This is a genomic window from Aestuariivita boseongensis (assembly GCF_001262635.1).
Classification (GTDB): Bacteria; Pseudomonadota; Alphaproteobacteria; order Rhodobacterales; family Rhodobacteraceae; genus Aestuariivita; species Aestuariivita boseongensis.
This window is the reverse complement of record NZ_JXYH01000028.1, coordinates 1-44,134: the sequence shown is the minus strand read 5'-3', so window position 1 is coordinate 44,134 and position 44,134 is coordinate 1. Positions and strand designations below refer to the sequence as shown.

General features: G+C 63.6%; 48 protein-coding genes and 1 riboswitch. Of the genes, 31 read left to right on the top strand and 17 right to left on the bottom strand.

Annotated features, from left to right (window positions below; genetic code table 11):
• Positions 1-29: 29 nt before the first annotated feature.
• Positions 30-290 (bottom strand): DUF2312 domain-containing protein, encoded by a 261-nt coding sequence (locus TR61_RS12105; RefSeq protein ID WP_050930340.1) that lies wholly within the window; start codon positions 288-290, stop codon positions 30-32.
• Positions 291-417: 127 nt separating this feature from the next.
• Positions 418-631: riboswitch (cobalamin riboswitch) on the top strand.
• A gap of 128 nt (positions 632-759) precedes the next feature.
• On the opposite strand from TR61_RS12105, the gene TR61_RS12100 reads away from it, so the two are divergent.
• The 11 genes from TR61_RS12100 to TR61_RS12050 all read left to right on the top strand — a co-directional run bounded on the left by TR61_RS12100 (position 760) and on the right by TR61_RS12050 (position 9,327).
• Complete coding sequence (locus TR61_RS12100) at positions 760-2,709, top strand: TonB-dependent receptor plug domain-containing protein (RefSeq protein ID WP_050930336.1); 1,950 nt, start codon at positions 760-762, stop codon at positions 2,707-2,709.
• A gap of 46 nt (positions 2,710-2,755) precedes the next feature.
• Positions 2,756-3,538: an ABC transporter substrate-binding protein gene (locus TR61_RS12095; protein WP_157440901.1), complete on the top strand. Its 783-nt coding sequence runs from the start codon at positions 2,756-2,758 to the stop codon at positions 3,536-3,538.
• Entirely contained in the window at positions 3,535-4,515 is a 981-nt protein-coding gene (locus TR61_RS12090) for a FecCD family ABC transporter permease (RefSeq protein WP_050930335.1), read from the top strand. The genes TR61_RS12095 and TR61_RS12090 overlap by 4 nt, the downstream gene beginning before the upstream one ends.
• On the top strand, positions 4,512-5,270 hold the full coding sequence (locus TR61_RS12085) for an ABC transporter ATP-binding protein (protein WP_050930334.1): 759 nt from the start codon (positions 4,512-4,514) through the stop codon (positions 5,268-5,270). Before TR61_RS12090 ends, TR61_RS12085 begins: the two co-directional genes overlap by 4 nt.
• Positions 5,267-5,920 carry an adenosylcobinamide amidohydrolase gene (locus TR61_RS12080; RefSeq protein WP_050930333.1) on the top strand — a complete coding sequence of 218 codons (654 nt, stop codon included), beginning with the start codon at positions 5,267-5,269 and terminating at the stop codon, positions 5,918-5,920. Before TR61_RS12085 ends, TR61_RS12080 begins: the two co-directional genes overlap by 4 nt.
• Positions 5,920-6,708 (top strand): cobalamin-binding protein, encoded by a 789-nt coding sequence (locus TR61_RS12075; RefSeq protein WP_050930332.1) that lies wholly within the window; start codon positions 5,920-5,922, stop codon positions 6,706-6,708. Before TR61_RS12080 ends, TR61_RS12075 begins: the two co-directional genes overlap by 1 nt.
• Positions 6,705-7,331 (top strand): MotA/TolQ/ExbB proton channel family protein, encoded by a 627-nt coding sequence (locus TR61_RS12070; protein ID WP_050930331.1) that lies wholly within the window; start codon positions 6,705-6,707, stop codon positions 7,329-7,331. The genes TR61_RS12075 and TR61_RS12070 overlap by 4 nt, the downstream gene beginning before the upstream one ends.
• Positions 7,331-7,717, top strand: coding sequence for an ExbD/TolR family protein (locus TR61_RS12065; protein WP_050930338.1), 387 nt, complete (start codon positions 7,331-7,333; stop codon positions 7,715-7,717). Before TR61_RS12070 ends, TR61_RS12065 begins: the two co-directional genes overlap by 1 nt.
• Entirely contained in the window at positions 7,714-8,100 is a 387-nt protein-coding gene (locus TR61_RS12060; protein ID WP_050930330.1) for an ExbD/TolR family protein, read from the top strand. The genes TR61_RS12065 and TR61_RS12060 overlap by 4 nt, the downstream gene beginning before the upstream one ends.
• Positions 8,100-8,996: an energy transducer TonB gene (locus TR61_RS12055; RefSeq protein WP_050930329.1), complete on the top strand. Its 897-nt coding sequence runs from the start codon at positions 8,100-8,102 to the stop codon at positions 8,994-8,996. The genes TR61_RS12060 and TR61_RS12055 overlap by 1 nt, the downstream gene beginning before the upstream one ends.
• 112 nt (positions 8,997-9,108) lie before the next feature.
• Complete coding sequence (locus TR61_RS12050; RefSeq protein ID WP_050930337.1) at positions 9,109-9,327, top strand: hypothetical protein; 219 nt, start codon at positions 9,109-9,111, stop codon at positions 9,325-9,327.
• Between the two features lie 14 nt (positions 9,328-9,341).
• Here TR61_RS12050 and TR61_RS12045 read toward each other — a convergent pair whose 3' ends face one another.
• Complete coding sequence (locus TR61_RS12045; protein WP_050930328.1) at positions 9,342-9,557, bottom strand: hypothetical protein; 216 nt, start codon at positions 9,555-9,557, stop codon at positions 9,342-9,344.
• 259 nt (positions 9,558-9,816) lie between these two features.
• Between TR61_RS12045 and TR61_RS12040 the strand changes: the two genes are divergently transcribed.
• From TR61_RS12040 to TR61_RS12025, 4 genes are read left to right on the top strand one after another with little or no spacing between them, the layout of a single operon-like run.
• Entirely contained in the window at positions 9,817-10,680 is an 864-nt protein-coding gene (locus TR61_RS12040) for an MBL fold metallo-hydrolase (protein ID WP_050930327.1), read from the top strand.
• Positions 10,681-10,699: 19 nt separating this feature from the next.
• Positions 10,700-11,128, top strand: a complete 429-nt coding sequence (locus TR61_RS12035) for a YeeE/YedE family protein (RefSeq protein ID WP_050930326.1) — start codon at positions 10,700-10,702, stop codon at positions 11,126-11,128.
• The gene (locus tag TR61_RS12030) at positions 11,128-11,559 is read left to right on the top strand and encodes a DUF6691 family protein (protein ID WP_050930325.1); all 432 of its coding nucleotides are present in this window, start codon (positions 11,128-11,130) and stop codon (positions 11,557-11,559) included. The genes TR61_RS12035 and TR61_RS12030 overlap by 1 nt, the downstream gene beginning before the upstream one ends.
• A gap of 9 nt (positions 11,560-11,568) precedes the next feature.
• On the top strand, positions 11,569-11,997 hold the full coding sequence (locus TR61_RS12025) for a protein tyrosine phosphatase family protein (protein WP_050930324.1): 429 nt from the start codon (positions 11,569-11,571) through the stop codon (positions 11,995-11,997).
• A 9-nt stretch (positions 11,998-12,006) separates the two neighbouring features.
• On the opposite strand, the gene TR61_RS12020 is transcribed toward TR61_RS12025, so the two are convergent.
• The 5 genes from TR61_RS12020 to TR61_RS12000 form a co-directional block, all read right to left on the bottom strand.
• A complete protein-coding gene (locus tag TR61_RS12020; protein WP_050930323.1) occupies positions 12,007-13,191 on the bottom strand; it encodes a FliM/FliN family flagellar motor C-terminal domain-containing protein in 1,185 nt (394 codons plus the stop codon).
• Positions 13,192-13,299: 108 nt separating this feature from the next.
• A complete protein-coding gene (locus TR61_RS12015; RefSeq protein ID WP_050930322.1) occupies positions 13,300-15,978 on the bottom strand; it encodes a sensor histidine kinase in 2,679 nt (892 codons plus the stop codon).
• Position 15,979: 1 nt separating this feature from the next.
• Positions 15,980-16,276 carry a hypothetical protein gene (locus tag TR61_RS12010; protein WP_050930321.1) on the bottom strand — a complete coding sequence of 99 codons (297 nt, stop codon included), beginning with the start codon at positions 16,274-16,276 and terminating at the stop codon, positions 15,980-15,982.
• A complete protein-coding gene (locus TR61_RS12005; RefSeq protein WP_050930320.1) occupies positions 16,273-16,653 on the bottom strand; it encodes a response regulator transcription factor in 381 nt (126 codons plus the stop codon). Before TR61_RS12005 ends, TR61_RS12010 begins: the two co-directional genes overlap by 4 nt.
• A gap of 109 nt (positions 16,654-16,762) precedes the next feature.
• Entirely contained in the window at positions 16,763-18,064 is a 1,302-nt protein-coding gene (locus TR61_RS12000) for a helix-turn-helix transcriptional regulator (RefSeq protein ID WP_050930319.1), read from the bottom strand.
• A gap of 229 nt (positions 18,065-18,293) precedes the next feature.
• On the opposite strand from TR61_RS12000, the gene TR61_RS11995 reads away from it, so the two are divergent.
• The 5 genes from TR61_RS11995 to TR61_RS11975 all read left to right on the top strand — a co-directional run bounded on the left by TR61_RS11995 (position 18,294) and on the right by TR61_RS11975 (position 23,541).
• Complete coding sequence (locus tag TR61_RS11995; protein WP_050930318.1) at positions 18,294-19,640, top strand: substrate-binding protein; 1,347 nt, start codon at positions 18,294-18,296, stop codon at positions 19,638-19,640.
• Positions 19,641-19,766: 126 nt separating this feature from the next.
• Positions 19,767-20,798 carry a branched-chain amino acid ABC transporter permease gene (locus tag TR61_RS11990; protein ID WP_050930317.1) on the top strand — a complete coding sequence of 344 codons (1,032 nt, stop codon included), beginning with the start codon at positions 19,767-19,769 and terminating at the stop codon, positions 20,796-20,798.
• A gap of 4 nt (positions 20,799-20,802) precedes the next feature.
• On the top strand, positions 20,803-22,005 hold the full coding sequence (locus tag TR61_RS11985; RefSeq protein ID WP_050930316.1) for a branched-chain amino acid ABC transporter permease: 1,203 nt from the start codon (positions 20,803-20,805) through the stop codon (positions 22,003-22,005).
• Between the two features lie 12 nt (positions 22,006-22,017).
• Positions 22,018-22,773 carry an ABC transporter ATP-binding protein gene (locus TR61_RS11980; protein WP_050930315.1) on the top strand — a complete coding sequence of 252 codons (756 nt, stop codon included), beginning with the start codon at positions 22,018-22,020 and terminating at the stop codon, positions 22,771-22,773.
• Positions 22,774-22,785: 12 nt separating this feature from the next.
• A complete protein-coding gene (locus tag TR61_RS11975) occupies positions 22,786-23,541 on the top strand; it encodes an ABC transporter ATP-binding protein (protein ID WP_050930314.1) in 756 nt (251 codons plus the stop codon).
• A 197-nt stretch (positions 23,542-23,738) separates the two neighbouring features.
• Here the strand turns inward: TR61_RS11975 and TR61_RS11970 are convergent, their stop codons facing one another.
• Together TR61_RS11970 and TR61_RS11965 are read right to left on the bottom strand one after the other, a co-directional pair.
• Positions 23,739-24,542, bottom strand: coding sequence for a 3-hydroxybutyrate dehydrogenase (locus TR61_RS11970; protein WP_050930313.1), 804 nt, complete (start codon positions 24,540-24,542; stop codon positions 23,739-23,741).
• Positions 24,543-26,054 (bottom strand): class I adenylate-forming enzyme family protein, encoded by a 1,512-nt coding sequence (locus tag TR61_RS11965; protein ID WP_050930312.1) that lies wholly within the window; start codon positions 26,052-26,054, stop codon positions 24,543-24,545.
• Between the two features lie 235 nt (positions 26,055-26,289).
• On the opposite strand from TR61_RS11965, the gene accB reads away from it, so the two are divergent.
• From accB to aat, 3 genes are read left to right on the top strand one after another with little or no spacing between them, the layout of a single operon-like run.
• Positions 26,290-26,784, top strand: a complete 495-nt coding sequence (gene accB, locus TR61_RS11960; RefSeq protein ID WP_050930311.1) for an acetyl-CoA carboxylase biotin carboxyl carrier protein — start codon at positions 26,290-26,292, stop codon at positions 26,782-26,784.
• 13 nt (positions 26,785-26,797) lie between these two features.
• Positions 26,798-28,156, top strand: coding sequence for an acetyl-CoA carboxylase biotin carboxylase subunit (gene accC / locus TR61_RS11955; RefSeq protein ID WP_050930310.1), 1,359 nt, complete (start codon positions 26,798-26,800; stop codon positions 28,154-28,156).
• 51 nt (positions 28,157-28,207) lie between these two features.
• A complete protein-coding gene (gene aat / locus TR61_RS11950; protein ID WP_050930309.1) occupies positions 28,208-28,840 on the top strand; it encodes a leucyl/phenylalanyl-tRNA--protein transferase in 633 nt (210 codons plus the stop codon).
• Here the strand turns inward: aat and TR61_RS20545 are convergent.
• Genes TR61_RS20545 through TR61_RS11935 form a run of 3 tightly spaced genes read right to left on the bottom strand, consistent with a single transcriptional unit; the run spans position 28,804 to position 30,145 of the window.
• On the bottom strand, positions 28,804-29,289 hold the full coding sequence (locus TR61_RS20545; RefSeq protein ID WP_050930308.1) for a DUF2155 domain-containing protein: 486 nt from the start codon (positions 29,287-29,289) through the stop codon (positions 28,804-28,806). The two genes, aat and TR61_RS20545, sit on opposite strands and share 37 nt — an antisense overlap.
• The gene (mlaD, locus tag TR61_RS11940) at positions 29,286-29,741 is read right to left on the bottom strand and encodes an outer membrane lipid asymmetry maintenance protein MlaD (protein WP_050930307.1); all 456 of its coding nucleotides are present in this window, start codon (positions 29,739-29,741) and stop codon (positions 29,286-29,288) included. Before mlaD ends, TR61_RS20545 begins: the two co-directional genes overlap by 4 nt.
• Positions 29,742-29,761: 20 nt before the next feature.
• Complete coding sequence (locus TR61_RS11935; protein WP_050930306.1) at positions 29,762-30,145, bottom strand: NADH:ubiquinone oxidoreductase subunit NDUFA12; 384 nt, start codon at positions 30,143-30,145, stop codon at positions 29,762-29,764.
• A gap of 162 nt (positions 30,146-30,307) precedes the next feature.
• Here TR61_RS11935 and TR61_RS11930 point away from each other — a divergent pair, with 162 nt between their 5' ends.
• Both TR61_RS11930 and TR61_RS11925 read left to right on the top strand, forming a co-directional pair.
• The gene (locus tag TR61_RS11930) at positions 30,308-30,589 is read left to right on the top strand and encodes a hypothetical protein (RefSeq protein WP_050930305.1); all 282 of its coding nucleotides are present in this window, start codon (positions 30,308-30,310) and stop codon (positions 30,587-30,589) included.
• Between the two features lie 206 nt (positions 30,590-30,795).
• Positions 30,796-31,194, top strand: coding sequence for a hypothetical protein (locus TR61_RS11925; protein WP_157440899.1), 399 nt, complete (start codon positions 30,796-30,798; stop codon positions 31,192-31,194).
• 9 nt (positions 31,195-31,203) lie between these two features.
• Here TR61_RS11925 and TR61_RS11920 read toward each other — a convergent pair whose 3' ends face one another.
• The 3 genes from TR61_RS11920 to TR61_RS11910 all read right to left on the bottom strand — a co-directional run bounded on the left by TR61_RS11920 (position 31,204) and on the right by TR61_RS11910 (position 33,743).
• Positions 31,204-31,566, bottom strand: coding sequence for a Rid family hydrolase (locus tag TR61_RS11920; RefSeq protein WP_050930301.1), 363 nt, complete (start codon positions 31,564-31,566; stop codon positions 31,204-31,206).
• A gap of 114 nt (positions 31,567-31,680) precedes the next feature.
• Positions 31,681-32,946, bottom strand: coding sequence for an ATP-dependent Clp protease ATP-binding subunit ClpX (clpX, locus tag TR61_RS11915; RefSeq protein ID WP_050930299.1), 1,266 nt, complete (start codon positions 32,944-32,946; stop codon positions 31,681-31,683).
• Between the two features lie 167 nt (positions 32,947-33,113).
• Positions 33,114-33,743: an ATP-dependent Clp protease proteolytic subunit gene (locus TR61_RS11910; RefSeq protein WP_050930298.1), complete on the bottom strand. Its 630-nt coding sequence runs from the start codon at positions 33,741-33,743 to the stop codon at positions 33,114-33,116.
• Between the two features lie 166 nt (positions 33,744-33,909).
• On the opposite strand from TR61_RS11910, the gene TR61_RS11905 reads away from it, so the two are divergent.
• Complete coding sequence (locus TR61_RS11905; RefSeq protein ID WP_050930296.1) at positions 33,910-35,109, top strand: FAD-binding domain-containing protein; 1,200 nt, start codon at positions 33,910-33,912, stop codon at positions 35,107-35,109.
• A gap of 139 nt (positions 35,110-35,248) precedes the next feature.
• Positions 35,249-37,276, top strand: coding sequence for a PhoX family protein (locus tag TR61_RS11900; protein WP_050930294.1), 2,028 nt, complete (start codon positions 35,249-35,251; stop codon positions 37,274-37,276).
• A 57-nt stretch (positions 37,277-37,333) separates the two neighbouring features.
• On the opposite strand, the gene TR61_RS11895 is transcribed toward TR61_RS11900, so the two are convergent.
• Both TR61_RS11895 and TR61_RS11890 read right to left on the bottom strand, forming a co-directional pair.
• Positions 37,334-38,545, bottom strand: a complete 1,212-nt coding sequence (locus TR61_RS11895; RefSeq protein ID WP_050930292.1) for a Coenzyme F420 hydrogenase/dehydrogenase, beta subunit C-terminal domain — start codon at positions 38,543-38,545, stop codon at positions 37,334-37,336.
• Between the two features lie 13 nt (positions 38,546-38,558).
• A complete protein-coding gene (locus tag TR61_RS11890; protein WP_050930290.1) occupies positions 38,559-39,416 on the bottom strand; it encodes a cobalamin B12-binding domain-containing protein in 858 nt (285 codons plus the stop codon).
• A gap of 291 nt (positions 39,417-39,707) precedes the next feature.
• On the opposite strand from TR61_RS11890, the gene TR61_RS11885 reads away from it, so the two are divergent.
• The 4 genes from TR61_RS11885 to TR61_RS11870 all read left to right on the top strand — a co-directional run.
• The gene (locus TR61_RS11885; RefSeq protein WP_050930288.1) at positions 39,708-40,748 is read left to right on the top strand and encodes a PstS family phosphate ABC transporter substrate-binding protein; all 1,041 of its coding nucleotides are present in this window, start codon (positions 39,708-39,710) and stop codon (positions 40,746-40,748) included.
• 75 nt (positions 40,749-40,823) lie between these two features.
• Positions 40,824-42,296 (top strand): phosphate ABC transporter permease subunit PstC, encoded by a 1,473-nt coding sequence (gene pstC, locus TR61_RS11880; RefSeq protein WP_050930286.1) that lies wholly within the window; start codon positions 40,824-40,826, stop codon positions 42,294-42,296.
• On the top strand, positions 42,293-43,621 hold the full coding sequence (gene pstA, locus TR61_RS11875; protein WP_050930284.1) for a phosphate ABC transporter permease PstA: 1,329 nt from the start codon (positions 42,293-42,295) through the stop codon (positions 43,619-43,621). The genes pstC and pstA overlap by 4 nt, the downstream gene beginning before the upstream one ends.
• A gap of 21 nt (positions 43,622-43,642) precedes the next feature.
• Positions 43,643-44,134: phosphate ABC transporter ATP-binding protein (locus TR61_RS11870; protein ID WP_157440898.1), on the top strand; the 492-nt coding region annotated here is incomplete at its 3' end.

Below are 44,134 nucleotides of genomic sequence, written 5' to 3'. Positions count from 1 at the left end.
CGCGGGGGCAGAGCCCCCAAAACGCGCGTTCAACGCATGCCCAGCGCTTCTTTGTACATCTCCAGCACCGCCTCTTCCTCGGCGATGTCATCGGGCTCGCGCTTGCGCAGCGCGACCACCTTGCGCATGACCTTGGTGTCATATCCACGCGCCTTGGCCTCGGCCATGACCTCTTTCTGCTGGTCGGCGATGTCCTTTTTCTCCTGCTCCAGCCGCTCGAACCGTTCAATGAACTGGCGCAGCTCGTCTGCGGTCACGCGATAGCTGGCATCGGTCGAGGTGTCGGACATCATGGGGCTCCTTACAGGGCGGTAAACGGGGTCAGGCCCCGTTCGTACCCAAGCCCGCGCAGCCCCGCAAGACGCAGAATTGGCCGCTTGCGTCGTTTACGCGCCTTGATCGAAATCCAAACGCCCTATAGGCAGAACAGGCTTTGGTTCGGCGAGGCGACTCGCCGTTAAAGGGAACATGGTGCGGCCTGCACAACAGGCCAAGTCCATGACTGCCCCCGCAACTGTAAGCGGAGAGTGCGATCGGCATATGCCACTGGATGTCCAAGGGGGATGTTCGGGAAGGTCCGGTCAAGCGATGACCCGCAAGTCAGGAGACCTGCCAGGGCGATCACCTTCATCCGGCGCGGGGCGCGCCGGGATGGACGAGCCAAAGGCCCGGAATGGTGACGCAAAACGCACCGTTTGGGCAAGGCGCACTGTCCTTTCCAAACTCAAGACAAAAGATATCGGGAAGGGACAGCCCATCATGACACGTTACCTGGCTTCGGCCTCTGCACTTGCTCTTATCCTCGCGGCCCCGGCGGCGCGCGCGCAGCAACTCACGCTTGATCTGGGCGAGATTTCCGTCACCGCCACCGCCGAGCCGCTTGAGGAAGGCCGCACCGGCACCTCGGTCCGGATCCTCACCGCCGAAGACGAATTGTCCGTGCCTGGCGATCTGCAACTGACCGACGCGCTGCGCCGTGAAACCGGGCTGAGTGTTTTGCAGAACGGCCCCGCCGGCACCTCGGCCGAATTGCGCATCCGCGGCGCGCAGGAACGTTATACGGCGGTATATGTCGACGGGATCAAGGTGAATGACCCGGCTTCCACCTCCGGGCAGTACGGCAATTTCGGCACTTTCGGCATCGGCGCGCTGGCCGGGGCCGAGGTGCTCAAAGGGTCGCAATCGGCGCTTTACGGCGGCTCGGCCGTGGCGGGGGTTGTGAACGTCTTCACCCTGCCCGATCTGGATGGCCCGCAAGGCATCACCCAGCGCGCCAACGTGATGTTCGGCAGCTTCGGCACCATCGCGGCCTCTTACGCATATGCCCACAATGCCGGGGCATGGAGCACAGCTTTTGCCCTCTCCTATGCCGAAGCCGACGGGTTTTCCGCAGGCGATGAAAACCGGGGCAATACCGAAGATGACGGATTCCGCGAAACCCGCGTCAGTTTCGGCGCGGCCTATCAGGCCAGCGACACGCTGCGGCTGGGGTTCAACGGGTTCTACGTGACCGCCGACACCGAATTCGACGAAGGCACCGGCGCGGGCCCTGTCGACGGCACACCGGGTGACGAGACCGGCACCCGCGAGGAAATCGGTCTGCGTCTTTTTGCCGAAATCGATACCGGCCTATGGCAGCATGATTTCGCGCTGTCCTATTTCAACGTGGACCGCACCCTTGTGTCGGCCACAGTCGCACCGGGCAGCTTTTCGGCATTCACCAGCACGTTCGAGGGCGAACGCCAGCGCTTTGACTGGCAATCCAGCGGTCAGATCAATGACCAGTTGCGCCTGACATTCGGGGCCGATTGGGAAAAGCTGACCGCGAAAAGCACATCGCTGCCCGGCGGCAGCGCCGAGACCACAAATACCGGCCTGTTTGCCGAGGCGCTTTACACGCCGAACAATCAGCTCGACATCAACGCCTCTGTCCGCTTTGACGACAACTCCCAGTTCGGGAACGAGACCACGGGCCGCCTTGCCGTCAGCTATCGGCCCACACAGGAACTGACCCTGCGCGGTGTACTGGCCACGGGTTTTCGCGCGCCGGTCGCATCCGAGCTGTTCTCGGCCTTCCCCGACCCTCTTTATCCCTTCTTCGGCAACCCCGCGCTTGCGCCCGAGACCAGCGAAAGCATCGAGATCGGGTTTGATTACCGGTTTGCACCAGATGCCGTGTTCTCGGCAACGGTGTTCCGCAACGAGATCGACAACCTGATCCAGTTCGCGCCCTGCCCCGTGACGGTCGATTTCGTGTTCTTCTCCTGCGATGCGGGCACCTTTTCCAGCCTCGCCAATGTGCCCGGCACCACCACTTTCGAGGGGGTCGAGCTGGAATATGAACACACCTTCTCCGACATGGTCGCGATGCGTCTGGCCTATACCTATATCGACGCGGCCACCGCTTCGGGCGCGCTTCTGCCCCGCGTGGCCGAACATGAGCTGTTTTTGGGCGTGGACGTGAACTGGACCGACCGATTTGCCACGCAGCTGTCGGTGACCCATCAGGCCGACCGCGCGCCCGATACCAGCCCCGCGCAGGTGCTGGGCGACTTCACCGTGGTCGATCTGAGCTTCACCTATGACGTGACCGATCAGGCTCAGGCTTACCTGGCGATCAAGAACGTCTTTGACGAGCAATACCAACAGATTGCCGGATACGGCACGTCCGACCGCGCGTTCTACGTTGGGGTCCGTGCGACATTCTAGGCTCATACGCCCCCTTGCGGCGGCGCTTTTCTGCGCCGCCCTTGGGATGCCTGCCCTGGCTCAGCCGGAACGTGTGGTGTCGGTGAACCTCTGCACCGATCAACTGGCCCTGATGCTGGCCGATGAGGGGCAGCTGGTCTCGGTCAGCCGTCTTGCCCATGACCCCGACAGCTCGGCCATGGTCGAGGCTGCATTGCCCCTGCCCACCAACGGATCTGGAGCAGAGGAGGTCTATCTTCTGAACCCCGATCTGGTGGTAGCGGGCACCTTCACCGATGCCGCCACCGTCCAGCTTCTGCGCGACCTGGGCATCCGGGTCGAGCTTTTCGCCCCGGCGCGGTCTTTGGACGATGTGCCCGCGCGCTTGCGCCAGATGGGTGACGCCCTGGGCCGGCAAGCCGAGGCCGAGGCGCTTGTTGCCGATTTCAACGCCAGGCTTGAGGCGCTGACCGTCACGCTAGAGCCACGCCCACGCGCCGCGCTCTATTACGTCAATTCCTATACCGCCGGGGACAAATCGCTGGCCCATGACATCCTGACCGTGGCGGGGTTCGACAATATCTCGTCCGGGCTGGGCATGGGCTGGGGCGGCGTTCTGGCGCTGGAACAGCTGGTCATGCTGGCCCCCGACGTGATCATCCAGGGCCGCGATTACCCCGGTCAGGCGCGGGCCGAAGACAACCTGACCCATCCCGCACTGACCGCCCTGCCCGGCACGCTGATGGCGGGCGAACTGACCGACCGCGACTGGATCTGCGGCACGCCACAGGTGTTGAATGCCGTCGAGGACATGCGCGCCCTGCGCCTGTCGATGGAGCCCGGGCAATGAGGCTTTTCCTGACCCTTCTGGCGCTGTGTGCGGTGCTGTTCGTGGCCTCGCTGACGTCGGGCCAGATCACGGCCGGGGTCTCCGAAAGCCTTGCCGCGCTCTTTGCCCGCGACGGCCTGCCCCTGTCGGTTGTCATGCAGGAGATCCGCCTGCCCCGCGCGATCCTCGCGGTGATGATCGGCGCGTCCCTCGGCATGGCGGGGGCAGCGATGCAGGGTTTTTTGCGCAACCCGCTGGCCGAACCGGGGCTGATCGGCGTGTCGGGATCGGCTGCCTTGGGCGCGGTGCTCGCTATCCAGACCGGGCTGACGCTTGTGTGCCCGCTGGCCCTGCCGCTGGCCGCTTTGACGGGTGCGGTGCTGGCCGTGCTGCTGATCCTGATGCTGGCCGGCCCGCGCGGGGCATCAATCACGTTGATCCTTGCGGGCATCGCAATTTCCGCACTGGCGGCAGCACTCACATCGCTGGTATTGAACCTCTCGCCCAACCCCTTTGCCGCCGCCGACATCGTCTTCTGGATGATGGGGTCGCTGGCGGACCGGTCCTTTGTGCATGTCTGGCTGGCGCTGCCCTTCATGGCCGTGGGCTGGGTTTTGTTGATCCTGTCAGGACGCGGCCTGGATGCGCTGACCTTGGGCGAGGATGCGGCGCACGCCATGGGCATCAACCTGACGCGTCTGCGGCTGATGGTCGTGATCGGCACTGCCTCTGCCGTGGGGGCCGCGACCGCTGTGGCGGGTGCCATCGGCTTCGTTGGCCTCGTCGTACCGCACCTGCTCCGCCGCTTCGTGGGCGCGCGCCCGTCCGCGCTCCTCTGGGCCTCGGCCCTTGGCGGGGCCGCCATGGTGCTGGCCGCCGATATCGCCGTGCGGGAGATCCTGCCGCAGCGTGATCTGAAGCTCGGCGTGCTGATGGCGCTGGTGGGTGCGCCCTTGTTCCTGCATCTGATCTTCAAAACGCGGAAGGAGATGGCATGACCCTCCTGTCGCTGCAAAACCTCACCGTCAGGCGCGGCGATTGCCCGGTGGTCGATGACGTCACCGTTTCCATCGCGGCGGGAGAATGCGTGGGCCTGATCGGCCCAAACGGCGCGGGCAAGACGACCCTTTTGCGCGGCGCGTTGGGGTTGTTGCCGCATGAGGGTCAATCGTCCCTCACCGACATGAGTGCCGCCGACCGCGCCCGCCACGCCGCCTGGATGCCCCAATCACGCGAGATCGCCTGGCCGGTGGAGGTCGATACCCTGATCGCCCTTGGCCGCATCCCCCACCTGCCGCGTGGCGCGAAACTGACGCCCACGGATCAAACCGCCATCGACGCCGCCATCGCCCGCATGGGGCTGGAAAGCTTCCGCCGCCGCACCGCCACGCAGCTGTCTGGCGGCGAACAGGCGCGGGTTCTGATCGCGCGGGCTTTGGCGCAGGATACGCCCCTTTTGCTGGCCGATGAGCCCATCGCGGGGCTGGACCCGGCCAGCCAGATTGCCACGATGCAGGTCTTCCGCGATCTGGCGAGGGATGGGCATGGGGTTGTGATCTCGCTGCATGATCTGGGGCTGGCGGCGCGGCATTGCTCGCGGCTCTTGATGATGCATGCCGGGCGTCTGATCGCCGATGGCCCGCCGCGCGACGTGCTGACGCCCGAGAATATCGCGCAGGTCTTCAACATCACCGGCTTCTGGGCCGACACGGATCACGGCCCCGTCTTCCAACCGATGGAGGTGACGAGATGAGCGTGACGCTGGACCGCCCCTGGCTGCGTTTCGATCTGGGCCGCCCCCACCGCGTGCTCAGCTGGTCCCTGACCCGCCCGGGGTTCGTGGAGGCCGACACGATCCTCTGGCGCGAGGTGCGCAATGCCGATCTGCCGGAAGATTTCGACGTGCATCGGTGGTTGACGGCAGAGCTTGGCAAGCGCGGCGATGAGGGGGCCGTCACCCTGCTGACCTCCCGCGATCTGGATGCGTTCGAGGTGGCAGACGCGACGGCTGAAGGCATCACCGCCCGCTGCGTCGCCACGGTGGGCCTGTCGAACGCAGAACATATCGGCACGCGGCTGGATCGGTCCGCCAAGGACTGGGGCACGATCAATGTGGCCGTGCAGGTGGATGCGCCTCTGGCCGATGCCGCGCTGGTGGAACTGGTGTCGATCGTGGCCCAAGCGCGGACCGCAGCAGTCATCGAAATGGCCCATGACCTGCCCACAGGGCGCACAACAGGCACCGGCACCGACTGCATCGCGATTGCCGCCTTGCGAGGAGAAGCGCCTTTCGCAGGCATGCATACGCCCGTGGGCGAAGCCGTGGGCCGCGCGGCCTATGACGCCGTTCACGCAGGGGCACAGGTCTGGATGGACCGCGTCCGGCGGGAGGGAGAATTCTGATGGCCTTCCCCCCCGAACGCATCGTGTGTCTGACGGAAGAAACCGTCGAAACGCTGTACCTGCTGGGTCAGGAGCATCGGATTGTCGGTGTCACCGGATACGCCGTGCGCCCCGCTCGTGTGCGTAAGGAGAAACCGCGCGTGGGGGCGTTTACCTCGGCTGATGTGCCCAAGATCCTCGATCTGAAGCCGGATCTGGTGCTGACCTTCTCGGACCTGCAGGCCGATATCGCGGCTGAGCTGATCCGCGCAGGCATCGCCGTTCATGCGTTCAACCAACGCTCCATTGCGGAGATCCTCGATATGATCCGAACGCTGGGCGCGTTGACCGGCACCAAAGGCCGTGCCGAGGCGATCATCCGCCGGTTCGAGGCCCGCGCGCATGTCTTGCGCACCACCCCGCGCCCCACCCGTCCGCGTGTCTATTTCGAGGAATGGGACGACCCGCCCATTTCCGGAATCGCCTGGGTGTCGGAACTGATCGAATTGGCAGGTGGTGAAGACGTGTTCGCCCATCTGCGCCGCGAACAAGGGGCGAAGAACCGCATTCTGGATCCCGCCCAAATCATCGACGCCAGACCGGATGTGATCCTGGCGTCGTGGTGCGGCAAGAAGGTTCGCCCCGAAAAGATCGCCGCGCGGCCCGGGTGGGGCGACATCCCTGCCGTTGCGCAGAACCGGATCGTTGAAATAAAGTCCCCCCTGATCCTCCAACCCGGGCCTGCCGCCCTGACCGACGGGCTGGAGGCCATCGTGAGTGCCCTTTGGGGCGAAGGAGCGCGCGCATGATCCCCCCCGATATGATCGCTTTTCTGGATCGCGGCGGCCCGGCTTTGTGGCTGATCGCAGCGCTGTCGGTGCTGACGCTGGCGCTGATCCTGTGGAAGATCTGGCACTTTTCGCTGATGGGCGCCTGGGCCGGGCGGGCCACGGAAGCCGCGATTGCCCACTGGGCGCGCGGAGAGACGGATCAGGCCCTTGCCACGGTCGCCGGGCGCGCGTCGCTCCGGGCGCGGCTGGCGCATTCGGCGATGACCGCGCGGCTGGACCCCAAACTGGACGAGGCCGCCGCGCGCGAGGAAACCACCCGCGTCGCGCGTGCCGATCTGGCCGAGGCGCGGCGGGGGCTGAGGGCGCTGGAGCTGATCGCGACCATCGCGCCATTGGTTGGCCTTCTGGGGACCGTTCTGGGCATGATCGAAGCGTTTCAGGCGCTGCAATCCTCGGGCAACCGCGCCGATCCCACGGTACTGGCGGGCGGCATCTGGGAGGCGCTTCTGACCACGGCAGCAGGCATGGCGGTGGCGATCCCCGCGGCCATGGCGCTCAGCTGGTTCGATTCCATTGTCGAACGGCTGCAAGGCGACATGGAAGACGCCGCCACCCGGATCTTCCTGCGCGGGGGCAAGTGATGTTTGCCTTCGCCGCCCCCCGCCCCCGGCGCAAGCCCAGCCTGACGCCCATGATCGACGTGGTCTTTCTGCTTTTGGTGTTCTTCATGCTGGCCTCGCGCTTTGGGCAGGACATGGCCCTGCCGCTGGTTGCAGGCACCGGGGCTGAGGCGTGGGAGGGCGCGCCGCGTCTGGTCACCCTGTCGGACACGGGGCTGGCGCTGAATGGCGCGTTGGTGGTGCTGGAGGATCTTGCCGCCGCCCTTGAGCCGTTGATGCCGGACAGGGCCGCGCCCATCGTCATTCAACCCATGGGCGGGGCCGATCTGGCCGCGCTGACGGCGCTGTTCGACACCCTGCGCGCGGCAGGCCTGAGCACCCTTGTTCTGGTGGAGGGTGAGAGATGAATTTCGCCCCCACCCGCCCCGCGCGCCGGCCCGCCGAAAACATCGTGCCGATGATCAACGTAGTCTTCCTGCTGCTGATCTTTTTCCTGATGACGGCGCAGATCACGGCTCCGCTGCCCTTTGACGTCACGCCTCCGGCCTCGGACAGCGAGGCACTGGCCGAAGGGCCGCAGGCGCTGCATATCTCGGCCGACGGGCAGCTTTTCTTCGATGGCGCCGAGGACGATGCGGTCTGGCCGGGGCTTGCCGCCTTGCCGCCTGATACACCCCTTATGATCCGCGCCGATGCCGGGTTTTCGGCGGCTGAACTGGCTGCGATCCTGACCCGGCTGACCGGGCTGGGGATTACCCGGATCGCGCTTGTCACCGAAGGGGGCGCGTGATGCGGCTGGTTGAAGGGGCGATCTTCCTCAGCCTTGCGACGGGCCTTCACATGGGCCTCTGGGCCGCTGCGCCCGCGCCCGACGGGGCAACGCCGTCGGGCGATAACGGGCGGGAAGAGATAACGATTACCCCCGCCAGCGCAGGCATGACGCAGATGGTGCGCGCCTGGCAGAGCCCGCCTCAGGTGGCGACGGATCTGAACGCCACGACCGCGCCCGAGACCGCCACGCCTGTCGCTCTGCCCGCCCCGGTGGCTCCTGCCCCGAAAATGGCCCTGCCGGGCCGCCCCGCCCTGCCGGACCATGGCAGCGCCCCGCAGGCGGAAGAGACCCCACCCACCGCACCGCGCACACCGCCGGTGACCGCGCTAGCCCAACCCGCCGCGCCCGAAGCCAGCCAGCCGCCCGCACCCGACGCGCGCCCGCAGGCGCGGCCCCGGCCTGCGCCCGCGCCACGTCTGCAGGCCCCGGACACCGCCGCCCTGCCCCGCGCCGACACGCAACCGGCCACACCGCAACCCAAGGCACGCGCGCAAGGCGCCCCGCAGAAAAAGCCCAGCGCCGGAGCCGCCTCTGGCACACAGCAGGCCGCCGCTACACAAAGCGCGCAAAGCGCCACGCTTCAGGCGCAATGGGGTGCACGGATCCAGCGAAAGGTGCATCGCAGCCTGTTTTATCCGCGCGGCGCATCCGGGTCGGGGACCGCGCGCGTGGCGCTGACGGTGGATCGCAACGGGCGGCTGCAGGGGCTGACGCTGATCCGGTCCTCGGGCGTGGCGGCCTTTGACGATGCGGCCCTGAGCGCCGTGCGCCGTGCGGGCCGTTTCCCAAAAGCCCCCGACGGGCTGGGCGAGGCCAGCTATCGCTTTACCATGGGATTAAATTTCAAACCGTGAGGCCTTGTGCGAAGCGGCGGGGTCCCGGCGCGGGGCCGGGACGCGTCGCGCTCTGGACGCGGCCCCGCCAATCGGCTAGGCGAAGCCCGCATCGACGAAGGAGCGCGACATGGTGTTTGAACTGATCGTATGGGCCGGCGTGGCCGTATCGGTCCTGGGCCTGATCGGTCTGATCTGGTCAATCATCCGCGTGGCCCGCGCGCGCCGCACCATCACCGATGACGAGGCCCTGCGCGCTGAAATTCAAAAAGCGCTCCCGATCAACCTGGGAGCGCTCTTTCTGTCGGTCATCGGTCTGATGATGGTGATGCTGGGGATCTTCCTGGGCTAACCCGCCCCAGGCGATCAGACCGGCATATTGTCAAAGCGCGCCTCGATCGCTTCTTCGATCAGCTCGGAATTCAGCTTCTTCAGACGGCTGGGCACCCGCACGCCATCCGCTTCCAGATGGGTCAGGAATTTTTGCAGGCGCGGCTGAAGCGACAGCCGTGTCGATGCATTGGCGCGCGCAATCTCGGCTTCGAGCGATTCCGCGTGTCGGGTCCATTCGATTACTGACATGTTCCTCTCTCCCTTGGCTACCCGGTGAAGATGCCTGTTTCCGGTAACGGAGATAAGACATCTTTGGCCGATTTTGGCGCGAGCCGCCCAAATGGGCAGAAATCTGCTTAATAAAGCGGCAAGATCGGCGTATTGCTTAGGGGGCGGAAACTGCCACAGGGCCGCGCCGCGCGCCTTGATGTGCGTCAATACGCGGTGTCTGGACGGGATTGATACATATTCGCAAATGGCTATATGTTGCGAAAAAAGGGAGGGCACCATGTCACCAGAGGTCAAAGCATTCTTCGACACAGCAACCAACACCGTGTCCTATGTGGTGCGCGACCCCAATGGGCGCGCGGCGGCGGTCGTGGATTCGGTTCTGGATTTCGACCACGCCTCGGGGCGGACCGACACGGCCTCGGCCGATGCGATCATCGCCTATGTGAAGGAAAACGACCTGCGGGTGGAATGGATCCTGGAAACCCATGTCCACGCAGATCACCTGAGCGCCGCGCCCTATCTGCAAGAGGCCCTGGGCGGCAAGATCGGCATCGGCAAACAGATCACCGTGGTGCAGGACACCTTCGGCAAGATCTTCAACGAAGGCACGGAATTTCAACGCGACGGGTCGCAATTCGATGCGCTTTTCGCCGATGGCGATGTGTTCCATGTGGGCCAGATGCGCGGGGCGGTGATGCACACGCCCGGCCACACGCCCGCATGCCTGACCTATGTGATCGGCGACGCGGCCTTTGTGGGCGATACGCTGTTCATGCCCGATTTCGGCACGGCGCGCTGCGATTTTCCGGGCGGGTCATCGTCGGACCTTTACCAGTCGATCCAGCGCATTCTGGCCCTGCCGGATGAGACGCGGGTTTTCGTGGGCCATGATTACAAGGCTCCGGGCCGCGATGAATACGCCTGGGAGACCACCGTGGGCGAACAGAAGGCGCTGAACGTGCATATCGGCCAGGGTCGCAGCATCGAGGAATTCGTCGAAATGCGCGACGCCCGCGACGCGACGCTGGGCATGCCCCGGCTGATCCTGCCGTCGCTGCAAGTGAACATGCGCGCGGGCCACATGCCGCCTGCGGATGAAAACGGCGATGTGATGCTGAAATTGCCGGTCAATAAACTCTAAGACAACCTCAAGGGGACATATGGAACAGGATTGGATCATGGGCCTGATCGGCGGCGTGCTGATCGGGCTGGGTGCGGCGGTGTATCTGCTGGGCAATGGGCGCGTCATGGGCGCAAGCGGGATCATCGGCGGGTTGATCGACGGATCGGGCCGCAACACGGGCAAGGAACGGCTGGTGTTCCTGGCCGGATTGGTGGGCATGCCGGCGCTGCTTTACGTGATGACGGGCGCTCAGGCGACAACGCATCTGACGGGCAACTGGGCGGTGATCATCGCCGCGGGGCTGCTGGTGGGCATCGGCACGCGGGTGGCCAATGGCTGCACCTCGGGTCATGGGGTCTGCGGCATCTCGCGGTTTTCGCTGCGCGGGATCGTGGCGACGCTGATCTATCTGGCGGCGGGCGGTCTGTCCCTGCTGCTGATGCGCCACGTGGCGGGGGTGATCTGATGCGGTATCTGATTGCGCTGATTGCCGGCAGCCTTTTTGGCGCGGGCCTGTTCGTGTCGGGGATGACCGACACCACCAAGGTGCAGGGCTGGCTGGACGTGTTCGGGGCCTGGGATCCGACGCTGGCCTTCGTGATGGGCGGTGCGATCCTGCCGATGATGGTGGCCTGGCGGCTGACCGCGAACCGTGCGCCTTTGGCGGGCGGTCAGTTCCCCGAGGCGCCCGGCACGCAGATCGACCGCAAGCTGGTGATGGGGTCGGTCGCCTTTGGCGCGGGCTGGGGCCTGGCGGGGCTGTGCCCCGGACCGGCGATTGCCTCGCTCAGCTATGGCGGCGCGGGGGGGCTTGTGTTCCTGGCGGCGATGCTTCTGGGCATGGGGGCCGCGCCGCGCATGGGGCGGTATCTGGACAGCCCGGCCCACGCGGCGTAATCCAGAGCCATGGATATTCGACAGCTCACCCCCCGCTATTCCGTCTCGCCCCAGATCAGCGCCGAGGATCTGGCCGGGATCGCCGCCGCCGGTTTCACCACGGTGATCTGCAACCGCCCCGATGAAGAGGTGCCGCCCAGCCATCAGGCCGCCTCCATCGGCGCGGCGGCCGAGGCGGCGGGGCTGAGCTTCAAGGTGCTGCCGATCACCCATCAAAGCATGACGCCGGAAACCGTCGCCACTCAGCGCGACCTGGTCGACGGGTCTGACGGGCCGGTTCTGGCCTATTGCGCGTCGGGCACGCGCTGTTCGGTGATCTGGGCGCTGGATGCCGCGCGCGAGATGCCGGTCGATGACGTGCTGGAGACGGCGCGGCGCGCGGGCTATGCGCTGGACAATCTGCGCCCCACGCTTGAGGCGATTTCACAGAACGGCTGAGGCCGGCGCTTACAGATCGTTCAGATCGATATCGCCAAGGTCCAGATCCAGATCCGCCGCCGGGAAGGTGGCGGGCAGCTGGATGTTGTCGTCCGTCCCTTCCGCACCCCCGTCGAACGCGGCCAGATCATCGGGCGTCAGCCCCGCCAGCGCCGTGATCTGATCCGCCGCCTCCTCCGGCGAGAGGGTGCTGAGGTCGTCCATCGACAGATCGGGGGACAAGTCCGGCATATCGGGCATATCCGGGGCGGCAAACGCCTCGGCACTCTCGGACGCCGGGGCCAGCGCGGTCAGTTGCGGATCGAACCGGTCGGATGAGGCCAGCCTTGGCACCGGCAGTTGCGCCATCAGCCGCACCGCGCGGTGGCCGTTCATCTGGCCCAGCTGACCGCGCGCCACGACGCGGTCGGTCAGGGTGACAAGCGCCGTGTCATCCAGCCGTTCGCGCGGCAGGGGCAGCGTGTCGCCGACCTTGAGCGCGTTCAGCTCGCTCACCGGCAGGCGGAAACGGGCCAGCACGGCGCGCAGTTCGGTCTCAACCTCCAGAAGCGGGCTTTGGGCTGCGCGTTCCGCCGCGCTGGCGCTGTCGGGGCTGTCCTGATTGCGCGCGTCCCCGTGGTCGGGCAGAACCAGCACCACCTGTGCCTGATGGGTGCCCAGCGCGATATCCACGGTCAGGGTGAAAATGCGGTACCGTCTGGCCCTGAGCGCCAGAAGCACCGTGCGCGCATCGTCGATGCGCGCGCCAAAGCGGATCGACCGGAAGCAGGCCTGATCGCCTTCATCCTCCGCCAGATCGCAGGCGCGCGACAGCACGCCCTCCAGCAGCGGTGCGGCAAGTGCGGCATCGGTATCGGTATCGGTATAAGGGCGCGGATCGGCGGGGCGGTCCAGCACGCGGCCCATGGTCTGCTGCTGGATCAGCGCCCCCACCAGCGGCAGAGAGACCGAGGCCGCCCCAGTCATCCCGCCGGGGCAATCCAGCACCATCAGCATGTCGTCATCCGACAGAACACCGTCCAGATCGTCAGGCAAAAGCCGCGCCTGTTTGCCGCCCACCATGCCCAGCGCCAGTTCGAACAGATCTTCGCCCGCACGCGCCACGGACAGACGCAGCGCCCGCAAGGCGGTCATCTGCCGGGCCGAGCTTTCCCGATGCTCCCCGGCCAGCTTGCGCTTGAGCGTTGCAGTCACGAAGGCGGTCCTGACTTGGTTCCTGATCACGGACGGGCGCAAGAACGCCCGCGGCCCCTTCCCTAGCGCAACAGTGGTTAAGAATGGCTATACAATCGCAGAATTTGGTTACTGCGCCGCCATGGCATGGGCTTTGGGCAGGATCACGCGGAACGCACCGCCGCTGTGGTCGTTCAGATAATGGATATCCCCGCCCAGCCGTTCGAGGATCTCGCGGCAGATCGCAAGACCCAGCCCCGCGCCGCCCGCCTTGTCGCCGCTGACGCGGGCGAATTTCTCGAATACCAAAGCGCGGGCATGGACGGGTACGCCGCTGCCGTTGTCCAGAAAATCCACCGCCAGACGATCGCCCAGATTGCGCACGCGGATGGTCAGTTCGGGCCGCGCCGCGTCGCAATATTTGCTGGCATTGGCGATCAGGTTGATGAAGACCTGCGCCAGACGGTCCAGATCGGTGTAAAGCGCCACCGCCTCGTCCACGCCGCGGCGATGCACGGCCATACCTTCGGTTGTGCCCGCAAGGGCGGCCGCGACGGCCTGATCCAGCACGTCGGTCAGCTGGCCCGAGCGCATGTCCAGGCTGACCTGCCCGCTTTCCAGCACGCTGAGATCCAGCAGATCGTCCAGCAGCCGCGTCAGGCGCAGCGCCTCGTCATGGATAACGCCCGCGTAACGGGCCTTTTCCTCGGCGCTCAGCCCGTCTTCGTCGCGCATGATCTCGGAAAAGGCGCGGATCGAGGTCATGGGCGTGCGCAATTCATGGCTGACCTGGCTGAGGAAGGCGTCTTTCTGCACCGACAGCTGCGTCAGCTTTTCATTGGCCTCGCGCAGCTGTGCGGCGGTGCGGGTCAGTTCGGCGGATTTCTCTTCAAGGCGGCTGGAATATTCCAGCATCTGCGCGGATTCGTCCGCGACCGCCAGCAGGTCTTCGACAGACACGGCCGAGCCGCCGACGATCTGGCCCACCATCGCATGGGCCGTAGCGGTGCCCACCGACCCGCTGAGTTCGCGTTCCAGCGTCTCGAGGAACGCGGGCGTGGGTTCGGGCAGATGCCCGCGCGCGCCCTGCCGTTCGGCCTCGCGCTGGAACAGATCCTGCGCCTCAGCCGGGCCAAGGATCCGCTGGGACATGATCATCAGGTCTTCGGATTGGGCGACGGACCCGCTCCAGCCGCGCGGCCCGAAGGAATGGTCGAACACGTTGACGAATTGCGCCCCCTGCAGCCGCTCCACGGGGCCGGGAAAGGTCATCATCGACACGGCAAAGAAGACGGCGGTGTTCAGCGAGAGGCTCCACAATACGGAATGCACGATCGTGTCCATCCCGGTGATCCCGAACAGCGCGTATGGCCGCAACCAGTCGATGCCCCAAGGCCCCTGTTCCATCACCGAGGCGGGCAGCAGCCCGTTCGCGCCGAACCCCGGCAGCAGCAGCGTATAAACCCAGATCGCAAAGCCCAGCGACAGGCCCGCCAGCGCGCCGGCCCGTGTGGCCCCGCGCCAGAACAGCCCGCCCACCAGCGCGGGGAGGATCTGCGCGATGCCCGCAAAGGCGATCAGGCCAATCGCGGCCAGCGCCGCGCCGCCGCCTGACAGCCGGTAATAGAGATAGCCCAAAACCAGGATCGCCGCGATGGCGATGCGGCGCGACAAGAGCACCACATGGCGCACATCGCCCGAGATCGACGCCCCCTGCCCCGACCGCGTGGAGAGGTAGATCGGCATGACCACATGGTTCGAAATCATGATCGACAGCGCCATGGCCGCCACGATCACCATGGACGTGGCCGAGGAAAACCCGCCGATGAAAGCCAGCATCGCCAGCCCCTCGTTCCCCTGGCTGAGCGGCAGGGACAGCACGAACAGATCCGGGTTCGATCCCTGTGGCATCAGATCCAGCCCCACCACCGCGATGGGGATGACGAAAAGGCTCATCAACAGCAGATACAGCGGGAAGGCCCAGGCCGCGACGCGCAGGTGGCGTTCATCTTCGTTTTCGACCACCATCACCTGGAACATGCGCGGCAGGCAGATCACGGCCGCGGCGGCCAGCAGGGTGATCGCGGTCCAGCGGCCTCCATGCACCTCCCACTGCCCGATTTCCGAGACATCGATCCGTGCCAGCGTCTCGCCCATGCCGCCGGCAAGGCCCCAGACGACAAACACGCCCACCGCGATCAGCGCAAACAGCTTGACCACCGCCTCCAGCGCGACGGCGATCACCACGCCGTGGTGGCGTTCATTGGCATCCAGATTGCGCGTGCCGAACAGGATTGCAAAAATGCCCAGCCCGATGGCGGCCCAGAAAGCGCCGGTTTCCATGGTGCGTGTGGCGTCTTCTTCGGTGAAGACCGACAGCGACAGGGCAATGGATTGCAGCTGCAGCGCGATATAGGGCGTGACCGAGATCACGCAGAGGATCGTCACCCCGATCGCCAGCCCGTTCGACTTGCCATAGCGCGAGGACAGCAGGTCGGCGATAGAGGTCACGCGCTGACTGCGCCCGATGCGCACCAGTTTGCGCAGGCCCCACCACCAGCCGATCATCACCAGCGTGGGGCCGATATAGATCGTCACGAATTCCAGACCCGACCGCGCGGCGTATCCCACCGCGCCGTAAAAGGTCCAGCCGGTGCAATAGACCGACAGCGACAGCGTATAGACAAGAGGGGAGCGCAGCCATTGCGCCCGGCCCATGGCCGCCGCCCGTTCCGCCAGCGCCGCCACCAGAAACAGAAGCGCCACATAGCCGAGACAGACCGAGACAAGCAGGTTGAGCGAGGCCATCTTACCGCGCGTCCTCGTCGCCCAGCCCTTCCGAGCCCATCGGTCCCCAGCCGCGCGACTTCAGACCAAAGAGAAAGGCCAGACCAATCAGAAAGGCCCAGACGCCGAAGATATAAAGAACAGCCGTCGACATCGGCACCGGATCGGTCTCGGGTCCGGCGGTATCCGGCGTGGGCCACAGCAGCGGAATGGCAAAAAGCGCCAGGCCCAGGATGGGCAGCAGGCGGGCGGCATCCATGATGCGACGGCGGCGATAGGTTTCGCGTTCCAGAAAGACCGATGGGCGCCGGGCGCTCATCTGGCGTCTTTCTCGCCGATCAGTTCGCGCACGGCACTGAGCACTTCGGCGTTGGAAAAGGGTTTTGTCATGAACCGGCTGACCCCGGCCTTTTCGGCCATGTCGCGGTCGCGGGTCTGGCCGCGCGCGGTCAGCATCAGAACCGGCAGATCGGCAGTGGCGGCATCGGCGCGCAGATCGCGCAGGATATCCATGCCGGACCGGCCCGGCAGCATCATGTCCAGCACCAGCAGGTCGGGGGCCACGCGCGCGACCTCGGCCACCGCGTCGGAACCATTGGCATGGGTATGCACGCTCCACCCGTCGCGGGACAGAAGAAAACGGATGGCTTCGATGATGTTCGGTTCATCTTCGATCAGCAAAACGTTGCGGCTCATGGATATGGCGCTCCCCCTTTGTCAGCCCTTGATGCCGCTTCCCCTTCGGCGGGCTGGCCTGCAGTTTCCTGCACGCGTCTGACGATTTATGCCCGTTTTGTGGGCGCTGTCAAAACTCTTCACGCAGGACAGACGGTTCGCGCCTTGCGGGACACTGCGTGCGCGGACACACGCGACAGGTGCTGCCGACTTCGGGCACGTCGCGGTCGGTGGGCTGGGCCACCGGCACGATCAGCATGGTCGACAGATACAGGGGGTCTTCGTCGAAACCGGGGCGCGCACGCGGATGGGCCACGGCGAAACATTCAAAACAGGCGGTGCTGCGCCCGATCTGCGCCACGGTGCGCCGCAGGGGCACCTGCGGACGGGTGAGCGCGGTAAAGACCGGCCAGAGCGGGCAGGACGCCCCGAAACGCGGCAAGGCAAAGCCCGTGACCTGCTTGCGGAAGAGGATACTGCCCGAGGCGTCGCAGACCACAAGCCCCACTTCGGTCTCCAGCAGATCGTCGGGCATCGCCGCGACCCGGCGCAGCATCATCTGCAGCGGCACATCGAAATGCGCAGCAAGCGCCGCCGGGTCCAGCCCCAGATCGCCCAGCGCCGCGCGCATGTCGGGCAGCGGCAGCGCGGCGGCATCGCTGGCATATTGGCGCAGCGCTTCCCCCGCGATGGCGCGGGCGGCGTCGGTGGTCAGCGCCGCGCGGTCGCGGGCCAGTTGATCGGGGGTCAGGCTGCCCTCTTCCAACGCGGGGAAATGGTGGCCGGTTTCTGCAAAGAAGGCCTCGACCTCTTCCTGCGGGGCGGCGCGGCGGTCGGGGACCTCTTCGCTGTCGTCCAGGTAATCCACCAGCGCCTTGGAGCTGTCGGCCAGCCGCAGGCTGTCTTCGTTCAGGTTGCGGTGAAACCGCGCGCGCCATTCCGGTTCGATCTCGTCATTTTCGGCCAGGATCGACGCGGTGGAGCGGATCGCGGTGGCGGTCGAAAGCACCTCGTGCAGGGAGGCCGCCAGATGCGGATCATGGTTGAGCCTGTCCGACAGCTCGCCCACCGTGCGTTCAAGCGAGGCCACCCGGCGGTGTGAGGCGGTCAGCAGCGCGGCCCAGCCGGGAAAGCGGCCCGCGAATTCATCGACGCGGTCCAGCTCGGCCCCGGCGGTGCTGAGATCGGCGGCCGCTTCACGCAGGGAGGCGATCAGCGCGGCCTCGGCCCCATCGGTGAGAAGCGACGGCTCCACCCCCAGTTCGGTGGCGATGTCGACCAGCAGTTTTCCCCCGATTCTGCGGCGGTTATGTTCAATGAGATTGAGGTAGGAGGCCGAAATTCCGACCTGCCGGGCCAGATCAGCCTGGCGCAGTCCGGTGATGGTGCGGCGTTCGCGAATGCGGCTTCCGGTCAGAGTATCGCGTACCATCGTCTACAGCGGCCTTTTCCGAATAGTTTCAGTAGCTTTCTGCGGTGCGGTGAAACGAAATTTACACCCACCCCCCTTCAGCTTTTCAACTGTTTACAAAATAATCGTGCAAGACAAGGGGCTTATTGTGCAATTTTCCAATCCGCTGCGATAATCCATTTGCACGAATGTGCCTGAACGCCCCGGTTGAGGAGCCGCACGCGTTCAATTCACGAAATGGGAGGATTTCATGTCCAAATCTAATGTCACTCGTCGTGGCGTACTTCGCACCGGTGCCGTCGCAGGCGCTGGTCTGGCCGTTCCAACGATCTTTACGGCCTCGTCCGCCTCGGCCTTTACCAACGAACCGACGGGAAGCTCGGTCACGCTGGGCTTCAACGTGCCCCAGACAGGCCCCTATGCGGACGAAGGTGCCGACGAACTGCGCGCCTATGAGCTGGCGGTCGAACACCTGAACGGCGGCGGCGATGGCGGCATGCTGAACACCTTCAGCTCGAAAGCGCTGCAGGGTAACGGCATCATGGGCAAGAAGGTCGAATACGTCACCGGCGACACGCAAACCAAATCGGACGCCGCGCGCGCATCGGCTAAGTCGATGATCGAAAAAGACGGCGCGATCATGATCACCGGCGGTTCGTCCTCGGGCGTGGCTGTGGCTGTGCAGGCGCTTTGCCAGGAAGCCGGCGTGATCTTCATGGCGGGTCTGACGCATTCGAACGACACCACCGGGAAAGACAAGCGGGCCAATGGCTTCCGCCACTTCTTCAATTCCTACATGTCGGGCGCAGCGCTGGCACCGGTGCTGGCCAATGCTTACGGCACCGACCGGAAGGCCTATCACCTGACCGCAGACTATAACTGGGGCTATACCACGGAAGAGGCTGTGCGCAGCTCGACCGAGGCGATGGGCTGGGAAACCGTGGGCACCGTTCTGACACCGCTCACGCAGACCGACTTCTCGTCCTATATCGCGCCGGTTCTGCAATCGGATGCCGACGTTCTGGTTCTGAACCACTATGGCGGCAACATGGTGAACTCGCTGACCAACGCGGTGCAGTTCGGCCTGCGTGACCGTATGGTCAACGGCAAGAACTTCGAAATTGTTGTGCCGCTCTACTCGCGCCTGATGGCGAAAGGTGCGGGCGCGAACGTGAAAGGCATCTTCGGCTCCACCAACTGGCACTGGTCGCTGCAGGACGAAGGCTCCAAGGCCTTCGTGCAGTCCTTCGGCACCAAGTACGGCTTCCCGCCGTCCCAGGCTGCGCACACCTGCTATGTGCAGGCGCTGCTTTATGCCGATGCGGTGGAACGTGCAGGCTCGTTCAACCCCTGTGCGGTTGTCGAGGCGCTGGAAGGCTTCGAATTCGACGGCATGGGCAACGGCCCGACGCTCTATCGTGCTGAAGACCACCAGTGCTTCAAGGACGTGCTGGTCGTGAAGGGGAAAGAGAACCCCTCGTCCGAATTCGACCTTCTGGAAATCGTCGAAGTTACCCCGGTCGAGCAGGTCACATACGCCCCCGATCACCCGCAATTCGCGGGCGGCGCACTGGGCACCTGCAACGCCGGCGCATAAGCGCGGGCAAAGTCTTCAGCGAAGACTTTGGCGCAGATTTTTCCCTGAAAAATCTGCCCCCTCAACGCCAGGTCTCGCCCCATCACGGGGCGAGACGATTTTCACATCTTTTCATGGGTGGACAAGATGGACGCCATAATCCTGCAAATTCTCAACGGGCTTGATAAGGGCTCGGCCTATGCGCTGATCGCGCTGGGGCTGACGCTGATCTTCGGCACGTTGGGCGTGGTCAACTTCGCGCATGGCGCGCTTTTCATGATCGGGGCCTTCTGCGCCGTGACGCTGAGCCGGATCCTGACGCTGAGCCATGAGGTGATCGACGAAACCAGAAAAGACTTTCTGGGCAATCCGCTGAAGGTGGATGTGCCTTATGTCTATGACTGGTTCGGGCAGGAAACCGGCGATGTGATCATCGACTGGGCGGTTCCCTTGTCGATCCTCTTTGCCATTCCGATCATGATCGGGATCGGCGTGATCATGGAACGCGGGCTGATCCGCCACTTCTACAAGCGCCCCCATGCGGACCAGATCCTGGTGACCTTTGGCCTGGCCATCGTCTTGCAGGAGATCATCAAATATTTCTATGGCGCCAACCCCATCCCGACCCCGGCCCCCGACGCCTTTGTCGGATCGTTCGATTTCGGAGCCGCCGTGGGTATGGAGGCCGGACAGATCATCTATCCATATTGGCGGCTGGTCTATTTCGCCTTTGCAGCCGTTGTGATCGGCGCGGTCTTTGCCTTCCTGCAATTCACCACCTTCGGGATGGTCGTGCGTGCGGGCATGGCCGACCGGGAGACCGTGGGCCTTCTGGGCATCAATATCGACAAGCGCTTTACCATCATGTTCGGGCTGGCGGCTGCGGTCGCGGGGCTGGCGGGCGTGATGTACACGCCCATCAACTCGCCCAACTACCATATGGGCATGGACTTCCTTGTTTTGTCCTTCGTCGTGGTGGTTGTGGGCGGCATGGGCTCACTGCCCGGAGCGGTTCTGGCGGGCTTCCTGCTGGGCATTCTGGAAAGTTTTGCGTCGATGCGCGAGGTGATCGACCTGATCCCCGGCATCAACCAGGTGATCATCTATCTGGTCGCCATCATCATTCTGCTGACGCGTCCGCGGGGCCTGATGGGCCGCAAGGGCGTGATGGAGGAGTAATTCCATGTTCGGACTGGACAAACGCGACACAACCCTCCTGCTGATCGTGGCGGCGCTGGTGGCGCTGGCCCCGTTCCTGCTGAACCCGTTTCCGGAAAACTCGGATCTGGCGCAGTTCAACGCGGGATACCCCGACCTGATGCAGCGTTTCGTGATCTTCGGGATCTTCGCCATCGGGTTCAACATCCTCTTCGGTCTGACGGGCTATCTGTCCTTCGGGCACGCGGCCTTCCTGGGCGTGGGATCCTATGCGGCGGTGTGGATGTTCAAACTGCTGAGCATGAACATCATCCCGGCCATCGTTTTGGCGGTGATCGTGGCGGGCGTCTTTGCCCTGCTGATCGGCTTTATCAGCCTGCGGCGGTCGGGGATCTACTTCTCGATCCTGACGCTGGCCTTTGCGCAGATGTCCTTTGCGCTGGCCTATTCGGTGCTGACACCGATCACCGGCGGGGAAACCGGCCTGCAGCTGGCGCTGGACGACCCGCGCATCATCGGCCAGCAAGTGACCGAAGGGGGCAACATCCCCGTGCCGTCGCTGTTCGGGCTTGAGATGCGCGACAGTGCCGAGCTGGCGCTGGGCCCGTGGCTTTTCACCTTCAACATCGGCTATTACGTCTGCGCGATCATCATGCTGATCGCTTTCTATATCTCGATCCGCATCTTCCGGTCACCTTTTGGCATGATGCTGCGCGCGATCAAATCGAACCAGCAGCGGCTGAACTATACCGGGCTGAACTCGCGCCCCTATACGCTGGCGGCGTTCGTGATCTCGGGCATGTATGCCGGGCTGGCGGGCGGCCTGATGGCGTCGATGGACCCGCTGGCGGGAGCCGAACGGATGTTCTGGACCGCCTCGGGCGAGGTTGTTCTGATGACCATTCTGGGTGGCGCCGGCACGCTGATCGGGCCGATCCTGGGTGCAGGCATGATCAAGTACATGGAGAACATCATCTCCAAGATCAACAAGACCATCCTGCATGAATGGTTCTATTGGATGCCGGACGGTCTTGAGGACGCGATGGTGTCGATCGTCTACCCCTTCATCGGGAAAGGCTGGCACCTGACGCTGGGGATCATCTTCATGCTGGTGGTGATCTTCCTGCCCGGCGGTCTGGTCGAAGGCGGCCAGCGCATTGCCAACTTCTTCCGTGGCCGCAAAGCCGCGAAGCAGGAAGGCAAAGGCACAACCGAGCCTGCGGAATAAGGAGAGAGACGGATGGGTATTCTTGAAGTCAAAAACGTGGGCAAGCGGTTCGGCGGCCTTCAGGCGCTGAGCAATGTGAACCTGAGCGTCGCGGAAAACACCGTGCATGCGATCATCGGGCCCAACGGCGCGGGCAAATCCACCCTGCTGAACTGCTTCGTGGGCAAGCTGATCCCCGATACCGGGTCAGTGATGTTCGACGGGCAGTCGGTGCTGGGCCGCTCCCCGCACGAGATCAACCAGATGGGCATTTCCCGCGTGTTCCAGACGCCCGAGATCTTTGGCGATCTGACGGTTCTGGAAAACATGATGATCCCCTGCTTTGCCAAGCGCGACGGGTCGTTCGAGCTGAACGCCCTGAGCGGGGTGATGTCACAGAAGGACATCATCGAACGGGCCGAGCATGTGCTGGAAGACATGAACATGGCCGACAAGCGCCATATGCATGCAGCGTCCATGTCACGCGGCGACAAACGGCGGCTGGAGATCGGCATGTGCCTGAGCCAGGAGCCGCGTCTACTGTTGCTGGACGAGCCGACCGCGGGTATGGCGCGGGCCGATACCAACAACACCATCGACCTGCTGAAAGAGATCAAGGAAAAGCGCGACATCACCATCGCCATCATCGAACACGACATGCATGTGGTGTTCTCCTTGGCCGAACGGATCACGGTGCTGGCGCAAGGCACGCCCCTGGTCGAGGACACGCCCGAGAACATCAAGGGCCACCCCAAGGTGCGCGAAGCGTATCTGGGCGAAAGCGCGTAAGGAGACGATCAGATGAACGTCAAACCCGACTTTTCCAAAAACGCCAACCAGGCCACCACGGCCCCGGCCTTCCTGTCGGTCTGGGACATGCATTCCTATTACGGCGAAAGCTATATCGTGCAGGGCATTTCCTTTAACGTGCACGAGGGCGAAATCCTTGCCCTTCTGGGCCGGAACGGGGCGGGCAAGACCTCGACTCTGCGGTCGATTGCGCGTCTGGGCGATCCGCAGGTGACCCATGGGGAAATCTGGCTGGACCACCAGCCGCTGCACAAGATGACCAGCTATGAGGCCGCATCGGTCGGCCTGGGCCTGGTGCCGGAGGACCGGCGGATCATTCAGGGCCTGACGGTGGAAGAGAACCTGAAGCTTGCCCAGATCGCCCCGCCCGTGGGCTGGTCGATCGAGCGGCTTTACGACCTGTTCCCCCGCCTGGGTGAACGGCGCAATCAGGAAGGCACCACACTGTCGGGCGGTGAACAGCAAATGCTGTCGATCGCCCGCGCGCTGGCGCGCGACATCAAGGTGTTGCTGCTGGACGAGCCTTACGAGGGTCTGGCCCCGGTGATCGTGGACGAGATCGAAAAGACGCTGATCCACATCAAGGAACAGGGCATGACGACCGTGATCGTGGAACAGAACGCGGTGCGCGCGCTGGAGCTGGCGGATCGTGCGGTGATCCTGGACACGGGCGGGATCGTCTTTGACGGCACGGCCGCCGAAGTTCTTGAGAATGCCGAGCTGCGGGCGGAATACCTGGCGATCTGATCCCTCCCCGCGTGCGGCCTGAACAAGATCAGAGCGATAGACTTTGCCGGCCCCAACCGGGGCCGGCTTTGTTTTGCGGTTGTGATTTGCGATCATGTGCCCGTTTCCGCAGCGGTGCCACGCACTTTCGAAATTGCGTGTTAAGCGCTTTCGAAAGCGCTTGATCAAGGCGTTTCGAAACGCCTTTGGCGCAGTGGTTACTGGGCGGTCCAGCCCCCGTCGATGGGGATCGATGTGCCGGTGATGTTATGCGCCACCGGGGCGCAGAGCCAGAGCGCCAAAGCGCCGATTTCTGACGGATCGGACGTGCGCAGGGAGGGTTGCTTTTCAGACAGCAGCTCGGCGATGCCTGCGTCGCGGTCGCCTCCATGGGCCTCTGCGCGCGCGTCGATCTGGGGCTGGATGATGGCGGTTTCGGTCCAGCCCGGGCAGATGCAGTTGACGGTCACCCCGCCGCTTGTGCGGTCGCCCTTGTCGGCATATTCCAGCGCCGCAACCCGGCTGAGGCCCACCAGCCCGAATTTCGCGGCCACATAAGGCGCTTTGTCTTTCGAGGCGACCAGCCCGTGCACCGAAGCGATGTTGATCACCCGTCCATAGCCGCGCGCGGCCATTCCGGGCATCGCGGCCTGCATGGTGTGGAAAGCCGCTGACAGGTTGATGGCCAGGATCGCGTCCCATTTCTCGCGCGGCATGTCGGCCAGGGGCGCGGTGTGCTGGATGCCAGCATTGTTGACCAGGATATCCGGCCCACCCCAGGCGGCGACGGCCTCCATCAGTTCGGAAATGCGGTCGGGGTTGCGCATGTCGCCCGCGAAAAACTCGGCCTGCGGCGCGCCTTTGTCCTTGAGGTGGCTGCAGACCTCTTCGATCTGGGCGTCGCCCGCCAGACCATGCACCGCGATGCGCGCGCCGGCTGCGGCCATGGCTTCGGCGATGGCGAGGCCAATGCCCTGCACGGACCCGGTAATCAGGGCGGTTTTGCCGGTGAGATCTGTCATCTACCCCTCCTCGAATGATTTGCGCAGCTCGGTTTTCAGAACCTTGCCATAGTTGTTCTTGGGCAATTCCGGGATACGGATGTAATCCTTGGGCCGTTTGAACCGGGCGATATTGTCGATGCAGAGCCGGTCCAGTTCCCCCGGATCGGCGTCGCCCACGACAAAGGCCACGACCTCTTCGCCCCATTCGGGGTGGGGGCGGCCGACGACGGAGACCTCGGTAACTGCGGAATGGGTCAAAAGAACCTCTTCGACCTCGCGCGGATAGACGTTTGAGCCTCCGGTGATGATCATGTCCTTGGACCGGTCCTGCATGGTGAGGTATCCGTCTTCGTCGAGATATCCCATGTCACCCGTCATCAGCCAGCCATTCACGATGGTCTTTTCCGTGGCTTCCGGGTTCTGCCAGTAACCCGGCATCACCGTGTCGCCGCGAACCATGATTTCCCCGTGTTCGCCCGGCGGGAGCGGGTTGCCTTCCGCATCGCCGATGGCCACTTCCACCGCCGATTGCGCGCGGCCCACGCTGCCCAGCCTTTCGCGCCAGCGCGGATGGGTGCGGTCTGTCACATCGTGGCGCGACAGCGCGGTGATGCCCATGGGGCATTCGCCCTGGCCATAGATCTGCACGAAGATGGGGCCGAAATGATCCACCGCCTCGATGATATCGGCATTATACATCGGGCCGCCGGCATAGACGACGGTGCGCAGCCCCTCCCCCGTCTCGCCGGTCGCTTTGGCCACCTGCGTCATCCGTTTGACCATGGTGGGCGCGGCGAACATCTGGACCGATCCGAAATGGCGGGCCAGGTCGAAGATCTCGGCCTCGTCAAAGCCGCCCGAGGGCGGGCAGACATGGCGCGCGGCCTTGAGCACGTGCATCATGTTATAGATGCCTGCGCCATGACTCATCGGCGCCGAATAGAGGATCGTGTCATCGTGGCGGACCGGGTCGCAATCGGTTTCGTAACACAGCGACATGGCAATCAGCATGCGATGGGTGATCATCACACCCTTGGGTCGCCCCGTGGTGCCGGAGGTGTAAAAGAGCCAGCACAGGTCGTCGGAGGCGCGCGGCCGGGCGGCTGAGGCGGCGGTGGCCTGTTCGGCGAAGATGCCGGCCCAGAGGTCGGAGGTGATGTCGGCGATCTGCCCGGGGGCTTCCGCGTCGGTCAGCGCCTCGGTCAGACCGGGAGAAGTAAAGACAACCCCGGTGCCCGAGTTTTCCAGAATGAAGGCCGCCTCGCGCCCATGCAGCTTGGCATTGATCGGCACCGCGACCGCTCCGGCGTACCAGATGCCATATTGCGCGATCAGGTATTCGGGGCAGTTTTTCATGAAGATCGCTACCCGGTCCCCCGGCTGGATGCCCTGCGCAGCCAGCCAGCCCGCCACCTGCAGCGCGCGGGTGTGAAACTGGCCATAGGTGCAGACCATCTCACGCCCGGAAAAAAGCGCGGGGCGCTCAGGGTGCAGCGCGGCAGTCCGTTCCAGCCATTGCGCGATATTCATCTTTCACCCCCATGCTTCGCCACACGCGCAGTTAACCACCTGTCCGCGTGCCCTTCAATTCCCCCGGTAGGGGGGGAGAGACGGTTGCGCTTTCCCTCTGGTCATTTTGGTGAAAAACCCCCATCAAAGGGAAAACCCGTGCCGTGCTTTTCCTGACGGGGCAGACGGCATATAACACTGGGAACCAACGCCCGCAGGCAGATGGGCGGATCACGAGAAGCGGTCGAGGATACGCATGGCAAATAAATCGCATGACGCGGATGTGGCATTCATCAAGGCTCTGGCCGAGCTGTTGAACGAGAACGACCTGACCGAATTGCAGGTCAAGCGCGAGTACGGCGACAATGACAGCCTGAATGTGCGCGTCAGCCGCGCCACACTTACCGCCGCCGCGCCGGCCCCTGTGGCCGCAGCGCCAGCGGCAACCCCTGCCGCCCCTGCCCCCGCCGCCGCAGCTCCTGCCGCGGCTGCAACGCCGGAAGATCCCGCAAGCCATCCCGGTGCCGTCACCTCGCCCATGGTTGGTACGGTTTACATGCAGCCCGAACCGGGTGCGTCCCCCTTCATCAGCGTGGGTGCGGCGGTCAGCGAAGGCGACACGCTGCTGATCGTGGAAGCCATGAAAACCATGAACCACATTCCCGCACCCGCCTCGGGCACGATCAAGCGGATCCTCGTGGAAGACGGGGCCGCAGTGGAATATGGCACCCCCCTGGTGATCATCGAATAAGGCAGCCTGCGCGATGTTCGACAAAATCCTGATTGCCAATCGCGGGGAAATTGCCCTGCGCGTGGTGCGCGCCGCCCGCGAGATGGGGATTGCCACCGTTGCCGTGCATTCCACCGCCGATGCCGATGCGATGCATGTGCGCATGGCCGATGAAAGCGTCTGTATCGGACCGCCCTCCAGCACATCCAGTTATCTGTCGGTGCCCGCCATCATGTCGGCCTGCGAGATCACGGGCGCACAGGCGATCCATCCCGGTTACGGGTTTCTGAGCGAAAACGCCCAGTTCGTGCAGGTGGTCGAGGATCACGGGATCACCTTTATCGGCCCCACTGCCGAACATATCCGGATCATGGGCGACAAGATCACCGCCAAGGACACGATGAAGGCGCTGGGTGTGCCTTGCGTGCCCGGATCGGATGGCGGCGTGGCCAGTCTGGACGAGGCCAAGCGCCTGGGCGAAGAGATGGGGTATCCCGTCATCATCAAGGCCACCGCCGGCGGCGGCGGGCGCGGCATGAAAGTCGCGGCCTCGGCCGGCGAGATGGAAAAGGCCTTCATGACCGCTCGGGCCGAGGGCAAGGCCGCCTTCGGCAATGACGAGGTCTATATCGAGAAATACCTGCAAAAACCGCGCCATATCGAAATTCAGGTCTTTGGCGATGGCAAAGGCAAGGCGGTGCATCTGGCGGAACGCGACTGTTCGCTGCAGCGCCGTCACCAGAAGGTGTTTGAAGAGGCCCCCGGCCCCGCGATCAGTGCCGAGGAACGCGCGAAGATCGGCAAGATCTGCGCCGATGCGGTGGCCAAGATCAACTATATCGGCGCAGGGACCATTGAGTTCCTGTATGAAGACGGCGAGTTCTATTTCATCGAAATGAACACCCGGCTTCAGGTGGAACACCCGGTGACCGAAGGGATTTTCGGTGTCGATCTGGTGCGCGAACAGATCCGCGTGGCGGCTGGTTTGCCCATGTCCTTCACGCAGGACGATCTGCAGATCAACGGCCACGCGATCGAGGTGCGGATCAACGCGGAAAAACTGCCCGATTTCCGCCCCTGCCCCGGACGGATCACGCAGTATCACGCGCCCGGCGGACTGGGTGTGCGGATGGATTCGGCACTTTATGACGGCTATTCCATCCCGCCCTATTACGACAGCCTGATCGGCAAGCTGATCGTGCATGGGCGCGACCGGACAGAGGCGCTGGCGCGGCTGGACCGTGCGCTGGGTGAGTTGATCGTCGATGGGGTCGATACCACGCTGCCGCTCTTCCATGCGCTTTTGCAGGAAAAGGACATCCATACCGGGGATTACAACATCCACTGGCTGGAAAAATGGCTGGCGCGCAATCTGGAGAATGACCCCGTTTGACGCGGGCAAGCGCGCGGGTATTCTGACCGGACTTTCTGAGTTCCGGCCCTGATGACCCTGACCCCTGATCTTTTGCTGCATGGCTATTCCATCGGGATCTTCCCGATGGCCGAGCATCGCAACGATCCGGACATCTTCTGGGTCGATCCGCGCCAGCGGGGGGTAATGCCGCTGGACGGGTTTTATATGTCACGCTCGTTAAAGCGTCGCATCAGGAACGCGCCATATCGCATTGCAATCAATGAGGATTTTGACGGCACAGTCAGCGCCTGCGCCGACCGGAGCGAGACCTGGATCAACGCCAAAATCCAGACGCTGTATGCGATGCTGCACGCCCAGGGCCATGCCCATTCCCTTGAGCTGTGGGAGGGGCGCGAGCTGGTGGGCGGCGTCTATGGCGTGGTGCTGGGGGCTGCGTTTTTCGGGGAAAGCATGTTCTCGCGCAGGCGCGATGCGTCGAAAATAGCGCTGGCCTATCTGGTGGACCGGCTGCGGCTGGGGGGGTTTGCGTTGTTCGATACGCAGTTCATCACGCCGCATCTGGCCTCATTGGGTGGGGTCGAGATCCCCCGCGCCACCTATCACAGCCTTCTGGCCGAGGCGCTGAAGGCAGAAGCCGATTTCCTGGCCCCGGCGATCCCGGCGCCTCAGGACGTGATACAGCGCAACACCCAGACGTCGTAACGCGCGTGATCCAGTGCGTTCAGCGCGGGGGAGGATGCCACCATCCAGCCTGCGAACACTGCGCCATCCTGGCTGGTCTCGCGGATGGTCAGATAGGCAAAGGCATCGCCTGCTGGGTTTCCGGCCGGATAGCGGCATTCAGTCAGACCCACGGTCAGCGCAAAGACATCCGCGTTTTGGCCAGCCATCAGTTCGATATCCGTGGTGGCACCGCTGACCTTGTCGAGCGCGCGCAGAATCGCGCCGGCAGCGCGTTCGCCAGCTTCGTTGGTTTCTTCCACGATTGTTTCGGGCTCGTTTTGGGAAAACCCGATGATCGGTTCACCATCCTGCGTCAGCAGACCGTTATCGTTGTCCGGCAACGGGATGGTTTCGATCGTGATCGAGGATTGAGCTATGGCCGCCACCGGCAGGCCAAGCGCTGCGGCCAGCAGCGCGGCACGGATCATTCCGCCTCTCCCTCGCCCGAGACGAAGCGCAGCAGCAGCGTGATCAGGCTGACCGAGCTTTGGGTGTCGAGGATCTCATCCCCTTCGGCATAGGTGAAAGGCGACCCGCCCGGCATGATTTCCACGAAATTGCCGCCCAGAAGCCCCTCGGACGAGATGATGATGGCACTGTCGTCAGGAATTTCCACGCCATTGGCCACGGTAAAGGTGGTGTCGGCGCGATAGGTTTCCGGGTTCAGCGTGACATCGGTGACGGTACCGATCTTCACCCCCGCAAGACGCACATCGGTGCCCACATTCACCCCTTCGATCGACCGGAACGACGCGGTCAGCGGATATCCCGCGCTGCCGGTGGACAGCCCTGCAGCTTGGCCGGCATAAACCGCAAAGGCGATGGCTGCGGCCAGAACAACGCCGCCAATGGCGACTTCGGTGGTGGAATGCGATGACATGACGGTCTTTTACCGGGCGGTCATTCCGGTGTCCACGCCTCGTAATCGCGGCGCGGCTCGGGTTCGGCCCTTCGGATGGATCCCGCCGGTGCATAGGCCAGCGCGGTGCCGGTCAGGTTCTCCTGATGCGGCTTTTCCCAGGGCTTGTGGGCCAGCGGCTTCTTGGTGGGCGGTTCGTCCCAGGTGCGGTGCAGCCAGCCATGCCATTCGGGGCTGACGCGGCTTGCCTCGGCCTCGCCGTTGAAGATCACCCAGCGGCGGCTGTCATCCCTGGTGCGGTAGAACACGTTGCCCTGGTCGTCTTCGCCGACCTTTTCGCCCTTGCGCCACGTAAAAAGCTGTGTGTTCAGCGTCTGGCCATTCCACCAGGTGACGGCGCGCAAAAGAGTGTTCAGGATGCCCATTGGTTTCTCCGACTGTCTTTGTGCGGGTATGGCGCAATTCGCGCCCGGGGTCCATAGGACAGAACGTCATCGGGCCCTTCAAAAGTTGACACGAATTTGCCGCAAATTTGCCAGGAATTGATGGCAATTTTTTGCCGGTTATGTGTTTTCAGAGTGTGAGTCATGCGCTTCAATGCCATCATTCTGGCGGGTTTGATCGTCGCTGCCGCGGGCACGCTGACGTCCTATTCCACGTCAAAGCAGGTCACGGTGAATGCCGGGCCGGGCGCGTCGAAGTTTATCACCGTCCATAAATCCAACGCATCCCCCACGGCCCCGTCTGATGGCGGGCCGGGGATCGTAGAGCGGCTGAGCGGCTGGATATCCGGCAAGGATAGCGCGCAGCAGGTGCAGATCGTGACGCTGAGTTCCGACAGCGCGCCTGTCGTGGAAAAGGGCGAGTGAGCGGCGCAAAACATGGCGCGGGCTTTGCCTGCGGGTCTTGGCGGCGGTTTTCCTTCGACCCTGATCGGCGGCCGGGGATCTGATTCATACGGACAGGTCTGATCCTGTTGATCATCAGCGCCTTCGGCGTCTATGCGAGCATGGGGGAAAGAACGCCTGCGCGCACGAGTTTTGAAAGCGTGCGGGCGGGGGCAAAAGTGGTGCACGTGACCCCGCAGACCGAGGCCGGGGACCCCACCATTCAGGCGTCGAACAGCTGTAAGGCCGCGCTGATCACCATTGGAATTTTGCAAAGAAAAGGCCCCATTTCAGAAATCGAGCTTGCAAAATTGCAGGCCAACCGACGAGCCGAGGCGGAGTGGCGCGCCGATATCCGGCAACACGACCGCTCTTCCGGGGTGGAGGCGCGGATGGATGCGGCCATTCGGCAAACCCGGCCTGACGGGCAATGGACAACCGATGGTGCTTGGCTGCGGCGATCGGAAGCGGCCGGCGATCCGATTTCGCGGCTGCGCAATGACGATCTGTGCGTGGGCTGTACTGCACCCGACAGCCTGCTGGACAGGTTGGAGCGTCACATCAAGGCACGGTGCGGATTGCTTTAGGCGGATAGCTCAGTCAGCCAAAACGGCCGTGACTTCGATTTCGATGCGGAATTTCGGGTCGATCAGCCCGCATTCGATCATTGTGGCGGCGGGTGGGTTCGCACCGAACGCCTCGCGCAGGAGCGGCCAGCAGGGTTCAAATTCCTGTGCGTCAGGCAGGTAATAGGTGACGCGCACGACGTTTTCGAACCCGGTGCCCGCGTCGGCAAGTGCCTTGCCGATGATCTCAAGCGCTGACCGGCATTGGCTGACCACATCGTCACCCTGCCCCACGGTGCCGGCCACATGGACCACTCCGCCCGCTACAACCGCGCGGCAATAGCCAATCTTGTCTTCGAAAACGCCGCCGGATTTGATGCGTTTGATCGTCATTGAAGAGGTCCTTTGATGGGTGGCGCCTGCTGCGCGTCGCGCGCCGACTTTTCAACAAAGAGGCCCCGGGTCAAGCCCGGGGCACATCTTGTATTTTCATATTATTTCAAAGGCTTAGCCCGCGCTCGCCTCTTCCTTTTCGTCGGCGTGGATCATCAGCGGGCCGGCATCGGATGTCACCGCTTCTTCGTTCACGACGACCTTGGTGACGCTGTCCATGCTGGGCAGTTCGAACATCGTATCCAACAGGATGTCTTCCAGGATCGAGCGCAGGCCGCGCGCGCCGGTCTTGCGTTCGATGGCGCGTTTGGCGATCGCCTGAAGCGCGTCATCGGTGAAAGTCAATTCGGTGTCTTCCAGTTCGAACAGGCGCTGGTACTGCTTGACCAGGGCGTTTTTCGGCTTGGTCAGGATGGTCACCAGCGCGTCTTCGTCCAGGTCTTCGAGCGTGGCCAGAACCGGCAGACGGCCCACAAATTCCGGAATCAGGCCGAATTTCAGCAGGTCTTCGGGTTCCAGATCCTGGAACACTTCACCCACGCCGCGTTCGTCATTGTCACGCACATCGGCGCCAAAGCCCATGGCCGAGCCCTTGCCGCGCTGCGAGATGATCTTGTCGAGACCGGCAAAGGCCCCGCCGCAGATGAACAGGATATTGGTGGTGTCCACCTGCAGGAATTCCTGCTGCGGATGCTTGCGCCCGCCCTGCGGCGGAACGGAAGCCACGGTGCCTTCCATCAGCTTCAGAAGCGCCTGCTGCACGCCTTCGCCCGACACGTCGCGGGTGATCGACGGGTTTTCCGACTTGCGCGTGATCTTGTCGACCTCGTCGATATAGACGATGCCGCGCTGCGCACGTTCCACGTTGTATTCCGAGGCCTGAAGCAGTTTCAGGATGATGTTTTCGACGTCTTCACCCACGTAACCGGCTTCGGTCAGCGTGGTGGCGTCAGCCATCGTGAATGGCACATCCAGAATACGCGCAAGTGTCTGGGCCAAAAGGGTTTTCCCGCAGCCGGTGGGACCGATCAGCAGGATGTTCGACTTGGCCAGTTCGATATCGTTGCCCGCCTTCTGGGCGTGGTTGAGCCGTTTGTAGTGGTTGTGCACCGCCACGGACAGAACACGCTTCGCCATCGCCTGGCCGATCACGTAATCGTCCAGGACGGCACAGATATCGCGGGGGCTGGGCACCCCGTCGGAGGCTTTGAGGCCGCTGGCCTTCGTCTCTTCCCGGATGATGTCCATGCACAGCTCGACGCATTCATCGCAGATGAACACGGTCGGGCCCGCGATCAGTTTGCGCACCTCGTGCTGGCTCTTGCCGCAAAAACTGCAATAGAGCGTGTTTTTGCTGTCGCCGCCTGAGTTCGTTGCCATGACTTACCTTTCTGGCCTCGCGTGCCCAGCGCCGGACCGCCCGGATGACGGAACGCGCGATTACTCAAATACTGCGATTAGCTTAGGACAGCGCAGATGGGTCCACAATCGCAAAATTGGCCCCGGCGGGGATCACCGGGGCCAAGCATTATCACATTGATGCGCGTTTACGCGTCATCATCGCCCGCTTTGCCCCGGCTTTCGACGATTTCGTCAATATGACCCCATTCCTTGGCCTCTTCGGGGGACATGAAATTGTCGCGATCCAGCGCCTTTTCAACGGCCTTTTTCGTCTGGCCGGTGTGTTTGACATAGATGTCATAAAGGCGGTCTTTCAGCTTCTGCGTCTCGGCCGCGTGGATCATGATGTCAGAGGCCTGACCCTGATACCCGCCCGAGGGCTGGTGCACCATGATACGGCTGTTGGGCAGCGAAAAGCGCATGCCGGGCTCACCCCCCGCCAGCAGGACAGACCCCATCGACGCCGCCTGGCCGATCACCAGCGTGGAGACCTTGGGTTTGATGTACTGCATCGTGTCATAGATCGAGAGGCCAGATGTCACCACGCCACCGGGCGAGTTGATGTAAATGCTGATCTCTTTCTTGGGGTTTTCCGCTTCAAGGTGCAGAAGCTGCGCCACGATCAGGTGGGACATGCCATCGTGAATCGGGCCATTGATGAAGATGATGCGTTCCTTCAACAGGCGCGAAAAGATGTCATAGGCACGTTCGCCGCGGGACGTTTGCTCAACGACCATGGGGACAAGGTTGGAATAGGTTTCGATGGGATCAAACATAGGATTCTGGCCTGCTGGTGGTTGGCCGGGACCATACCCGGCGGATCGTTAAAGGAGTCTTAGTATCGGGCACCGGGCTCTGCAAGGTGTGGTGGCGCACGCTGTTTTACAACCCTGCGCCAAACTGCCCGTTGAATTGCCCTGATGTGATCCTAGCTGGGCCGCCATGAGCGCTGAATTCACCCCCACCCGCACTGCCGCCCTGGAACATCTGGCCCGTTTCGTGCCCCATGCCGGGGCCGATTACGCCAAGCTGCGGAATTATGATCTGGGCGCGGGGCGGCATCTGCATGTGTCGACCCTGTCGCCATACCTGCGCCACAGGTTGATCACGGAAGAAGAGGTGCTGCAGGCGGTTCTGGCGCGCCATTCCCTGCGCGCGGCAGAGAAATTCGTGCAAGAGGTGTTCTGGCGGACCTATTGGAAGGGTTGGCTTGAAATGCGGCCCGGTGTCTGGAGCGATTACCTGATGGAGCGCGCAGCCGCCTGGAACGGCGTTCAAACGCAATCAGGCCTGCGCGCGCGATGGGAAGAAGCCTGTGAGGGGCGCACCGGCATTGACGCCTTTGACCATTGGGCGCGGGAACTGGTCGAGACCGGGTATCTGCACAACCACGCGCGGATGTGGTTTGCCTCGATCTGGATTTTCACGCTGCGCCTGCCTTGGGCGCTGGGTGCGGATTTCTTTTTGCGCCATCTGCTGGATGGGGATGCGGCGTCAAACACGCTCAGCTGGCGATGGGTGGCGGGGCTGCAGACCAAGGGCAAGACCTATCTAGCGCGGGCATCGAATATCGCGAAATACACCGAGGGACGGTTTGCGCCCGAGGGGTTGGCGCACGATGCGGTGGCGCTGCGGGGGGCCGATCATCCTCAGCGGCAACCTCTGCCGCTGCCCGATATGGTGGATCCAGCGCTGCGCACCGGGCTTCTGATCACGCCCGACGATCTGTCGCCCGGGTTTCTCACGGGGGAGTTGGGTGCGCTGCAGGCTGTGGCGATGACCTCCCACCGGGCGGAGATGAGCCATCTGCAGATCTCCGCCCGGGTTCTGGGCTGGGAGCGCGCGGCGATGGAGGACACGGCTGCGCGCTGGCGCGACCGGCTGGGTACGATCACGTTTGAAGAGGATCTGGCCGATTGGGTGCGCCGCGAGGGGCTGGAACAGGTGGTCACGGCTTACGCCTCTGTCGGGGTCGAGGCGCAGGCGCTGGACCGGTTGGCGCAGCAAACGGGCGTGCGGGTGGTGCGGTTGCGCCGCGCCTATGACAGCGCGGCCTGGCCCCATGCGACCCACGGGTTTTTCCGGTTCAAGGAGAAGATCCCGACGCTTGTCGGGGCACTGAAGGGACTGAAGGCGGCCTGAACCCGCCGCCCGGAACCGGCAGAGTTTCGCCGGATTGATACAGTTCCTTCATCTCGGCGTCACAAACCCTCGACAGCTTGGCGCTACGCGCGACACAATCCGAGTCGCCTTCACGTCCAAGAAGCAGGAGCACAAGCAGATGGATCGCAAAACGATCATCCACGACCCCAGCTATGGCAACAAAGCCGAAGCCTTTGAGGCCTATGATGATATCCCCACCAACCCCAATCTGAGCCGCACCATCGGCGACGTGATCAACGCGCGATATGGCCGCCGCGACGTGCTGCGCGGGATGCTGGGCGTGTCGGCCACGACCGCCCTGTTCGGGTCGACCGCACTGGTCGCGCCGCGCGGGGCCGATGCCGCGCCCGCCTCGCGCTATGTGTTCGACGAACTGGCCTGGGGCAATGATGCCACCCATCATATCGCCGACGGGTATGAGGCGAATATCCTGCTGCGCTGGGGCGACCCGATCACGGCGGATGCGCCTGATTTCGACGTGATGAACCAGACGGCCGAGGCGCAGCTGAAGCAGTTTGGCTATAATAATGATTACGTGGGCTTCTGGCCCCTGAATGACGAGGGCACACGCGGCGTTCTGTGCGTGAACCACGAATATACCAATGAAGAAGTGATGTTCCCCGGCCTGGGCCGTCAGGACCGCGCCGGGTTCGAAGGCATGACCCGCGAACTGGTCGATATCGAAATGGCGGCCCATGGCGGTTCGGTGGTCGAGATCGCCAAGGATGCAGACGGGTTCTGGAGCCTGGTCAAGGACAGCCCGCTGAACCGCCGTGTCACGCCGCTGAACACTGAAATGCGCATCGACGGGCCTGCGGCGGGCCATGACCGGATGAAAACCGCCGCCGATCCCACCGGCACCAGGGTGATCGGGACACTGAACAATTGTGCGGGGGGCATGACGCCCTGGGGCACCTATCTGATGGCCGAGGAAAACTTCCACGGCTATTTCTGGACGGACACGCTGGATGCCGAGGGCAAGCCGGACCTGTCGAACCAACCCGAGGCGGCGTCGATGAAACGCTATGGCGTGCCGGGGCGGTGGTATGCCTGGGGGCAGTATCACGACCGCTTCAACATCGACAAGGAACCCAATGAATCCAATCGCTTCGGCTATATTGTTGAGGTTGATCCCTTCAACCCGGACGCAATGCCGATCAAACATACGGCGCTGGGCCGGTTCCGCCACGAAGGGGCCGAAACCACGATCGCCAGCGACGGGCGACTGGTGATCTATTCGGGCGACGACAACCGGTTCGATTATCAGTACAAATGGGTCTCAAGCGATGTCGTGACCGAGGAGAACGCAGTCTTCGGGTCTTCGCTTCTGTCGGAGGGCACGCTTTATGTGGCCCGCTTCGATGCGGATGGCACGATCACCTGGCTGCCGCTGGTTCATGGCGAGGGGCCGCTGACCGCGGAAAACGGATTTGAAAGCCAGGCCGATGTCGCCATCGACACGCGGCTGGCCGCCGATCTTCTGGGGGCCACGCCCATGGACCGGCCCGAGGATGCGCAGCCGCGCGGGGATGGCACGGCCTACATCATGCTGACCAACAATTCCCGCCGCGAGCCCGATCAGGTGGATGCGGCGAACCCCCGCGCGGAAAGCCGCTTTGGCCATATCATCGAGATCAAGGAAAAAGACGGCAATCATTCGGCCACTGAAGGCACCTGGTCGATCCTTGTGCTGTGCGGCGATCCCACGATTGCCGACGTAGGGGCGCAGTGGCATCCCGAGACATCGGAAAGCGGCTGGTTCGCGTCGCCGGACAATTGCGCGATCGATGCCGACGGGCGGCTGTGGATCTCGACCGATCAGGGCCGGGGTTGGGGCCGGACGGGCAAGTCCGACGGGCTGTACGCGCTGGAAACCGAAGGGGAAATGCGCGGCCATTCCAAGCTGTTCTTCCGCTGCCCGGTGGGGGGTGAGCTGTGCGGGCCCTATTTTACACCCGACAGCGAGACCCTGTTCCTGGCGGTGCAGCATCCCGGCACCGATGGCACCAAGGATTACCCGGGCTTCGAGCGGGATTCGATCTTCGAAGACCCGGCCACCCGCTGGCCCGATTTCGACCCGGCGATGCCGCCGCGGCCCTCGGTCGTGGTGATCACGAAAACCGGCGGCGGCAAGATCGCTGTGTAATCAAAGGGTTGCGCCCCGGGTTTAACCCGGGGCCTGCCCTGCGGCCGAGGCCCCGGATCAGGTCCGGGGCGTGGGCGCTTCGCCTTCCTGCGGGGTGATGCCATAGGGCGCCACCAGATCCCACACATGCTGAGGGATCATGTATTTCATCCGTTTCGGGTGATGGCGGCGCAGATGCAGGACGGTTTCGGCTGCCTTCATCTCAAGCCGGGCGCGGGCAAATTCCATGCCCTGCGGCCCGATGCGCGGCTGCAGCCAGGCCATCAGAGGGCGCAGCCAATCCGGCATGCGCCGCAGGGGCAGACCGCCAGCGGCCAGTTCGGTGTTCACGATGAAGCCCTTCACGGCGCTGGCGCGTTTTCCCTTGGTGCCCACGGGGGCAAGGCGCATATCATCACCCAGAAGATCCAGCAGTTCCTGCCCGCGCGCATTGCGCACGATCAGCCATTGTTCGCCCTGCCCCGCCATATAGCCCACGGTGATATCGGCCAGCGCGTTGGTGTAATCCACACATGTCCGGCAAGTCAGCGGGAAGAAATCGGGCGGCAGGTCCGATATGGGCAGTTTGAGGAAGGGAATTTCCTTCTGCGCGCCATCGTCAAAACGCATCTCGACGCGGTAATCGGCGCGGAATTCGAGATAGGAGACCTCTTCCGGTCTGTCGGTCAGGCGGCCCAGGAAATCGTGGAAGTTCTCGGTCGTGGTGTTGTCGGAACACGGTGTTCCGATGACATAGAGCGCGTCAAAGCCCAGCTCTGCCTCGATCGCGCGCAGGGCATAGACCTGGCAGGGTATGCCGATGACGGCGATGCGGCGGATGCCCTTGGCGCGAGCGGGCTCCAGAAGCGCCAGAAGCGGCGCATAGCCCATGCGCATGCCACGCGCGCGGGCCATCTCTCCGGCCTCGGTGATCAGGGCGGGGATCGGGCGCCAGCGGTCGGTTTCGTCCGGCACGACGGTCAGAACCGCCTCGACCGCGCCGCTTGCCAGCAGTTTTTCGGCGATGCGGGTGGTCAGGCCGCTCCATTGTGCGCCTTGGGATGGTTCGCTCGCCCAGGCGCGGTACATGGCGCGGTAGGGGCCGAAGAAGCGTTCTTCGTCCCTGGAGGGGTCGCGCGGGCGGCCATGCACACGAGTTTCCTGGCCGGGGTAATCGGGGCGGATGAACTGGCAGGCCGCGCCGCAGCGGCCGGGGGCATCGGTGCGCGACAGGCCGCAATCGGTGCACAGGCTGCGCGCCTGCGCCTGGGCGAAATTGTCCTTGGGCATTGGGGCCTCCGGGCTAGCCGCGCGCGGCTCCGGGCTGCGCGGCGATCGTGTCGTGCAAGTCTCGCATCACGATGCGCAAAGTGTCAAGTTTACTTGACACATAATCGGCGTCTGTCAGCTCCTGCAGTCGCGGTTCAACCTCGGCCAACCGACCCGAGACGATGATACGCGCATGGGGCTGGGTCACCCGGATCGCCGCGATCAGGCGCACCAGTTCGGGCAGCACGCGCGGCGTCGTGGCCGCCAGCCCCACCAGCGCGAAATCGGACTGTTCCAGTTCCGCGATCAGCTCGTCATGGCTGCGGCCCACTTTCAGGTCGATCAGCCAGCCGTCGCGCCGGAAAAGATCGGCGGCCATTGTGATTCCCAGAGTATGTTGTTCGCTTGGCATCGTGGCAAAGATCGCATGCCGCCCGTCAGGCAGAGCTTCGGGCAGCATTCCGGCGCTGATCCCGCGCATCAGCGCATAGATGCGCGCGGCAGCAATGGTGATCTGAGACGAGGTCAGCGCATCCGTTGACCAGCGTTCGCCCAGGATCCGCGCAGCCCCGGCCAGGTGAATCAGATACATATCCTCCACCCCTGTTCCGGCGGCGATGGCGCGCAGCGTCAGGCGCATGCCCGCCCCGTCATCGCGCGACACAAGCGCATCGGCCAGGTCGGAGGCCAGGCTGGCCCCACCCGCGGCGACCGATCCGCGTTGGGCCAGGCGCGAGATGACCTCGCGCGCCAGAATCGAGACCGAGGCAGCCGGCAAGACATCAGGAAGCACGCTGACAAACTGACTGGCCCTACGCGCTGCGACCCGGTCCAGAACCTGGCCGGGAGATGCGGGCGTATTCGCCTTGGGGTCTTTCGGGCCTTTGGTCATTTGCGGGCCTTTCAAACGCCGTCATGACACAAAATCAGCAGCAAGGCCCAAACATGCAGTGAACGGCTTTGCCGCCAACCTTGCCCCGTCACCTTAGCAGCACCTGTCCGGACGCGCCTTGTGGCAAAGCGAAGCGCCCCCCTAGCGCAGGGTCAGGCGCCGACATAAGCCGAAAAAGCCCCGCGTTTCATAAAACTGTTACAAACTTATTACATTGGCGTCACGCAGGCTGACTACGAGAGCCCCAAGGCCGCGCCACGTGGCCGGGAATCACGCAACTCAGGAGACATCATGTCCTATGCGAAACTGACCGCCTCTGCTCTGGCGATCGCTGCCATTTCCGCAACCGCCGCCCAGGCCCGTGACAACGTGCAGATTGCAGGTTCGTCCACCGTTCTGCCCTATGCATCCATTGTGGCCGAAGCGTTCGGTGAAAACTTCGACTTCCCGACACCGGTTGTGGAATCGGGCGGGTCCTCGGCCGGTCTGAAGCGCTTTTGCGACGGCGTGGGCGAGAACACCATCGACATCGCCAACGCATCCCGCGCGATTCGCGAAAAAGAGATCAAAGCCTGCGCCGAAAACGGCGTGACCGACATCATCGAAGTGCGCATCGGCTATGACGGGATCGTCTTTGCCAGCCAGATCAACGGCCCGGACTTCACCGCCTTCACCCCCAGCGACATCTTCAACGCGCTGGCCCCGAAGGTGATGGTGGATGGCCAGCTGGTCGACAACCCGCACCAGCAGTGGTCGGATTTCAACGCCGATCTGCCTGCCGCGGACATCCTGGCCTTCATCCCCGGCACCAAACACGGCACCCGCGAAGTGTTCGAGGAAAAAGTGCTTGTCGCAGGTTGTGAAGCGACCGGCGCGATGGAGGCGATGATGGCCGCCGGCATGTCGGAAGACGACGCCGAAGACGCCTGCCTTGAGGTGCGCACCGATGGCAAATCGGTCGATATCGACGGCGATTACACCGAAACCCTGGCCCGCATCGACGCAAACACCAATGGCGTCGGCGTCTTCGGTCTGGCGTTTTACGAAAACAACACCGACAAGCTGAAAGTGGCGACCATGTCCGGCGTTGCCCCGTCGACCGAGACCATCGCGTCGGGTGAATACCCGGTCTCGCGCCCGCTGTTCTTCTATATCAAGAAGGCGCATATCGGCGTGATCCCCGGCCTGCAGGAATTCGCGGACTTCTTCGTGTCGGACGTGATCGCAGGCCCCGATGGCCCGCTGGCCCAATACGGCCTGGTGTCGGATCCGGAGCTGAGCGCGACCCAGGAGGCCGTTGCCTCCGGCACGACCATGGGCAGCGGTTCCTGATCTGATGAACTTCGGGGCGGCCACCGGGCCGCCCCTTCCCCCTGAAAGACCCTTTTACAAGAATACGGACCTGACATGCCTGTCTTCTGGCTTTTCCTCTGCGTGCTTGGCCTTGCGGTCATCGGATCGGTGGTCGGACGGATGCGCGCCCTGCAAAGCGCAGGCGGCGACAGCCGGAAACTGCATTCCCTTCCGAATTATTACAGCGCCAATGTGGGCATGTGGGTGATCACGCCCGCTTTTGCCGTGCTGCTGGTCTGGCTTCTGGCGCAACCGCTGTTCATCGACAGCCGCGTGGCCAATCTTTTGCCGGACACCGCTGTGTCGGAAGACACGACGCTGGGCCTAGTAATGTCGGATGTACGCCGCGTGGCGCATGGGCTGGACCTGGCCGTGGCGCAGGGCGAGATGACTGCGGACGAGGCGCGTACGCTCGGCCCCGATGACGGGGATCTGCGCGAAAGGCTGGCCGGTGTTGGCGTTGCACTTGGGTCGAGCGTGTCGCCCGAGGTGCTGCGCGCCGCACAGGATTACCGCCAACTGAACAGCGCCGGTGCATGGATGATGACCATCGCGGTACTGGTGACGGCGATGGCCGGTCTGGCCTTTGGCGTCAGTAAATCCACCCGCGATTTCCGCGCGCGGAACATGGTTGAACGGGGCATTCTGGCGATCCTGATCTTTGCGGCTTCCATCGCGATCCTGACCACCATCGGCATCCTGTTTTCGCTGATTTTCAACACGGTGGAGTTCTTCCGCATCTATCCGGCGGCGGATTTCTTCCTTGGCCTTGAATGGGCACCCAGTTTCTCGGGCCGGGGCGGCGCATCCAGCCTGGGCGTGCTGCCCCTGCTGTGGGGTACGTTTTACATCTCGCTGATTGCACTTCTGGTGTCGGTGCCCATCGGGCTGTTTTCGGCGATCTACCTGTCGGAATATGCTACCCCGCGGGTGCGGGCCTTTGCCAAGCCGCTGCTGGAGGTTCTGGCGGGCATTCCCACCATCGTTTACGGGCTTTTTGCCCTGCTGACCGTGGGGCCGCTTCTGGTGCAGGTCTTTGGCGACAATACCGTGGGCTGGATGTCGGGCGGAACGGCGGTGATCACAGCCGGGCTGGTCATGGGCATCATGCTGATCCCCTTCGTGAGTTCGCTGTCTGACGACATCATCAACGCCGTGCCGCAGGCGATGCGCGACGGGTCTTACGGGCTGGGCGCCACGCAATCCGAGACGATCCGCCAAGTGGTGATCCCCGCCGCCCTGCCAGGCATCGTGGGCGCGATCCTGCTGGCGGCCTCGCGCGCGATTGGCGAGACGATGATCGTCGTGCTGGGAGCCGGCGCCGCCGCGCGGCTGAGCCTGAACCCGTTTGAGGCGATGACCACCGTGACCGCCAAGATCGTGAGCCAATTGACCGGCGACAGCGACTTCGCCTCGCCCGAGGCGCTGGTGGCCTTTGCCCTTGGCACCACGCTGTTCGTCATCACGCTGGGGCTGAATGTGCTGGCCCTCTACATCGTGCGCAAATATCGGGAGCAATACGAATGACCGACGCAAGCATGGATCAGACGGCCCCGCGCCCGAAACGGTCGCTGCATGTGGCCGATGACCGGACACGCGCCCGCCGCGCGGCCGAAAAACGCTTCCGCGCCTATGGGGTCGCGGCAATCACCGCCGGTCTGCTGTGCCTAGTGGTGCTGATCTGGTCGATCCTGTCGAATGGCCTGCCCGCGTTCCAGCGCACGGTGGTGGATATCGAATTCACCCTGACGCAGGAGCAATTCGACGAGGCGGAAAAAGCGGTGCTGAAAACCAAGGTCTATACCGATTTCTTCATCGCTTCGCTGACGCGGCAGCTTGAGGATCAGGGGCTTGAGGTCGCCTTTGACGGCAAGGCGGTGGAGCGGCTGATGGGCAAGGTGGGCGGCACGCTGCGGTCGTTCTACCGAGACAACCCGCAGGCGTTGGGCCGCGCGGTCAGCTTTGAACTGCCCGCAGCCAGCCGCGTGGACCGGTATTTCAAGGGCACCTTCAGCCGCGACGGCATTTCCGAAGGCAACCGGTTCATCCAGGTGGAGGATCTGGATCTGGCGGATGCGCTGGCCGAAGCGGGCATTATCCGCCAGGCCTTCAACTGGGAGTTCATCACCGGCGTGGATACCGGCGTGGACAACCCCGGCGGCGCGGGCATCGGCGCGTCGGTTCTGGGATCGTTCATGATGATGATCGTCGTGCTGGTTCTGTCGCTGCCCATTGGAGTTGCGGCCTCGATCTATCTTGAGGAATTCGCACCCAAGAATTGGTTCACCGATCTGATCGAGGTGAATATCTCGAACCTGGCTGCTGTGCCGTCGATCGTCTTCGGCATCCTGGGCCTGGCGGTTTTCATCCAGTTCATGCATCTGCCGCAATCGGCCCCGCTGGTCGGTGGCCTTGTGCTGACGCTGATGACGCTGCCCACGATCATCATTTCGACCCGCGCGTCCCTGCGCGCCGTGCCCCCGTCAATCCGCGATGCGGCTTTGGGTGTGGGCGCGTCGCGGATGCAGACGGTGTTCCACCATGTGCTGCCGCTGGCCATGCCCGGTATTTTGACCGGCACGATCATCGGCCTTGCCCAGGCTTTGGGCGAAACCGCGCCGCTCTTGCTGATCGGCATGGTGGGCTTCATCGCCCGCTATCCGGAAACCTTCCTGCAGGGGTTCGAGGGGCCGAACTCGGCCATGCCGGCGCAGATTTATAACTGGGCGGCCCGGTCCGATGCGGTCTTCACCGAAAAAGCCTGGGGCGGGATCATCGTCCTGCTGATTTTCCTTCTGTCTATGAACATCATCGCCATCCTGCTGCGCCGGCGGTTCGAGCGCCGCTGGTAACCTGTTCGAGGTCTCCTACCCATGTATGATATTCCCCCCACCGGCGTTGATACGGCCACGGATGTGCTGAAAATCTCGGCCCGGAATGTGCAGGTGTTCTATGGAGACACCCACGCCATCAAGGATGTCAGCGTCGATATCGCCGACAAGACGGTCACGGCCTTCATCGGCCCGTCAGGCTGCGGGAAATCGACATTCCTGCGCTGTATCAACAGGATGAACGACACAATTGATGTGGCACGGATCGAAGGCGATATCCTGCTGGATGGCGAGGATATCTATGACGCTAAGGTCGATCCGGTGCAGCTGCGCGCCCGTGTAGGCATGGTGTTTCAGAAACCCAACCCCTTTCCGAAGTCGATCTATGACAACGTGGCCTATGGGCCGAAAATCCACGGCATGGCCAAGAACAAGGCCGATCTGGACGACATCGTCGAGCGTGCCTTGCGCCGCGGCGCCATCTGGGACGAGGTGAAGGACCGCCTGAACGAACCCGGCACCGGGCTGTCGGGC

What these genes read in the sequence shown, in the direction of transcription:
- TR61_RS12085 (WP_050930334.1), top strand. Translation starts at nt 4,512, where the DNA reads ATGACCCTCCTGTCGCTGCAAAACCTCACCGTCAGGCGCGGCGATTGC.
- TR61_RS12075 (WP_050930332.1), top strand. Translation starts at nt 5,920, where the DNA reads ATGGCCTTCCCCCCCGAACGCATCGTGTGTCTGACGGAAGAAACCGTC.
- TR61_RS12015 (WP_050930322.1), bottom strand. Translation starts at nt 15,978, where the DNA reads ATGGCCTCGCTCAACCTGCTTGTCTCGGTCTGTCTCGGCTATGTGGCG.
- TR61_RS11885 (WP_050930288.1), top strand. Translation starts at nt 39,708, where the DNA reads ATGTCCTATGCGAAACTGACCGCCTCTGCTCTGGCGATCGCTGCCATT.
- TR61_RS12030 (WP_050930325.1), top strand. Translation starts at nt 11,128, where the DNA reads ATGCGGTATCTGATTGCGCTGATTGCCGGCAGCCTTTTTGGCGCGGGC.
- TR61_RS11975 (WP_050930314.1), top strand. Translation starts at nt 22,786, where the DNA reads ATGAACGTCAAACCCGACTTTTCCAAAAACGCCAACCAGGCCACCACG.
- TR61_RS12055 (WP_050930329.1), top strand. Translation starts at nt 8,100, where the DNA reads ATGCGGCTGGTTGAAGGGGCGATCTTCCTCAGCCTTGCGACGGGCCTT.
- TR61_RS11990 (WP_050930317.1), top strand. Translation starts at nt 19,767, where the DNA reads ATGGACGCCATAATCCTGCAAATTCTCAACGGGCTTGATAAGGGCTCG.
- TR61_RS12065 (WP_050930338.1), top strand. Translation starts at nt 7,331, where the DNA reads ATGTTTGCCTTCGCCGCCCCCCGCCCCCGGCGCAAGCCCAGCCTGACG.
- TR61_RS20545 (WP_050930308.1), bottom strand. Translation starts at nt 29,289, where the DNA reads ATGATCCGTGCCGCGCTGCTGGCCGCAGCGCTTGGCCTGCCGGTGGCG.
- TR61_RS11970 (WP_050930313.1), bottom strand. Translation starts at nt 24,542, where the DNA reads ATGACAGATCTCACCGGCAAAACCGCCCTGATTACCGGGTCCGTGCAG.
- pstC (WP_050930286.1), top strand. Translation starts at nt 40,824, where the DNA reads ATGCCTGTCTTCTGGCTTTTCCTCTGCGTGCTTGGCCTTGCGGTCATC.
- aat (WP_050930309.1), top strand. Translation starts at nt 28,208, where the DNA reads ATGACCCTGACCCCTGATCTTTTGCTGCATGGCTATTCCATCGGGATC.
- TR61_RS11900 (WP_050930294.1), top strand. Translation starts at nt 35,249, where the DNA reads ATGGATCGCAAAACGATCATCCACGACCCCAGCTATGGCAACAAAGCC.
- accB (WP_050930311.1), top strand. Translation starts at nt 26,290, where the DNA reads ATGGCAAATAAATCGCATGACGCGGATGTGGCATTCATCAAGGCTCTG.
- TR61_RS11995 (WP_050930318.1), top strand. Translation starts at nt 18,294, where the DNA reads ATGTCCAAATCTAATGTCACTCGTCGTGGCGTACTTCGCACCGGTGCC.
- TR61_RS11890 (WP_050930290.1), bottom strand. Translation starts at nt 39,416, where the DNA reads ATGACCAAAGGCCCGAAAGACCCCAAGGCGAATACGCCCGCATCTCCC.
- mlaD (WP_050930307.1), bottom strand. Translation starts at nt 29,741, where the DNA reads ATGTCATCGCATTCCACCACCGAAGTCGCCATTGGCGGCGTTGTTCTG.
- TR61_RS12090 (WP_050930335.1), top strand. Translation starts at nt 3,535, where the DNA reads ATGAGGCTTTTCCTGACCCTTCTGGCGCTGTGTGCGGTGCTGTTCGTG.
- pstA (WP_050930284.1), top strand. Translation starts at nt 42,293, where the DNA reads ATGACCGACGCAAGCATGGATCAGACGGCCCCGCGCCCGAAACGGTCG.
- TR61_RS12000 (WP_050930319.1), bottom strand. Translation starts at nt 18,064, where the DNA reads ATGGTACGCGATACTCTGACCGGAAGCCGCATTCGCGAACGCCGCACC.
- TR61_RS12035 (WP_050930326.1), top strand. Translation starts at nt 10,700, where the DNA reads ATGGAACAGGATTGGATCATGGGCCTGATCGGCGGCGTGCTGATCGGG.
- TR61_RS12095 (WP_157440901.1), top strand. Translation starts at nt 2,756, where the DNA reads ATGCCTGCCCTGGCTCAGCCGGAACGTGTGGTGTCGGTGAACCTCTGC.
- TR61_RS12045 (WP_050930328.1), bottom strand. Translation starts at nt 9,557, where the DNA reads ATGTCAGTAATCGAATGGACCCGACACGCGGAATCGCTCGAAGCCGAG.
- TR61_RS11935 (WP_050930306.1), bottom strand. Translation starts at nt 30,145, where the DNA reads ATGGGCATCCTGAACACTCTTTTGCGCGCCGTCACCTGGTGGAATGGC.
- TR61_RS12040 (WP_050930327.1), top strand. Translation starts at nt 9,817, where the DNA reads ATGTCACCAGAGGTCAAAGCATTCTTCGACACAGCAACCAACACCGTG.
- TR61_RS11985 (WP_050930316.1), top strand. Translation starts at nt 20,803, where the DNA reads ATGTTCGGACTGGACAAACGCGACACAACCCTCCTGCTGATCGTGGCG.
- TR61_RS11895 (WP_050930292.1), bottom strand. Translation starts at nt 38,545, where the DNA reads ATGCCCAAGGACAATTTCGCCCAGGCGCAGGCGCGCAGCCTGTGCACC.
- TR61_RS12060 (WP_050930330.1), top strand. Translation starts at nt 7,714, where the DNA reads ATGAATTTCGCCCCCACCCGCCCCGCGCGCCGGCCCGCCGAAAACATC.
- accC (WP_050930310.1), top strand. Translation starts at nt 26,798, where the DNA reads ATGTTCGACAAAATCCTGATTGCCAATCGCGGGGAAATTGCCCTGCGC.
- TR61_RS11980 (WP_050930315.1), top strand. Translation starts at nt 22,018, where the DNA reads ATGGGTATTCTTGAAGTCAAAAACGTGGGCAAGCGGTTCGGCGGCCTT.
- TR61_RS11930 (WP_050930305.1), top strand. Translation starts at nt 30,308, where the DNA reads ATGCGCTTCAATGCCATCATTCTGGCGGGTTTGATCGTCGCTGCCGCG.
- TR61_RS11905 (WP_050930296.1), top strand. Translation starts at nt 33,910, where the DNA reads ATGAGCGCTGAATTCACCCCCACCCGCACTGCCGCCCTGGAACATCTG.
- clpX (WP_050930299.1), bottom strand. Translation starts at nt 32,946, where the DNA reads ATGGCAACGAACTCAGGCGGCGACAGCAAAAACACGCTCTATTGCAGT.
- TR61_RS12080 (WP_050930333.1), top strand. Translation starts at nt 5,267, where the DNA reads ATGAGCGTGACGCTGGACCGCCCCTGGCTGCGTTTCGATCTGGGCCGC.
- TR61_RS12005 (WP_050930320.1), bottom strand. Translation starts at nt 16,653, where the DNA reads ATGAGCCGCAACGTTTTGCTGATCGAAGATGAACCGAACATCATCGAA.
- TR61_RS12100 (WP_050930336.1), top strand. Translation starts at nt 760, where the DNA reads ATGACACGTTACCTGGCTTCGGCCTCTGCACTTGCTCTTATCCTCGCG.
- TR61_RS12025 (WP_050930324.1), top strand. Translation starts at nt 11,569, where the DNA reads ATGGATATTCGACAGCTCACCCCCCGCTATTCCGTCTCGCCCCAGATC.
- TR61_RS11965 (WP_050930312.1), bottom strand. Translation starts at nt 26,054, where the DNA reads ATGAATATCGCGCAATGGCTGGAACGGACTGCCGCGCTGCACCCTGAG.
- TR61_RS12070 (WP_050930331.1), top strand. Translation starts at nt 6,705, where the DNA reads ATGATCCCCCCCGATATGATCGCTTTTCTGGATCGCGGCGGCCCGGCT.
- TR61_RS12010 (WP_050930321.1), bottom strand. Translation starts at nt 16,276, where the DNA reads ATGAGCGCCCGGCGCCCATCGGTCTTTCTGGAACGCGAAACCTATCGC.
- TR61_RS12105 (WP_050930340.1), bottom strand. Translation starts at nt 290, where the DNA reads ATGTCCGACACCTCGACCGATGCCAGCTATCGCGTGACCGCAGACGAG.
- TR61_RS11920 (WP_050930301.1), bottom strand. Translation starts at nt 31,566, where the DNA reads ATGACGATCAAACGCATCAAATCCGGCGGCGTTTTCGAAGACAAGATT.
- TR61_RS11910 (WP_050930298.1), bottom strand. Translation starts at nt 33,743, where the DNA reads ATGTTTGATCCCATCGAAACCTATTCCAACCTTGTCCCCATGGTCGTT.